At 71.6% G+C, this 56,196-nt stretch carries 52 protein-coding genes, 1 tRNA gene and 1 riboswitch; of the genes, 16 read left to right on the top strand and 37 right to left on the bottom strand.

What is annotated here, in order from left to right; translation table 11 throughout:
• Nucleotides 1–165: 165 nt before the first annotated feature.
• The 8 genes from KVF89_RS09865 to dop all read right to left on the bottom strand — a co-directional run bounded on the left by KVF89_RS09865 (nucleotide 166) and on the right by dop (nucleotide 8,235).
• Entirely contained in the window at nucleotides 166–1,128 is a 963-nt protein-coding gene (locus tag KVF89_RS09865) for a helix-turn-helix transcriptional regulator (protein WP_257425295.1), read from the bottom strand.
• On the bottom strand, nucleotides 1,109–2,194 hold the full coding sequence (locus KVF89_RS09870) for an FKBP-type peptidyl-prolyl cis-trans isomerase (RefSeq protein ID WP_257425936.1): 1,086 nt from the start codon (nucleotides 2,192–2,194) through the stop codon (nucleotides 1,109–1,111). Before KVF89_RS09870 ends, KVF89_RS09865 begins: the two co-directional genes overlap by 20 nt.
• A gap of 40 nt (nucleotides 2,195–2,234) precedes the next feature.
• Nucleotides 2,235–3,596 carry a Pup--protein ligase gene (gene pafA / locus KVF89_RS09875; protein ID WP_257425296.1) on the bottom strand — a complete coding sequence of 454 codons (1,362 nt, stop codon included), beginning with the start codon at nucleotides 3,594–3,596 and terminating at the stop codon, nucleotides 2,235–2,237.
• Between the two features lie 91 nt (nucleotides 3,597–3,687).
• Nucleotides 3,688–4,650 (bottom strand): putative endonuclease domain-containing protein, encoded by a 963-nt coding sequence (locus KVF89_RS09880; protein ID WP_257425297.1) that lies wholly within the window; start codon nucleotides 4,648–4,650, stop codon nucleotides 3,688–3,690.
• A gap of 182 nt (nucleotides 4,651–4,832) precedes the next feature.
• Nucleotides 4,833–5,645, bottom strand: a complete 813-nt coding sequence (gene prcA / locus KVF89_RS09885; protein ID WP_257425298.1) for a proteasome subunit alpha — start codon at nucleotides 5,643–5,645, stop codon at nucleotides 4,833–4,835.
• A complete protein-coding gene (gene prcB, locus KVF89_RS09890; RefSeq protein WP_257425299.1) occupies nucleotides 5,642–6,505 on the bottom strand; it encodes a proteasome subunit beta in 864 nt (287 codons plus the stop codon). The genes prcA and prcB overlap by 4 nt, the downstream gene beginning before the upstream one ends.
• Nucleotides 6,506–6,511: 6 nt before the next feature.
• The gene (locus KVF89_RS09895) at nucleotides 6,512–6,709 is read right to left on the bottom strand and encodes a ubiquitin-like protein Pup (protein WP_257425300.1); all 198 of its coding nucleotides are present in this window, start codon (nucleotides 6,707–6,709) and stop codon (nucleotides 6,512–6,514) included.
• Nucleotides 6,710–6,726: 17 nt separating this feature from the next.
• Complete coding sequence (gene dop, locus KVF89_RS09900; RefSeq protein WP_273475604.1) at nucleotides 6,727–8,235, bottom strand: depupylase/deamidase Dop; 1,509 nt, start codon at nucleotides 8,233–8,235, stop codon at nucleotides 6,727–6,729.
• Nucleotides 8,236–8,300: 65 nt separating this feature from the next.
• Here dop and KVF89_RS09905 point away from each other — a divergent pair, with 65 nt between their 5' ends.
• On the top strand, nucleotides 8,301–9,068 hold the full coding sequence (locus tag KVF89_RS09905; RefSeq protein WP_257425301.1) for a DUF1206 domain-containing protein: 768 nt from the start codon (nucleotides 8,301–8,303) through the stop codon (nucleotides 9,066–9,068).
• 194 nt (nucleotides 9,069–9,262) lie between these two features.
• Here the strand turns inward: KVF89_RS09905 and arc are convergent, their stop codons facing one another.
• The 3 genes from arc to KVF89_RS09920 form a co-directional block, all read right to left on the bottom strand.
• Nucleotides 9,263–11,026, bottom strand: coding sequence for a proteasome ATPase (arc, locus tag KVF89_RS09910; protein ID WP_257425302.1), 1,764 nt, complete (start codon nucleotides 11,024–11,026; stop codon nucleotides 9,263–9,265).
• A 130-nt stretch (nucleotides 11,027–11,156) separates the two neighbouring features.
• Nucleotides 11,157–12,110: a tRNA (adenine-N1)-methyltransferase gene (locus KVF89_RS09915; RefSeq protein WP_257425303.1), complete on the bottom strand. Its 954-nt coding sequence runs from the start codon at nucleotides 12,108–12,110 to the stop codon at nucleotides 11,157–11,159.
• A 96-nt stretch (nucleotides 12,111–12,206) separates the two neighbouring features.
• Nucleotides 12,207–13,337: a site-2 protease family protein gene (locus tag KVF89_RS09920; protein WP_257425304.1), complete on the bottom strand. Its 1,131-nt coding sequence runs from the start codon at nucleotides 13,335–13,337 to the stop codon at nucleotides 12,207–12,209.
• A gap of 50 nt (nucleotides 13,338–13,387) precedes the next feature.
• Between KVF89_RS09920 and KVF89_RS09925 the strand changes: the two genes are divergently transcribed.
• Entirely contained in the window at nucleotides 13,388–14,296 is a 909-nt protein-coding gene (locus KVF89_RS09925) for a RecB family exonuclease (RefSeq protein WP_257425305.1), read from the top strand.
• Here the strand turns inward: KVF89_RS09925 and KVF89_RS09930 are convergent.
• Together KVF89_RS09930 and KVF89_RS09935 are read right to left on the bottom strand one after the other, a co-directional pair.
• Complete coding sequence (locus KVF89_RS09930) at nucleotides 14,265–14,912, bottom strand: HAD family hydrolase (RefSeq protein ID WP_257425306.1); 648 nt, start codon at nucleotides 14,910–14,912, stop codon at nucleotides 14,265–14,267. The genes KVF89_RS09925 and KVF89_RS09930 overlap by 32 nt on opposite strands.
• A gap of 9 nt (nucleotides 14,913–14,921) precedes the next feature.
• On the bottom strand, nucleotides 14,922–16,376 hold the full coding sequence (locus KVF89_RS09935) for an aminotransferase-like domain-containing protein (protein WP_257425307.1): 1,455 nt from the start codon (nucleotides 16,374–16,376) through the stop codon (nucleotides 14,922–14,924).
• Between the two features lie 86 nt (nucleotides 16,377–16,462).
• Here KVF89_RS09935 and KVF89_RS09940 point away from each other — a divergent pair, with 86 nt between their 5' ends.
• On the top strand, nucleotides 16,463–17,143 hold the full coding sequence (locus KVF89_RS09940) for a LysE family translocator (protein WP_257425308.1): 681 nt from the start codon (nucleotides 16,463–16,465) through the stop codon (nucleotides 17,141–17,143).
• 9 nt (nucleotides 17,144–17,152) lie between these two features.
• On the opposite strand, the gene metH is transcribed toward KVF89_RS09940, so the two are convergent.
• Complete coding sequence (metH, locus tag KVF89_RS09945) at nucleotides 17,153–20,947, bottom strand: methionine synthase (protein ID WP_257425309.1); 3,795 nt, start codon at nucleotides 20,945–20,947, stop codon at nucleotides 17,153–17,155.
• Between the two features lie 18 nt (nucleotides 20,948–20,965).
• Nucleotides 20,966–21,049, bottom strand: a riboswitch (S-adenosyl-L-homocysteine riboswitch).
• 42 nt (nucleotides 21,050–21,091) lie between these two features.
• Here metH and KVF89_RS09950 point away from each other — a divergent pair.
• The gene (locus KVF89_RS09950; RefSeq protein WP_306809358.1) at nucleotides 21,092–21,937 is read left to right on the top strand and encodes a PAC2 family protein; all 846 of its coding nucleotides are present in this window, start codon (nucleotides 21,092–21,094) and stop codon (nucleotides 21,935–21,937) included.
• Between the two features lie 90 nt (nucleotides 21,938–22,027).
• Here KVF89_RS09950 and mshC read toward each other — a convergent pair whose 3' ends face one another.
• The 4 genes from mshC to KVF89_RS09970 are packed head-to-tail and all read right to left on the bottom strand — an operon-like array spanning nucleotide 22,028 to nucleotide 25,309.
• On the bottom strand, nucleotides 22,028–23,263 hold the full coding sequence (gene mshC, locus KVF89_RS09955; RefSeq protein WP_257425311.1) for a cysteine--1-D-myo-inosityl 2-amino-2-deoxy-alpha-D-glucopyranoside ligase: 1,236 nt from the start codon (nucleotides 23,261–23,263) through the stop codon (nucleotides 22,028–22,030).
• A gap of 22 nt (nucleotides 23,264–23,285) precedes the next feature.
• A complete protein-coding gene (locus KVF89_RS09960) occupies nucleotides 23,286–23,999 on the bottom strand; it encodes an SCO1664 family protein (protein ID WP_257425312.1) in 714 nt (237 codons plus the stop codon).
• 17 nt (nucleotides 24,000–24,016) lie between these two features.
• Complete coding sequence (locus KVF89_RS09965) at nucleotides 24,017–24,571, bottom strand: DUF3090 domain-containing protein (protein WP_257425313.1); 555 nt, start codon at nucleotides 24,569–24,571, stop codon at nucleotides 24,017–24,019.
• A gap of 24 nt (nucleotides 24,572–24,595) precedes the next feature.
• A complete protein-coding gene (locus KVF89_RS09970; protein WP_257425314.1) occupies nucleotides 24,596–25,309 on the bottom strand; it encodes a histidine phosphatase family protein in 714 nt (237 codons plus the stop codon).
• Between the two features lie 107 nt (nucleotides 25,310–25,416).
• Between KVF89_RS09970 and corA the strand changes: the two genes are divergently transcribed.
• Nucleotides 25,417–26,397 (top strand): magnesium/cobalt transporter CorA, encoded by a 981-nt coding sequence (gene corA, locus KVF89_RS09975; protein ID WP_257425316.1) that lies wholly within the window; start codon nucleotides 25,417–25,419, stop codon nucleotides 26,395–26,397.
• A 106-nt stretch (nucleotides 26,398–26,503) separates the two neighbouring features.
• Here the strand turns inward: corA and KVF89_RS09980 are convergent, their stop codons facing one another.
• Nucleotides 26,504–27,346, bottom strand: a complete 843-nt coding sequence (locus KVF89_RS09980) for an undecaprenyl-diphosphate phosphatase (protein ID WP_257425318.1) — start codon at nucleotides 27,344–27,346, stop codon at nucleotides 26,504–26,506.
• Nucleotides 27,347–27,433: 87 nt separating this feature from the next.
• On the opposite strand from KVF89_RS09980, the gene KVF89_RS09985 reads away from it, so the two are divergent.
• From KVF89_RS09985 to KVF89_RS09995, 3 genes are all read left to right on the top strand, one after another.
• Nucleotides 27,434–28,387, top strand: coding sequence for an aldo/keto reductase (locus tag KVF89_RS09985; RefSeq protein WP_257425319.1), 954 nt, complete (start codon nucleotides 27,434–27,436; stop codon nucleotides 28,385–28,387).
• Entirely contained in the window at nucleotides 28,384–28,617 is a 234-nt protein-coding gene (locus KVF89_RS09990; protein WP_372497888.1) for a DUF5703 family protein, read from the top strand. Before KVF89_RS09985 ends, KVF89_RS09990 begins: the two co-directional genes overlap by 4 nt.
• 161 nt (nucleotides 28,618–28,778) lie before the next feature.
• A complete protein-coding gene (locus KVF89_RS09995; protein ID WP_257425321.1) occupies nucleotides 28,779–32,789 on the top strand; it encodes a hypothetical protein in 4,011 nt (1,336 codons plus the stop codon).
• 63 nt (nucleotides 32,790–32,852) lie between these two features.
• Here KVF89_RS09995 and KVF89_RS10000 read toward each other — a convergent pair whose 3' ends face one another.
• On the bottom strand, nucleotides 32,853–34,178 hold the full coding sequence (locus KVF89_RS10000) for a M20/M25/M40 family metallo-hydrolase (RefSeq protein ID WP_257425322.1): 1,326 nt from the start codon (nucleotides 34,176–34,178) through the stop codon (nucleotides 32,853–32,855).
• Between the two features lie 42 nt (nucleotides 34,179–34,220).
• Here KVF89_RS10000 and KVF89_RS10005 point away from each other — a divergent pair, with 42 nt between their 5' ends.
• Nucleotides 34,221–34,901 carry a hypothetical protein gene (locus tag KVF89_RS10005; protein WP_257425323.1) on the top strand — a complete coding sequence of 227 codons (681 nt, stop codon included), beginning with the start codon at nucleotides 34,221–34,223 and terminating at the stop codon, nucleotides 34,899–34,901.
• A 7-nt stretch (nucleotides 34,902–34,908) separates the two neighbouring features.
• On the opposite strand, the gene KVF89_RS10010 is transcribed toward KVF89_RS10005, so the two are convergent.
• Nucleotides 34,909–35,406, bottom strand: coding sequence for an aminoacyl-tRNA deacylase (locus KVF89_RS10010; RefSeq protein WP_257425325.1), 498 nt, complete (start codon nucleotides 35,404–35,406; stop codon nucleotides 34,909–34,911).
• A 139-nt stretch (nucleotides 35,407–35,545) separates the two neighbouring features.
• Between KVF89_RS10010 and KVF89_RS10015 the strand changes: the two genes are divergently transcribed.
• The gene (locus KVF89_RS10015) at nucleotides 35,546–36,508 is read left to right on the top strand and encodes a LysR family transcriptional regulator (protein ID WP_257425326.1); all 963 of its coding nucleotides are present in this window, start codon (nucleotides 35,546–35,548) and stop codon (nucleotides 36,506–36,508) included.
• Here KVF89_RS10015 and KVF89_RS10020 read toward each other — a convergent pair.
• The 9 genes from KVF89_RS10020 to KVF89_RS10060 form a co-directional block, all read right to left on the bottom strand.
• Nucleotides 36,495–37,349, bottom strand: a complete 855-nt coding sequence (locus KVF89_RS10020) for an alpha/beta fold hydrolase (RefSeq protein ID WP_257425327.1) — start codon at nucleotides 37,347–37,349, stop codon at nucleotides 36,495–36,497. The genes KVF89_RS10015 and KVF89_RS10020 overlap by 14 nt on opposite strands.
• A gap of 76 nt (nucleotides 37,350–37,425) precedes the next feature.
• A complete protein-coding gene (locus KVF89_RS10025; protein WP_257425328.1) occupies nucleotides 37,426–38,214 on the bottom strand; it encodes an ATP-binding cassette domain-containing protein in 789 nt (262 codons plus the stop codon).
• The gene (locus KVF89_RS10030) at nucleotides 38,211–39,245 is read right to left on the bottom strand and encodes an ABC transporter ATP-binding protein (protein WP_257425329.1); all 1,035 of its coding nucleotides are present in this window, start codon (nucleotides 39,243–39,245) and stop codon (nucleotides 38,211–38,213) included. The genes KVF89_RS10025 and KVF89_RS10030 overlap by 4 nt, the downstream gene beginning before the upstream one ends.
• Nucleotides 39,238–40,224, bottom strand: coding sequence for an ABC transporter permease (locus KVF89_RS10035; RefSeq protein WP_257425330.1), 987 nt, complete (start codon nucleotides 40,222–40,224; stop codon nucleotides 39,238–39,240). Before KVF89_RS10035 ends, KVF89_RS10030 begins: the two co-directional genes overlap by 8 nt.
• Complete coding sequence (locus KVF89_RS10040) at nucleotides 40,221–41,150, bottom strand: ABC transporter permease (protein ID WP_257425331.1); 930 nt, start codon at nucleotides 41,148–41,150, stop codon at nucleotides 40,221–40,223. Before KVF89_RS10040 ends, KVF89_RS10035 begins: the two co-directional genes overlap by 4 nt.
• Nucleotides 41,137–42,819, bottom strand: coding sequence for an ABC transporter substrate-binding protein (locus KVF89_RS10045; protein WP_257425332.1), 1,683 nt, complete (start codon nucleotides 42,817–42,819; stop codon nucleotides 41,137–41,139). Before KVF89_RS10045 ends, KVF89_RS10040 begins: the two co-directional genes overlap by 14 nt.
• Before the next feature lie 315 nt (nucleotides 42,820–43,134).
• On the bottom strand, nucleotides 43,135–44,202 hold the full coding sequence (locus tag KVF89_RS10050) for a hypothetical protein (RefSeq protein WP_257425333.1): 1,068 nt from the start codon (nucleotides 44,200–44,202) through the stop codon (nucleotides 43,135–43,137).
• Nucleotides 44,203–44,277: 75 nt separating this feature from the next.
• The gene (locus KVF89_RS10055) at nucleotides 44,278–44,832 is read right to left on the bottom strand and encodes a tetratricopeptide repeat protein (RefSeq protein WP_257425334.1); all 555 of its coding nucleotides are present in this window, start codon (nucleotides 44,830–44,832) and stop codon (nucleotides 44,278–44,280) included.
• 118 nt (nucleotides 44,833–44,950) lie between these two features.
• Nucleotides 44,951–45,039, bottom strand: a tRNA-Leu gene (locus KVF89_RS10060).
• Nucleotides 45,040–45,180: 141 nt separating this feature from the next.
• On the opposite strand from KVF89_RS10060, the gene KVF89_RS10065 reads away from it, so the two are divergent.
• Genes KVF89_RS10065 through KVF89_RS10075 form a run of 3 tightly spaced genes read left to right on the top strand, consistent with a single transcriptional unit; the run spans nucleotide 45,181 to nucleotide 46,536 of the window.
• The gene (locus KVF89_RS10065; protein WP_257425335.1) at nucleotides 45,181–45,591 is read left to right on the top strand and encodes a hypothetical protein; all 411 of its coding nucleotides are present in this window, start codon (nucleotides 45,181–45,183) and stop codon (nucleotides 45,589–45,591) included.
• Nucleotides 45,592–45,613: 22 nt separating this feature from the next.
• Nucleotides 45,614–45,889: a Fe-S cluster assembly protein HesB gene (locus tag KVF89_RS10070; protein ID WP_257425336.1), complete on the top strand. Its 276-nt coding sequence runs from the start codon at nucleotides 45,614–45,616 to the stop codon at nucleotides 45,887–45,889.
• A gap of 53 nt (nucleotides 45,890–45,942) precedes the next feature.
• Nucleotides 45,943–46,536, top strand: coding sequence for a substrate-binding domain-containing protein (locus tag KVF89_RS10075; protein ID WP_257425337.1), 594 nt, complete (start codon nucleotides 45,943–45,945; stop codon nucleotides 46,534–46,536).
• 12 nt (nucleotides 46,537–46,548) lie between these two features.
• Here the strand turns inward: KVF89_RS10075 and KVF89_RS10080 are convergent, their stop codons facing one another.
• The gene (locus KVF89_RS10080) at nucleotides 46,549–47,118 is read right to left on the bottom strand and encodes a nucleosidase (protein WP_257425339.1); all 570 of its coding nucleotides are present in this window, start codon (nucleotides 47,116–47,118) and stop codon (nucleotides 46,549–46,551) included.
• 52 nt (nucleotides 47,119–47,170) lie between these two features.
• On the opposite strand from KVF89_RS10080, the gene KVF89_RS10085 reads away from it, so the two are divergent.
• Complete coding sequence (locus tag KVF89_RS10085; protein ID WP_257425340.1) at nucleotides 47,171–48,184, top strand: galactokinase; 1,014 nt, start codon at nucleotides 47,171–47,173, stop codon at nucleotides 48,182–48,184.
• 15 nt (nucleotides 48,185–48,199) lie between these two features.
• Here the strand turns inward: KVF89_RS10085 and KVF89_RS10090 are convergent, their stop codons facing one another.
• Together KVF89_RS10090 and KVF89_RS10095 are read right to left on the bottom strand one after the other, a co-directional pair.
• Complete coding sequence (locus KVF89_RS10090; RefSeq protein ID WP_257425341.1) at nucleotides 48,200–49,420, bottom strand: acyl-CoA dehydrogenase family protein; 1,221 nt, start codon at nucleotides 49,418–49,420, stop codon at nucleotides 48,200–48,202.
• Complete coding sequence (locus tag KVF89_RS10095) at nucleotides 49,420–50,790, bottom strand: acyl-CoA dehydrogenase family protein (RefSeq protein WP_257425342.1); 1,371 nt, start codon at nucleotides 50,788–50,790, stop codon at nucleotides 49,420–49,422. The genes KVF89_RS10090 and KVF89_RS10095 overlap by 1 nt, the downstream gene beginning before the upstream one ends.
• 76 nt (nucleotides 50,791–50,866) lie before the next feature.
• On the opposite strand from KVF89_RS10095, the gene def reads away from it, so the two are divergent.
• Both def and KVF89_RS10105 read left to right on the top strand, forming a co-directional pair.
• On the top strand, nucleotides 50,867–51,460 hold the full coding sequence (gene def, locus KVF89_RS10100) for a peptide deformylase (RefSeq protein WP_257425344.1): 594 nt from the start codon (nucleotides 50,867–50,869) through the stop codon (nucleotides 51,458–51,460).
• Between the two features lie 26 nt (nucleotides 51,461–51,486).
• On the top strand, nucleotides 51,487–52,401 hold the full coding sequence (locus tag KVF89_RS10105; RefSeq protein ID WP_257425345.1) for an alpha/beta hydrolase: 915 nt from the start codon (nucleotides 51,487–51,489) through the stop codon (nucleotides 52,399–52,401).
• A 53-nt stretch (nucleotides 52,402–52,454) separates the two neighbouring features.
• On the opposite strand, the gene KVF89_RS10110 is transcribed toward KVF89_RS10105, so the two are convergent.
• From KVF89_RS10110 to cobA, 4 genes are all read right to left on the bottom strand, one after another.
• Nucleotides 52,455–52,946: a carboxymuconolactone decarboxylase family protein gene (locus KVF89_RS10110; RefSeq protein WP_257425346.1), complete on the bottom strand. Its 492-nt coding sequence runs from the start codon at nucleotides 52,944–52,946 to the stop codon at nucleotides 52,455–52,457.
• Entirely contained in the window at nucleotides 52,946–54,061 is a 1,116-nt protein-coding gene (locus tag KVF89_RS10115; protein ID WP_257425347.1) for an NAD(P)H-dependent amine dehydrogenase family protein, read from the bottom strand. Before KVF89_RS10115 ends, KVF89_RS10110 begins: the two co-directional genes overlap by 1 nt.
• A gap of 66 nt (nucleotides 54,062–54,127) precedes the next feature.
• Entirely contained in the window at nucleotides 54,128–54,943 is an 816-nt protein-coding gene (locus tag KVF89_RS10120) for a TrmH family RNA methyltransferase (protein ID WP_257425349.1), read from the bottom strand.
• Nucleotides 54,944–54,950: 7 nt separating this feature from the next.
• Complete coding sequence (cobA, locus tag KVF89_RS10125; protein ID WP_257425939.1) at nucleotides 54,951–56,174, bottom strand: uroporphyrinogen-III C-methyltransferase; 1,224 nt, start codon at nucleotides 56,172–56,174, stop codon at nucleotides 54,951–54,953.
• Nucleotides 56,175–56,196: the final 22 nt, after the last annotated feature.

Consider the following 56,196-nt stretch of genomic DNA (forward strand, 5'->3'; position numbering starts at 1 on the left):
CCCCCCCCCCCCCCCCCCCCCCCCCCCCCCCCCCCCCCCCCCCCCCCCCCCCCCCCCCCCCCCCCCCCCACCCCCCCACATCCCCTACACGCCGCTCTTCCGAGCTCCGCTGGTCCGTACGGCGTGTGGTGGGGGTTTGGCACCAAACCGCAACGCTCTGGCCGTTCACAAGACCGCCTCCCTCAATCGAGCGACGACCTGCTCGCGCACCGCCACCGGCTCCACGAGCACGACGTCGGGACCGTGCGAGAGCACCTCGTCGGCCAGTCCCTGGGTCGGGCGCACCAGGACGACACGGTCCCAGCCGGTGCGGCCGTCGGGCCCGTCCACCCCGACCGTCACCTGCTCGGCACTGCGCCGCAGGCCGTGCCCGGTCCCCTGGCGTACGAGAAGCACCGCGGTGGTGGCGGGGATCGGCGGCGCCATCCGGCGCGCGATCTCGCGTACGTCGGTCTCCGCGGGGACGTCGTACGCGCCGGGCGGACCGACGAGGCGGACCTCGCCCTGGACCCGGGACAGCCGGAAGACCCGCTCGGCCCGTCGGTCGGCGTCGTAGCCGACGAGATACCAGCGTCCGGAGTAGCGCACGACGCCCCACGGCTGGACCCGCCGGCGCATCGGCGCGTCGGCGTCGGGCCGCTGGTAGTCGAACTCGATCGCGTTGCGCTCGCAGACCGCGACCCAGCAGCGCTCGAAGGCCGGCTCCTCAGCGGTCAGCAGGGGTCGGGCGATCTCGAGCGCGCCCAGGTCGACGTCGATGCCGGACGCGGTCAGCTTGCGGACGGCGTCCGTCGTGGCCTGCGCCATGGTCGCGTGCTGCCAGACCCGGGACGCGATGCCGACGACCGCGGCCTCCTCGGGCGTCAGCTCCACGTCGGGGAGCGCGAAGGCCTCCGGGGGGATCCGATAGCCGACCTCGTCCTCGAAGAACGGGTCGATCGTCGCGACCTCGACGGGGACGCCGAGGCCCCGCAGCTCCTCCTTGTCGCGCTCGAACATCTTCTCGAAGGCGTCGAGGCGTGAGTCCGGGTAGAGCAGCTCGCGGATCCGCTCCTTGGCGATCGGTCGGCGCTGCACCAGGAGCATGATCAGCAGGTTGAGCAGACGCTCACTCTTCGGTGCTGGCATCCGTGCTCGGCTCGGGGGCGGACTCGGGGGTCGACTCGGGGGTCGGCTCGGGGGCGGGCTCCGGCTTCGGCTTCGTGTCGGCGGCGTCGAGGATGTCGACCACGAAGTAGAGCGTCGAGTCGGCGGGGATGTCCTCGCCCTGCCCCTCCTTGCCGTACCCGAGCTTCGGCGGGATCTGGATCATGACCCGGCTGCCGACCGGCAGGCCGACCAGGGCCTTCGACCACCCCTTGACGACGGAGGCGTCCTTGCCGCCGACGACGGCCTCGAGGGCACGGCCGTCGGCGTAGCTCGCGTCGAAGGGCTTCTCGCCGTCCGGGATCTGTCCGAGATAGCTGACCAGGATCGTCTGCCCCTTGACGACGGCCGGGCCGGTGCCCTCCGTCAACGTGGCCACCTCGAGCTTGCCGCTCGGCTTCGGCGCGCCCGCGAAGTCGAGGCTGGCCGGGAGCCCGGCCTCCTCGACGATCTTCGGCGCCCAGCCCGGAGCGGCCGCCTCGGTGCCCTCGGGGCCGGCCACGGCGACCAGGTCGGCGACGAACAGCAGACCGTCCTCGTTGCCGATGTCGAGCCCGGCGAGCAGCCCGGCAGCCTGGCTGCCGAGGTAGTCGCCGAAGGCGACGTCGCTGCCGACCGTGACCGCGATCCGGCTGCCGATCTTCTGGCCGGGCTTGATCTGGTCGGCGAAGGCGAGGGAGAGCAGGTCGGTGAGCGTCTGGGGCTCCTTCTCGGCGCCGACCTTGACGAGGGTGCTGAGCGACGTGGCGTCGTAGCTGTCGTAGTTGACCTTGTGGGTCCAGCCGTCGGCGAGGGTGAACTCGACCCGGACGACGTCGTCCTTCTTCAGCTCGGCGCCGTCACCCTCGGTGAGGACCTTGGCCGCGGGCTTGCCGGCGGTCATGACCGCCTTCCAGTCCAGCTTCGGGGCCTCACCCACCGAGCCGCTGATCGATACCGCGTCGAGGCCCTTGACCTCGTCGGAGTCGGAGCCGCCGCAGGCGGCCAGAGCCAGGCTCGCGGGCAGCAGGGTCGACAGGAGCAGCAGGGAGGGACGTCGCAGGCGCATCAGCACGCGCAAACCCTACCGACTGCCAGGTTGGGATGTGTCACATGCCGTCGATCAGGCGCTGGACCCGCTCGTCGTACGCCCGGAACGGGTCCTTGCAGAGCACGGTGCGCTGGGCCTGGTCGTTGAGCTTGAGGTGCACCCAGTCGACCGTGAAGTCGCGGCGCCGCTCCTGGGCCCGGCGGATGAACTCGCCGCGCAGCCGGGCGCGGGTGTTCTGCGGCGGCACCGACTTGGCCTCGAAGATCTTGAGGTCGTTGCTGACCCGGGCGACGGCGCCGCGCTTCTCCAGGAGGTAGTAGAGGCCGCGGCTGCGGTGGATGTCGTGGTAGGCGAGGTCGAGCTGCGCCACCCGCGGGTGGCTGAGCGGCAGGCCGTGCTTGGCGCGGTAGCGGTCGATCAGCTTCCACTTGATGACCCAGTCGATCTCCCGGTCGACCAGGCCGAGGTCGTCCGACTCGACCGCCTTGAGGGCCCGCTCCCACAGGTCGAGGGCGCGTTCGATGACCGGTGTGGAGATCCCGCGCCGGTCGACGAAGTCGCGCGCCTTGGAGAGGTACTCCCCCTGGATCTCCAGCGCGCTGGCCTCGCGCCCGTTGGCCAGGCGCACCTTGCGCTGGCCGGTGACGTCGTGGGAGATCTCGCGGATCGCGCGGATCGGGTTCTCCATCGTGAGGTCGCGCATCACCACGCCCTCCTCGATCATTCGGAGCACGAGATCGCAGCTCGCCACCTTGAGCATGGTGGTCGTCTCGCTCATGTTGGAGTCGCCGACGATTACGTGGAGCCGACGGTACTTCTCGGCGTCGGCATGCGGCTCGTCGCGCGTGTTGATGATCGGCCGGCTCCGTGTGGTCGCACTGCTCACGCCCTCCCAGATGTGCTCCGCCCGCTGGCTCACGGAGTAGCTCGTCCCGCGCGGCGTCTGCGTCACCTTCCCCGCCCCGACGATGATCTGCCGGGTCACGAGGAACGGGATGAGGACGTCGGCCAGCCTGCTGAACTCGCCGGCGCGGCTGACGAGATAGTTCTCGTGGCAGCCGTAGGAGTTGCCCGCCGAGTCGGTGTTGTTCTTGAACAGGTAGATCTCGCCGGCGATCCCCTCGTCGTGCAGGCGCTGCTCCGCGTCCAGCAGCAGGCCCTCGAGGACCCGCTCCCCCGCCTTGTCGTGCGTCACCAGCTCCGTGATGTCGTCACACTCGGGCGTCGCGTACTCCGGGTGGCTGCCGACGTCGAGATAGAGCCGGGCGCCGTTGCGCAGGAACACGTTGCTGCTGCGTCCCCAGCTGACCACCTTGCGGAACAGGTAGCGCGCCACCTCGTCGGGACTCAGCCTCCGCTGTCCCCGGAACGTGCACGTCACCCCGTACTCGTTCTCGATCCCGAAGATCCGACGGTCCATGTACGCACATTACTGCCGCGATGGGCATTGCGGCGGCGCATGTGCTGGGTGGTTGCGGTTTGGTCCCAAACCGCGACAGTCCGGACCAGCGTCATGCGGTTCTCGCCCAATCGACAGGGTTCGTGGATCGGTACCAGCGGTTCATCACCCGTGTCCGGCCCGTATCCGAATAGAGAGAATCGCCGACCAGCGCTCGCCAGGCACGAAGCCGAGCGGCCTTGTGCGGACGGTCGAGGAGCCGGTCGAACTCGTGCATGACGACGGCCGCATGGTTGAGGAGGTCGTCCAAGGTGTAGCCACGCCGGACGTACGAGGTGCTGGTGAGCGCGCGCTCGCGACGAAGGTCACGCCGGTGAACCGACTTGCCCCGGTGAACCGCGCCGTCGTACTCGTGGATGTTCCGTGTCCCGACAACAACCAGGTCAGCGCGACAGATGAAGTGTCCATCGTCGTCGTGGATGTCGACTTGTGGCTCGGTCGGCACTTCTAGGATCTGATGAAACTTGTGGAGAAGCGTCTCGCCAGCCGATTCGGCGCGCTCGTTGCGGCTTTGCCACACAGAGCGGAGCCGGCGTGTACCAGGACGCTTCGAGACCAGGACCTGCCGGACAGCGTCATCGGTGACGTGTCCGAGTCGCGCCGCGGAGTCGACCATGACCGCGAGGTCGAGATCTCCGAGGTCGCGCGCGGCGCGCAACAGGACCTCTGCCGGATCGTCCACCGGCAATCCGTGGACGACCAGAGTCTTCGAGTCATGGAGCAGCCGGGAGCAGATCAAGCCGGGGCGTCGAGGACGATTCGCTCCTCGCACCGCGGCGAAGTGCGGAACCTGCTCCGGCAGAGCCGGCAGTTGCCACCCGAGCAGCCGCGCGCCGGTCACGTGCGTGAAGACGGCGTCGGCGGGCAGCACGAGCCGCAGGGCACTCAGGTCGCGAAGGAAGTTGTCCCACGGCTTGAGATCCGCGGTCTCCGGTCGGTACAGGCCGTGGGCGACACGCTGGTGTCCGGCTACACGCACCTCGCCACGGATGGCGCCGTCCGGTCCGATCTGCATGGCGCCCAGGCTGGCCGGGCACGGGAGCAGGAGCAAGTGCCTCCCGACTACCTGTGGATGACCGGCCAGCCGCACCTCTCACCTGGCCTCATCGATTGGGCAGAGACCGCTTGTCGGAGGCACGAATTGATGCGGTTTGGGACCAAACCGCATCAACTTCAGCCTCGTAGGAGCTGCGCGTGCTACAGCGGCGGCGCCACCGGAGGCTCGTCGCCTCCCCCGGTCTCGGCCGCCCCGCCTGCCGGCGTCTCGGAGCTGTGCTGCTCGGGAGCCGTCTCGGCCGGGCCTCGGTCGCCGAGGAGCTCGGCGAGGCGAGCGGGAAGGATGCGGCGGAACTTGCGGGGCTGGGAGCGGGTGCGGTCGAGGACCGCGACCTCGAGATCCTCGACGGGGATGACCCGGTCCTGCACCTGGCCGCCGTCCGAGGTGTGGCCGAGCGCGGCGACCGCCACCTGCAGCGCTGCGTCGAGGGACGCGCCGTCGGTGTAGTGCTCGGTGAGGTACGACGACACGGTGTCGGCGTCGCCGCCCATGACCGCGAAGCCGTGTTCGTCGGCCACCCGGCCCTCGTACGTCAGCCGGTAGATCTGGTCGCCGGCGGCGGTCGCACCGACCTCGGCCACGAAGATCTCGACCTCGTAGGGCTTCTCGCCGCCCGAGGAGAAGATGGTGCCGAGGGTCTGGGCGTAGGCGTTGGCCAGGCCGCGGCCGGTGACGTCGCGCCGGTCGTAGGAGTAGCCGCGCATGTCGGCGAGCCGGACGCCGGCGATGCGGAGGTTCTCGAACTCGTTGTAGCGGCCGACGGCGGCGAACGCGAGCCGGTCGTAGAGCTCGGAGACCTTGTGGAGCGCCTGGGAGGGGTTCTCGGTGACGAGGAGTACGCCGTCGGCGTACTGGACCGCGGCGAGGGACCGGCCGCGGGCGATGCCCTTGCGCGCGAAGTCCGCCCGGTCCTTCATCAGCTGCTCGGGCGAGACGTAGAACGGGGTGCTCATGCCTGCGTCTCCTCTCCCCCGCCGGGCAGGGGTGCGAGCGGTCCGTCGGGTCGGGCCATCCGGGCCCCCACGACCTGGTCGGCGAGCGCGCCGATGGCGCCCTCGTCGAGCTGGACGGCGCCGTCGGCGGTCACGACCCACACGATCGGGAAGATCCGGCGGGTCAGGTCGGGGCCGCCGGTGGCCGAGTCGTCGTCGGCGGCGTCGTAGAGCGCCTGGAGGCACACCCGCACGGCGTCGTCGGACGAAAGGTCGTCGCGCCAGAGCTTCTTCAGGGCGCCGCGGGCGAACAGCGAGCCGGAGCCGACGGTGAAGAAGGAGGCCTCCTCGTGGCGGCCGCCGGTGACGTCGTAGCCGAAGATCCGTCCGGCGCCGCTGTCGAGGTCGTAGCCCGCGAACATGGGGACCACGGCCAGGCCCTGCATCGCCATGCCGAGGTTGGCGCGGATGAGCGCGGAGAGCCGGTTGGCCTTGCCGTCGAGGGAGAGGATCGAGCCCTCGATCTTCTCGTAGTGCTCGAGCTCGACCTGGAACAGACGCACCATCTCGACCGCGAGCCCGGCGGTGCCGGCGATACCGACCACGGAGTACTCGTCGGCAGGGAAGACCTTCTGGATGTCGCGCTGGGCGATCACGTTGCCCATCGTGGCGCGGCGGTCACCGGCCATGACCAGGCCGCCCGGGAAGGTCACGGCGACGATCGTGGTGCCGTGCGGGGCGAACTCCCCGGTGACGCCCGGGCTGCCGGCGGGCAGCGACCGGCGGGCAGGCAGCAGATCGGGGGCGTTCTCGGCGAGGAAGTCGCTGAACGAGGAGGTCCCGGGGCGCAGGAAGGCGCCCGGGATGCGTGCGTCGCTCATCGGGGGCTACTCGCCGCCCTTCTGGATGAACGACTTCACGAAGTCCTCGGCGTTGGTCTCGAGGACGTCGTCGATCTCGTCGAGGATCGCGTCGACGTCGTCGTCGAGGGCCTCCTTGCGCTCGGCGACGTCGGTCTCGGCGACGGCCTCGGTCGTCTCCTCCGCCTCGTCGGACTTGCGCGGCTGCTTCTGCTCCTGGGCCATGGCTCCAGCCTAGCCACCTAGCGGCTGAGCGCGCGGACGAGTTCGACAGCCGTCCCACACCGGTCGATGAGCTCGCCGACATGTGCCCTGCTGCCGCGCAGCGGGTCGATGGTGGGAACCCGCTGGAGCGACTCGCGCCCCGGCAGGTCGAAGATGACCGAGTCCCACGACGCCGCGGCGATGTCAGGGGCGTACTTCTCCAGGCAGCGGCCCCGGAAGTAGGCACGGGTCTCCTCGGGCGGGTTCGTCATCGCCCGGTCGACCTCCTCGTCGGTGAGCAGCCGCTGGATCCGCCCGGCGCCGACGAGGCGGTGGTAGAGGCCCTTCTCGGGTCGGATGTCTGAGTACTGGTAGTCGATCAGCTGCAGCTTCGCGTCGTCCCAGGCCAGGCCGTCGCGGGAGCGGTACTGCTCGATCAACTTGAGCTTGGCGACCCAGTCGAGCTGGTCGGCCAGCGACATCGGGTCGGACTCGAGACGGGCCAGGACGTCCTCCCAGCGGGCCAGCACGTCGACGGTCTGGGCGTCGGCATCCGCACCGTAGCGGTCCTCGACGTACTTCTTCGCCAGGTCGAGGTACTCCAGCTGCAGCTGGATGCCGGTCAGCTTGCGCCCGTCGGCCATCGTGACGCTCTGGCGCAGCGTCGGGTCGTGGGACACCGCCCGCAACGCGGCGACGGGGGTGTCCACGGCCAGGTCGCGCCCGATGAAGCGGTCCTCGATCATCGCGAGCACGAGCGAGGTGGTGCCGACCTTGAGGTACGTCGCGATCTCGGCCAGGTTGGCGTCGCCGATGATCACGTGCAGCCGGCGGTACTTCTCCGGGTCGGCGTGCGGCTCGTCGCGCGTGTTGATGATCGGCCGCTTGAGGGTGGTCTCCAGCCCGACCTCGACCTCGAAGAAGTCGGCACGCTGACTGATCTGGTAGCCGTGGTCGCGGCCGTCCTGGCCCTTGCCGACCCGCCCGGCGCCGCAGAAGACCTGTCGGCTGACGAAGAAGGGCGTCAGGTGCCGGACGATGTCGGCGAAGGGTGTCGAGCGGCGCATGAGGTAGTTCTCGTGCGCGCCGTAGGAGGCGCCCTTGTTGTCGGTGTTGTTCTTGTAGAGAACGATCGCCGGGTTGCCGGGCAGCTGCTGGGCTCGGCGCGCTGCGTCGAGCATGACCTGCTCCCCCGCCTTGTCCCAGCGGACGATGTCGAGCGGGGTGACCACCTCGGGTGTGGAGTACTCCGGATGGGCGTGGTCGACGTAGAGCCGGGCGCCGTTGGTCAAGATCACGTTGGCGAGGCCCAGGTCCTCGTCAGTGAGCTGGCTCGGGTCGGCGATCTGGCGCGACATGTCGAAGCCGCGGGCGTCGCGCAGCGGCGACTCCTCCTCGAAGTCCCAGCGTGCGCGGCGGGCCCGCACGGTGGCCGTGGCGTACGCGTTGACGACCTGCGACGACGCCACCATCGGGTTGGCGGTCGGCTGGCCCTGGACCGAGATGCCGTACTCGACCTCGGTGCCCATCACGCGGCGCACGCTCATGCGTCCAGCCTACGGGTAGGCCTCGGCGCCGGCATCGGTATGCCGCGAGCGGGTACCACCGGGCTATGTCCGACCACGCGGTGCTGGACCGCCTCGCGCGGGTCGGGATGGTCGCCTACGGGCTCGTGTACGTCGTCGTGGCGTGGCTCGCCGGCGCGCTCGCGTTCGGCGAGCGGCACGGCAGCCCGTCGGGCCAGGGCGCCTTCCAACAGCTTGCCCGCGAGCCGGCAGGGCGGGTCGCGCTCTGGCTCGTCGCAGCCGGCCTCGCCGGGCTGGCGCTCGAGCAGGCGGTCCGCGCGGTCAACGGCTCGTCGAGGGGGTGGTCCCGGGCCGGCGCGGCCGGACGGAGCGTCGTCCTGGGCTTCCTCGCCGTGCTGGCAGTCCGCTCGGCCCTGGGCGAGGGCAGCGGGGGCCGCCGCGCGCCGCGGGGTGTGACGGTCGCCCTGCTGGACCTGCCGGTCGGCCCTGCGATCGTCGTTGCGCTCGGCGTCGTCATCGTCGGTGTCGGCGGGGTCAGCGTCGTCAAGGGGCTCGGCGACCGCTGGCGCCAGGACCTCGATGCCGACGGGCGCACGGGGGCCGTCGGCGCGGTCATCGCCGCGCTCGCCCGGTCCGGCTACGTCAGCCGGGGCGTCGCCTTCGGCGTGATCGGCCTGCTGCTCGGGTGGGCGGGCGCCACCCATGACCCGGACAAGTCGGGTGGCCTCGACCAGGCGATCGTCCGGTTCCGCGACGAGCCGTGCGGGCGCTGGGTGATCCTGCTCGTGGCGGCCGGGCTCGGCTGCTACGGCGCGTACCACGTGGCCCGCGGTTGGTACCTGCGCGGAAGATGACGCGACGGGCCCCGCACCGGGAGGTGCGGGGCCCGTTCACACGGTAGGGGTCAGCGACCCTTGGCGACCTTCACCGCGGCGGTGACGCCGAGGGCGACGAGGGCGACGATGATGAGCTTCTTGACCACGGGGGGCTCCTGTCGGACGAGACGTTCGGGGACGTGCCCCACCCTAGCGAGGGGGCCAAGCAGGCGTCAGAGGTACTGACCCGTGTCGTTGACCGTGTCGATCGAGCGGCCGGGCTCGGTGCCCTGCTTGCCGGTGATGAGCGTGCGGATGAACACGATCCGCTCGCCCTTCTTGCCGGAGATCCGCGCCCAGTCGTCGGGGTTGGTCGTGTTGGGCAGGTCCTCGTTCTCCTTGAACTCGTCCACGCAGGCCTGGAGCAGGTGGGAGACCCGCAGGCCCTTCTGCTCGTGCTCGAGGAAGTCCTTGATCGCCATCTTCTTGGACCGGTCGACGATGTTCTGGATCATCGCGCCGGAGTTGAAGTCCTTGAAGTACAGGACCTCCTTGTCGCCGTTGGCGTAGGTCACCTCGAGGAAGCGGTTCTCCTCGGTCTCGGAGTACATCCGCTCCACCGCGGCCCGGATCATCCCGCTCACCGCGGCCTTGCGGTCGCCGCCGAACTCCGCGAGGTCGTCGGCGTGCAGCGGCAGCCCGGGCGTGAGGTACTTGCTGAAGATGTCGCGCGCCGACTCGGCGTCGGGCCGCTCGATCTTGATCTTCACGTCGAGCCGGCCCGGCCGCAGGATCGCCGGGTCGATCATGTCCTCGCGGTTGGAGGCGCCGATGACCAGCACGTTCTCCAGCAGCTCCACGCCGTCGATCTCGCTCAGGAGCTGCGGGACGATGGTGTTCTCGACGTCGGAGGACACGCCCGAGCCGCGGGTGCGGAACAGGGAGTCCATCTCGTCGAAGAACACGATGACCGGCGTACCGGTGCTCGCCTTCTCCCGGGCCCGCTGGAAGACGAGCCGGATGTGCCGCTCGGTCTCCCCGACGTACTTGTTGAGCAGCTCAGGGCCCTTGATGTTGAGGAAGTACGACTTCCCCTCCTGGCCGGTCTTGGCGGCGACCTTCTTGGCCAGCGAGTTGGCGACCGCCTTCGCGATGAGCGTCTTGCCGCAGCCCGGCGGGCCGTAGAGAAGGATCCCCTTCGGCGGCTTCAGCTCGTGCTCGGCGAACAGCTCCGGATAGAGGTAGGGCAGCTCGACGGCGTCCTGGATCATCTCGATCTGGTTGCCCAGTCCGCCGATGGTCTCGTAGGTGATGTCGGGAACCTCCTCGAGGACAAGCTCCTCGACCTCCGACTTCGGCACCCGCTCGTAGACGTAGCCAGCGCGCGAGTCGAGCAGCAGCGAGTCGCCGGCGCGCAGGGTCGTGCCGAGCAGCGGGTCGGCGAGCCGGACCACACGCTCCTCGTCGGCATTCGCGATGACCAGGACCCGCTCGCTGTCGGCGAGCAGCTCCTTGAACATGACAACCTCACCGACCGTCTCGTACTCGAGCGCGGCGACGACGTTGAGCGCCTCGTTGAGCATGACCTCCTGGCCGCGGCGCAGCGAGTCGAGCTCCACGGCGGGACTGACCGTCACGCGGAGCTTGCGGCCGCCGGTGAACACGTCGACCGTGTCGTCCTCGTTGCGCTGCAGGAAGGTCCCGAAGCCGGCCGGCGGCTGGGCCAGCCGGTCGACCTCCTCCTTGAGCTTGAGTATCTGGTCCCGGGCGTCACGCAGCGTCCCGGCCAGCCGCTCGTTCTGGGCGGTCACGGCGGCGAGCGACCGCTGGGCCTCGGCCAGCCGGGCCTCCAGGGACCGGGCGGCGCCGGTCGGGGTGTCGACCAGGCGGCGGCGCAGGTCGTGGACCTCCTCCTCGAGGTAACGCACCTGGTCCTCGAGCTCCTCACGACTCGGGGAACGGTGTCCGCCTGTCGTGCCTTCTCCCATGCTCGTCATGGCACACCTCCTGGCTCCGACCCTACTCGGGGCGGAGTTACAGGGAAGTGATTGATGCGGTTTGGTCCCAAACCGCATGTTTCGGCCCGGAAGTGTTGCGGTTTGGGACCAAACCGCAACATGAAACCGCTCAGTCGTCGGCGGGCGTGTCCGGGACGCCGGGCGGGCGGGGACCGGTGTAGTCGGGGCCGTAGGCCCCGGGCGCGGGGCGGCGCTTCTTGAGCGGCGCGCGCTGGCCGGGCGCCATCCGGCGGGCCGTGACGAGGAACGCGGTGTGACCGATCATCTTGTGGCCCGGCCGGACCGCGAGACCCTCGACGTGCCAGTCGCGGACGAGGGACTCCCACGGGGTCGGCTCGGTGAAGCCGCCGTGGACCCGCACGGCCTCGACGAACTTGGAGAGCTGGGTGGTGGTGGCGACGTACGCGCACACGATGCCGCCGGGCAGCAGCGCGTCGGCGGCCGCGTCGAGGCAGTCCCAGGGGGCGAGCATGTCGAGGATGATCCGGTCGCAGCGCTCCCCCGACGCGGGCAGCTCCTCGGCGAGGTCGCCGAGGGTGAGCGTCCAGGCGGGGTGATCGCCCCCGAAGAACTGGGTGACATTGCGCCGTGCGACGTCGGCGAACTCCTCGCGCCGCTCGTACGACGACACCCGGCCATGCGGCCCGACGGCACGCAGCAGCGAGCAGGTGAGGGCCCCGGAGCCGACGCCTGCCTCGACGACATGGGCGCCGGGGAAGATGTCGGCCATCGCCACGATCTGGGCCGAGTCCTTCGGGTAGACCACCGCCGCGCCGCGCGGCATGGAGACGACGAACTCCGAGAGCAGGGGGCGGAACACGAGGTACTCGCCGCCGGCCGACGAGGTCACCGTGAAGCCCTCCTCGCGCCCGATCAGCTCGTCGTGCTCGAGATGGCCCTTGTTGGAGAAGAAGCGCTTGCCCTCGATCAGCTCGAAGTTGTGCTTGCGGCCCTTGCCGTCGACCAGCCGGACCCACTCACCGGCCCGGAGCGGGCCGCGGTGGACACCCGACCAGGCATCGGGGGAAACGTCGCCGGGGTAGCTGAGGGGCGCATCGGTCACCGGCGCAATCTATCGGCACCGGCCGGCCTTCCTGAATCGGCCCGGAACCGGCCCGGAACCGGCCCGGAACCGGCCCGGAACCGGATCAGGATCGGCTCAGCGTCGTACGGCCCGGATCAGGTCGGACGCGGCGAGTACGCCGTAGACGCGGCCATCGTCGTCGAGCAGGACGTACTCCGAGGCCGGCGTGGTCCGGACCGTGTCGAGGAGCGCGGTGCCGGTGATCCGCATCGGCAGGGTCAGGCCGGGCTCGAGGGTGCGGGCCACGGTCGACACCGCGACCCAGGGCGCCCGCTCGCCGGGTACGGCGCGGGCGGCGGTCTCGTCGACCACGCCGACCGGGCGGCCGTCGGTGGTCGTCGTGACGATGCTCCCGGCACCTGCCTCCAGCGCCCGGCGCATGGCCTCCGCCAGCGGCACGTCGTCGGGCACGGACAGCGCCCGCCGGGCCAGGTCGCCGGCGACGATCCCGTCGAACTGGCGGGTGACGCCGGACACCGCCAGCGCCTGGCTGGCCCCCGTCCACAGGAACACGGCGACGACGAGCAGCACCAGGGGGTTGATCAGGGCGCCGTCGCGTGACCACCACAGCGCCCCCACGGCGACGAGCACGGCGACACCGCGGCCGGTCCAGGCGGCGACTGCCGTGCCGGTGTGGACCCGGCCGGTGAGGGCCCAGACGCCGGCCTTGAGCACGCGGCCGCCGTCGAGCGGGAGGCCGGGCACCAGGTTGAGGACCCCGATCATCAGGTTGGCGCCGGCCAGGCCCTCGATGACGAGGAGCAGCAGTCCGCTCGGGGTGACGAACCAGAGGGCCAGGGCCGCGACACCGACGGCGATCGACGTGAGCGGACCGACCACGGCGATCCAGAACTCCTGCCGCGGCCGGCGGGCCTCGCCCTCGATCGCGGTCGCGCCGCCGAGGAAGTGGAGGGTGATGGAGTGCACCGTGAACCCGAACCGCCGGGCCACGATGGCGTGCGAGGCCTCGTGGAGCAGCACCGCGAGGTAGAGCGCGATCGCGAAGGCGACGCCGACGACGTACTTCCAGCCGCCGAGGCCGGGCTGCACCTGGTCGACGCGGGGGCCCATGATGAGCGCGATCAGGCCGGCGATGAGGAACCAGGAGCTGGACACCAGCACGTCGCTGCCCGCGATCCGCCCGATCCGGAACATGCCCCGGGGCAGGGGGGCAGGCTCGGGCGCGGGGCGTTGGTGGCCGGACACGTACCGAGGCTATCCGGTGGTTGTCGGAGGCCTCGCCTACTGTCGCTCCCATGACGACCGCATCCGCCGCAGCCGGCATCGAGCCGGCCGACCCGTCCGAGCGTGGTGGCACCCGCGTCGACGGGGTCGACGTGCTGGGTGCGCTGTCGCCGTCCCGGGTCGGTGACTTCATGAACTGCCCCCTGCTCTACCGCTTCCGCAGCATCGACCGGCTGCCCGAGCCGCCCTCCCCCGCGGCTGTGCGGGGCACCGTGGTCCACCGCGTGCTGGAGCAGCTCTTCGACCTGCCGGCGGCGGAGCGCACTCCCGAGCGGGCCGACCTCCTGCTGGCGCCTGCGTGGGAGGAGCTCCAGGAGATCGAGCCGGCCGTGGCCTCGATGTTCCCGGTCGACGGAGCCGAGATCGCCGAATGGCTGGCGTCGTGCCACGCGACGCTCGCGAAGTACTTCGACCTCGAGGACCCGACCCGGCTCGAGCCCGCCGAGCGCGAGCTGTACGTCGAGACGCTGACCGACGCGAAGCTGTTGCTCCGCGGGGTGATCGACCGCGTCGACGTCGCGCCCGACGGTGCCATCCGCGTGGTGGACTACAAGACGGGACCGTCGCCCAACGAGATGTGGGAGGGCAAGGCTCTCTTCCAGCTGAAGTTCTACGCGCTGGTGCTGTGGCGGATGCGCGGCGTGGTGCCGCGGATGCTGCAGCTGGTCTACCTCGGCAACAGCGAGGTGCTGCGCTACGAGCCCGACGAGCAGGACCTGCTGGCCACCGAGCGCAAGGTGCTGGCGGTCTGGGACGCCATCCGGGCGGCCACGGAGCGCAAGGAGTTCGAGGCGCGCAAGGGCGCCGGCTGCCGCTGGTGCGCCCACCAGGCGATCTGTCCCGCCTACGGCGGCACGCCGCCGCCCTACCCGGAGCCCCGGGACCGGGTCAGCGCAGCGAGCCCAGCTCCGCCGGAGTGATCCCCTCGAGGGTCTCCCGGAACACCCGGGCGGGCCCCGGTGGCACGGGCACGTGGTTCGGTACGACAAGCACCCGGCATCCGGCGGCCTCGGCCGAGGTCGCGCCGGTCGGCGAGTCCTCGACCGCGACGCAGTCGGCCGGGTCGACCCCGAGCGCGGCCGCGGCGGTGAGATAGGCCTCGGGGTGCGGCTTGCCCTGGTCGACCATGTCGCCGGTGACGATCACCCGGAAGGTCTCCGGCGGCAGGTGCTCGAGGATCGGTGCGACGAAGCGCTGGTACGACATCGTGACCAGCGCGCACGGCACACCGGCGTCGTGCAGGGCGAGCAGCAGCTCCCGGGCACCCGGGCACCACGGCACCGCGTGGCGGACCTGGGCCACCACGCCGTCGAGCAGCAGCTCGACGACCTCCTCGGCGGACTGGGCGAGGCCGAGCTTGGCCTTGATGTACTCCCCCGACACGAGCAGGTCGTTGCCGACCAGCTGCATCGCGTCGGCGTGGGTCCACGTCCCGCCGTACTCCCGCGCGATGGCCTCCTCGGTGGCCATCCAGTAGGGCTCGGTGTCGACGAGGGTTCCGTCCATGTCCCACAGGACGGCGGCGGGCAGGGTCACGTCACCAGCCTAGGAGGCGGAGCGCCCCGTCATCTCATCCGCGGCGGCCGCCAGCCGCCGCACGGCCTCGGTCATCAGCGCCGGCTCGAAGGTGAAGGGCAGCCGGAGGTGGTCGTCCCAGGCTCCGGACGGGTCCGTCTCGCGGCCCGGGGTCACCTCGACGCCGTGGCGCAGCGCGACCCGGGCGAACACCGCGGCGTCGTAGCCGGGCAGACGGATCCACAGGGCGGTGCCGCCGTCGGGCGTGCGCCACTGCCAGTCGGGCAGCCGCGCGTGCAGCAGCGTCGTGGCGTGCTGCAGGCGCCCGAGGGCGACCGCGGTCCGGTCCTCGGTGAGGGTCGGGAGGATGGGCAGCAGGCGCGTGACGACGGCCTGGTCGAGCAGTGGGGTGCCCATGTCGGCGTTGGCCTTCAGGTAGCCGAGCCGCTCGATGTCGCTCCGGCCCGCGCGCACCCAGCCGACCCGCAGCCCCGCCCACAGCGCCTTGGACAGCGATCCGACGGTGAAGACCCGTCCGGCCTCCGGTGCGTACGCGGCGATCGGCGGCGGGAGCGGACCGGCGACGGCCAGCGCCGTCGAGTAGCCGTGGTCCTCGACGACGGGGACGCCGTGCTCGGCCGCGACCCGGGCGACGTCACGGCGGCGCCGGTCCGACATCAGCAGCCCGGTGGGGTTGTGGAAGGTGGGCATCACGAACAGCGCCGACACCTGCTCCGCGGCCAGGACGGCACGCAGCCGGTCGATCCTCGGTCCTTCCCCGTCGAGCTCGACGCCGACCATCCGGGCGCCGACCGCGCTGAAGGTGTCGAAGCAGCCCGGCCAGCTCGGTGACTCGACCGCGACCGTCGCGCCACGCTCGAGCAGCAGCTGGGACACGAGGGTGAGGGCCTGCTGGGTCCCGGTCGTGACCAGGACCTCGCCCGGGGTGGTGGGCAGCCCCTGGCGGGTGTGGTGGTCCGCGAGAGCCTCGCGCAGCGCCGGCAGGCCGCGGGGCGTGTAGCCGATCTCGTCGAGCAACGTCGGCAGGTCCTGCTCGACCACGTCGGCGACCGCCGAGGCGATGCGGGGGTCACCGGGCTCGATCGCGTACCTCATCGAGATCAGGTCGTCCGCCGTCTCGTCGAGCCGCCGCACCGCCTCCGCGGAGAGACCGCGGCGCAGCCGCCTGGTCACGGCGGCCGGCCCGCGCTCGGCCGGCGTGGCCACCCGGCTGCCGCTCCCCTGCCGGCTCTCGACCAGGGCGCGGCCCCGCAGCTCGTCGTACGCCGCCACCACGGTCGCCCGGCTCAGGTGCAGCGACCGGGCCAGCTCCCGCTCGGACGGGAGCCGGTCGCCGGCCACGAGGTCACCGGCGCTGATCGCGTCGCCCAGCGCCGCGGCGAGCTGCCGGTAGAGGGCGCCGGCGGTGGACATCCAGTCGCCGAGCACGCGGGCCAGCTCGTCGGGGCCGCGAAAACGATCCACTTACGCCTCCAATGGCCCGGGTCCTCCCGGGCGGTCGGCGACCACGCTAGGGGACGCCCCCGCACCCACCTGGAACGGACCGTCCCATGAGCCTCGCCCTCGAGCCCGCGCAGCTGGCCGCCTTCGCCGGCGCCTCCGTGGTCCTGGTCGGCATGCCCGGCCCGAACACCATCTACATCACCACCCGGAGCGTGGCGCACGGGGTGCGGGCCGGCGTGGTGTCCGTGCTGGGCGTCGAGACCGGGACCGCGGTCTATGCCGCCGCCACCGCGCTCGGCCTCTCGGCGCTGATCGCCGCGAACCCGACCGCCTTCGCCGTCGTCCGGTACCTCGGCGCGGCGTACCTGGTCCAGCTCGCGGTCCGGGAGCTCGCCCGGAGGCGGCAGGACCCGGGCGGCCCCGCCACCCCGACGCCGCCCGCGCTGGGACGGGTGTACGCCGACGGCCTGCTCATGAACCTGCTCAACCCGAAGGTCGCGCTGTTCTTCCTGGCCTTCCTGCCCCAGTTCCTGACGCCGGGCGCGACGGGTGCCGCGGCCCAGGCGGAGGTCCTCGCCCTCGGCGTCGTCACCGTGCTCGTCGCGCTGGTCGTGGACCTGGCGTACGCCGTGTGCGCCGGGCTCCTCGCGCAGCGGCTGCGCCGCCGATACCGTCCGGACGCCGCGGGTCGGAGCACACCGCGGCACCCCGGCCTGCGCCGGCTGCCGGTCGCCGGGGTGTACCTGGCGATCGCGGCGGCGGCTGTCACGCACGGCGCCGCGGCGTGACCCGAGTGCTCAGTCGTCCGGGTCGTAGCCGAGGTTCGGGGACAGCCACTTCTCGGTCTCGACCACGCTCCAGCCCTTGCGGGACGCGTAGTCCTCGATCTGGTCGCGACCCAGCCGCCCGACGACGAAGTACTGCGCCTCGGGATGGCTGTAGTAGAGGCCGGACACCGACGCGCCGGGCCACATCGCCATCGACTCGGTGAGCTCCATGCCGGTGCTCGCCTCGACGTCGAGCAGCTCCCAGATGGTGCGCTTCTCGGTGTGGTCCGGGCAGGCAGGGTAGCCGGGCGCGGGCCGGATGCCGGTGTACTTCTCGGCGATCAGGTCCTCGTTGGTCAGCTGCTCCTCCGGCACGTGCGCCCAGAACTCGGTGCGCACCCGCTGGTGCAACCGCTCCGCGAACGCCTCCGCGAGCCGGTCGGCCAGGGCCTCGAGCAGGATGGCGGAGTAGTCGTCGAGCTCCTCCTTGAACGCCATGATCCGCTCCGTGGTGCCGATGCCGGCCGTGACGGCGAAGGCGCCGACCCAGTCGCCGCCGCCGGCCAGGTCGCTGCCGATCGGGGCGACGTAGTCGGCGAGCGAGCGGTTGGGCACTCCCGCGCGGTGCTGGCCCTGCTGACGCAGCTGGTGCAGCGTCGTGCGTACGGCGCCGCGCGACTCGTCGGCGTAGACGACGACGTCCTCGCCGGTGCTCGCGGCCGGGAACAGGCCGTAGACGCCGTTGGCGGTCAGCCACTTCTCCGCGACCAGCGTGTCGAGCATGACCTGCGCGTCGTCGTACAGCTTGCGGGCGGCCTCGCCATGGGTCGGGCTGTTGAGGATGTCGGGGAACTTGCCCTTCATCTCCCAGGCGTTGAAGAACGGCTGCCAGTCGATGTAGTCGCGCAGCTCCGCGAGGTCGTAGTCGGCCAGGACGTGGACGCCGTGGGCCCGCGGCTGCGGCGGCGCATAGCCGTCCCAGTCGATCGGTGACTTGTTGTCCTGTGCGTCCGCGAAGGACAGCAGCGGGCGCTCGGACTTCTGCGAGTGGCGGGCGCGCAGCGAGTCGTAGTCGGCCTTCGTCGTCTCCAGCAACGCCGGGCGCTGCCGGTCGTCGAGCAGGGCCGCCGCGGTCGGCACCGACCGGGAGGCGTCCTTGACCCAGACGACCGGGCCGTCGTACTTGCGGTCGATCTTGACCGCCGTGTGCGCCCGCGACGTCGTAGCACCGCCGATGAGCAGCGGGATCTGGAGCCCGAGACGCTGCATCTCGCCGGCGAAGCCCACCATCTCGTCGAGGCTCGGCGTGATCAGGCCGGACAGCCCGATGATGTCGGCGCCGACCTCCTTGGCGGTGTCGAGGATCTTCTGGGCCGGCACCATCACCCCGAGGTCGATCACCTCGTAGTTGTTGCAGGACAACACGACGCCGACGATGTTCTTGCCGATGTCGTGGACGTCGCCCTTGACGGTGGCGAGCACGATGGTGCCGTTGGTGTCCCTTGATGACACAGCGGTGGCGAGCTCGGGGTTGGCCTCAATCAAATCAGCCTTCTCCTGCTCGATGAACGGGATGAGGTAGGCGACGGCCTTCTTCATCACCCGCGCCGACTTCACGACCTGCGGCAGGAACATCTTCCCGGCGCCGAACAGGTCGCCGACGACGTTCATGCCGTCCATCAGCGGGCCCTCGATCACCTCGATCGGGCGACCCCCGCGAGCCGCGATCTCCTGCCGCAGCTCCTCGGTGTCGTCCTCGACGAACCCGTCGAGGCCCTTGACCAGCGCGTGGGTGATCCGCTCACCCACCGGCAGCGAGCGCCACTCCTCGGCGGTCGCCTCGACGACCTCACCGCTGCCGCGGTGCCGCTCGGCCAGCTCCAGCAGACGCTCGGTGGCGGCCAGCGTGTCGTCGGTGCGGTTGAGGACCACGTCCTCGATGGCGTCGCGCAGCTCGGGGTCGATCGTGTCGTAGGGCACCAGGGCGCCCGCGTTGACGATGCCCATGTCGAGGCCCGCCTCGATCGCGTGGAACAGGAACACCGCGTGGATCGCCTCGCGCACGGCGTTGTTGCCGCGGAAGCTGAAGGAGACGTTCGAGATGCCGCCCGACACCTTCGCGCCGGGCAGGTTCTGCTTGATCCAGCGGGTCGCCTCGATGAAGTCGACGCCGTAGGTCGCGTGCTCCTCGATGCCTGTCGCCACCGCGAACACGTTGGGGTCGAAGATGATGTCCTCGGCGGGGAAGCCGACCTGGTCGACCAGGATCCGGTAGGCGCGCTCGCAGATCGCCTTGCGGCGCTCGAGGTTGTCGGCCTGGCCGTCCTCGTCGAAGGCCATCACGACCGCGGCCGCGCCGTACTTCTTGCACAGCCGGGCCTGCTCGACGAACTTCTCCTCGCCCTCCTTCATGGAGATCGAGTTGACGATCGGCTTGCCCTGCACGCAGCGCAGCCCGGCCTCGATGACCTCCCACTTGGAGGAGTCGATCATGAGCGGCACCCGGCTGATGTCGGGCTCGCTCGCGATCAGCTTGACGAAGCGGTCCATCGCGGCGACGCCGTCGATCATGCCCTCGTCCATGTTGACGTCGATGACCTGGGCGCCGGCCTCGACCTGCTGCGCGGCGACCGACAGGGCGGTGTCGTAGTCACCGTCCTTGATCAGGTTGCGGAACCGGGCCGAGCCGGTGATGTTGGTGCGCTCGCCGACGTTGACGAACAGGCTGGCGTCGGTGATGGTGAACGGCTCGAGACCGGACAGCCGCATCGCGGGCTCGATCCCGACCGGCACTCGGACCGCTCGGCCCTCCATCACGCGGGCGATCTCGGCGATGTGGTCGGGCGTCGTGCCGCAGCAGCCGCCCACGATGTTGAGGAATCCGGCCTCGGCGAACTCGACCAGGACGCCGGCCGTGTCGGCCGGCGCCTCGTCGTACTCACCGAAGGCGTTGGGCAGCCCCGCGTTGGGGTAGACCGAGACGAACGAGTCGGCGAGGCGGGACAGCTCGGCGACGTAGGGCCGCATCTCGGCGGCGCCGAGCGCGCAGTTGAGGCCGACGGCGAGCGGCTGGGCGTGGCGCACCGAGTCCCAGAACGCCTCGGTGACCTGGCCGGAGAGCGTGCGCCCGGAGGCGTCGGTGATCGTGCCGGAGATCACGACCGGCCAGCGGCGGCCGGTCTCCTCGAACAGCGTCTCGACGGCGAAGATCGCCGCCTTGGCGTTGAGGGTGTCGAAGATGGTCTCGATGAAGAGCAGGTCGGAGCCGCCGTCGACGAGGCCGCGGGCGGCGACCAGGTAGGCCTCGACGAGCTGCTCGTACGACACGTTGCGCGCGCTGGGGTCGTTGACGTCGGGGCTGATCGAGGCGGTCCGGGTGGTCGGCCCGAGCGCGCCCGCGACGTACCGCTTGCGGCCGGACGCGGACGCGACCTCGTCGGCCACGCGCCGGGCGAGCCGGGTGGCCTCGAGGTTGAGCTCGTAGGAGAGCTCGGCCATGCCGTAGTCGCTGAGCGAGATCGCGTTGCAGTTGAACGTGTTGGTCTCGATGATGTCGGCGCCCGCGTCGAGGTACTCGCGGTGGATCCCGGCGATGATGTCGGGCTGGGTGACCGAGAGCAGATCGTTGTTGCCGATCAGGTCGCTGGGCCACTCCTCGCGGTTCGCGAAGCGCTCGCCCCGGTAGCCGGCCTCGTCAGGGCGGTCGCGCTGGATGGCGGTGCCCATCGCGCCGTCGAGGACGACGATCCGCTCGCGCAGCAGCTGCGTGAGCTCGTCGGTCGCATCGGGCTGCCACGCGGCGTCGTGCGGGCTGTCCTGAGCCATGAAAACCATCCTTCCAGAGTATGGAAGGCGCCCTTGGTGTCTCGGCCGAGCGTGGCGGACGGCCCCGTAGATGGCTCGTCCGTTGCAACGCCTCTCGGCTGGTGCTGATGCTACCCGCGTTCGGCTGACTAGGCTGGCACAGTGATGGAGATCGAGACGATCCCCGAGCTGGTCCGGCCCGTGGTGATCGCTGCGTTCGAGGGCTGGAACGACGCCGCCGAGTCGGCGACCGCCGTGGTGGACCACCTGATGAAGGTCTGGGACGCCAAGGTGGTCGCGGCGATCGACCCGGAGGAGTACTACGACTTCCAGGTCAACCGCCCGACGGTCGGCATCGACGACAGCGGGTTCCGCAAGCTGACCTGGCCGAGCACGCACATCGCCGTGGCCTCGCCCCCGGACCTGGATCGCGACGTGATCCTGGTGCGCGGGATCGAGCCCAACATGCGGTGGCGACAGTTCACCGACGAGATCCTCGAGACCATCGACGAGCTCGGCGCCGAGCTGTTCGTGACCCTCGGCGCGCTGCTCTCCGACAGTCCACACACCCGGCCGATCCCGGTGTCCGGCTCGACGACCGAGGCCGACCTGATGGACCGGCTGGTGCTGGAGCAGTCGACCTACGAGGGCCCGACCGGGATCGTCGGCGTGCTGCAGGACGCCTGCGCCCGCATCGACATCCCCGCGGTCTCCTACTGGGCGGCCGTCCCGCACTACGTCGCCCAGCCGCCCTGCCCGAAGGCCACCCTCGCGCTGCTCACCCGGCTGGAGGACCTGCTGGAGATCCCCATGCCCCTCGGCGAGCTGCCCGACGAGGCCCGGGCCTGGGAGCGCGGGGTCGACGAGCTGGCCGAGGAGGACGAGGACATCGCCGAGTACGTGCGCTCGCTGGAGGAGTCACGGGACACCGCCGACCTCCCGGAGGCGTCCGGTGAGGCGATCGCGCGGGAGTTCGAGCGGTACCTCAAGCGGCGGGGCGAGGAGTCCTGAGCCTGCGGGATTGTTGCGGTTTGGTCCCAAACCGCAACAATCCAGGCCGATCAGATGCAGTCTCTGCCCAATCGAGGCAGGTCCTGACGGCTACAGCGCGAGACCCAGCGCGGCGTCGAGGACCGGCAGGAGGGTGACGGCGGCCTCGGGGTCGCTGGTGTCGGCCAGCCCGTCGGTGCCGAGCGTGGCCCGCACCCAGGCGTCGACGGCGGCCGTGGCGCGGGGGGCGTCCAGGTCGTCGGCCAGCGCGGCGAGGAGCTCCTCGACCACGGGTGCGGCGGGCGCCCCGGCGCCCAGCGCGAGGGCGCGCCGCCACTCGGCGACGTCGTCCACCGCCCGCCACAGGTGGGCGTCGGTCCACTCCCAGTCGCTGCGGTAGTGATGGCGCAGCAGGGCCAGCCGGATCGCCATCGGGTCGATGTCGCTGTTGCGCAGCGCCGACACGAAGACCAGGTTGCCCAGGGACTTCGACATCTTCTCGCCGTCGTAGGCCACCATGCCGGCGTGGGTGTAGACCCGCGCGAACGACTCACCGGTCGCGACCTGCACGTGGCCGGCACACATCTCGTGGTGCGGGAAGACCAGGTCGCTGCCGCCGGCCTGCACGTCGAACGCCGCGCCGAGATGGGTCAGCGCGATCGCCGCGCACTCGATGTGCCAACCGGGTCGCCCAGGGCCGAACGGGCTGTCCCAGGCGGGCTCGCCGTCGCGCTCACCGCGCCACACGACGCAGTCGAGGGGGTCCTTCTTGCCGGGACGGTCCGGGTCGCCGCCGCGCTCGCCGAAGAGGCGGAGCATGGTCTCGCGGTCGTAGTTGGACTCCTCGCCGAAGGCGGGGTCCGCCGCGACCGAGAAGTAGAGGTCCTGGTCCACGCGGTAGACCGACCCGGCCGCCTCGAGGCGCTCGATCAGCTCGATCACCAGCGGGATGGACTCGACGGCGCCGACGTACTCCACCGGCGGGAGCACGCGCAGTGCCTCCATGTCCTTGCGGAAGAGCTCGGTCTCGCGCTCGGCGAGCTCCACCCAGTCGACGCCGACCTTGTCGGCACGCTCGAGCAGCGGGTCGTCGACGTCGGTGACGTTCTGGACGTAGCGCACCTCGTGGCCGGCGCTGCGCCACGCCCGGTTGAGCAGGTCGAAGGCCACATAGGTGTTGGCGTGGCCGATGTGTGTGGCGTCGTACGGCGTGATGCCGCAGACGTAGAGGCGCGCGGGGCCGTCGGGGCGGCTCTCGACCCTGCCGCCGGAGGCGGTGTCGTGGAGGACGACCTGGGGGCCGGAGACCGGGAGCACCGGGAGGCCCGGTGCGTTCCATGCGCGCATGCCTCGATGTTAGGGGTTGGCTCTAGAAGGGCGGCCAGGGGATGGCCGGCCAGCTCCCGGAGGGGCCGGGCAGCGTACCGGCCGCCAGCAGTCGTTCGGTACGACGCTCCAGTGCCTGGATCTCGTGCTCGGCGAGGTGGGTACTCAGCCGCTCGCCGAGCTCGCCGCGGACCGCGGCCAGCACCGCGGTGACCACGTCGGTCTCCTCGGGGGTCAACCGGCTCCCCGCCCAGCCCCACAAGACGGTGCGCAGCTTGGCCTCGTGGTGGAACGCGACGCCGTGGTCGACGCCGTACCGGTGTCCGCCAGGCATGGCGAGGACGTGTCCACCCTTGCGGTCGGCGTTGTTGACCAGCACGTCGTAGACGGCGATCCGGCGCAGCGTGAGGGAGTCCTCGTGGACGAGGATCACCGGGTGATCGCGCTCGTCGAGTCCCTCGACGACCTCGAGCCAGCCGGGGGCCGCCTCGCCGGAGCGGACCAGGTCGACCGCGCTGTCGTCGGGGTCGACCTGCTGCCACTCCTGGACCATGCCGGGGCCGTGGGGACCCTCGCCCCACCAGGTGCGCGGCACCAGGTCCCAGCCGGTGGCCTCCGAGACCAGGTAGGCGCTGACCTCGCGGTCGGCGAGGGTGCCGTCCGGGAAGTCCCACAGCGGTCGCTCCCCGGCCACCGGCTTGTAGACGACCTCGCGCCCGTCGAGCTCGGCGAGGAAGGTCGCGTTGGAGGCCGGCATGATCCGGCCCTGGAGGATCATGGATCGCGGCGCTTGAACCCGTTGGCCCGCACGCACAGGTGACCTTCGGGGTCGATCGGGTGCCCGCAGAAGGGACAGCTCGGCCGGCCGGCTCCGACGACGTGCTCGGCCCGGCGCACGAACGCCCGGGCCTGCCCCGGCTCGAGGCGGACCAGGAGCAGCTCGGCCGGGTCCTCGCCGTCGGTCAGCTCGACCGGCTCCTCGCCCACCGGGAACACCTCGACGACGACCCGCTCGTCGTCGGGATCCCACGAGAGGGTCATCGTGCCGGCGCGGAACTCCTCCTCGATGGGCAGCTCCAGCGGCCGGTCGTCGGTGAGACCGAACGGCGCCATCGCGGGCACGACGGCGCGCGCCCGGCCGTCGGCGATCACCTCGTCGAGCAGCTCGTCGATCCGCTCGGCCAGGGCCGCGACCTGCTGCTTCTCCAGCGCGACCGTGACCAGCTTCGAGCCGGCCCGCGCCTGGAGGAAGAAGGTGCGGCCGCCGGGCTCGCCGACGGTGCCGGCGACGAAGCGCTCGGGCGGGTCGAATCCGTGGACGATCGGCATACCCCTGAGCCTATCGACGTGTCGTCAGGCCGGGCCGGCGCCACCGCCGACAGCCGCTCCGCGGGACCGCGTCCGGCGTCGACCTGGCTTCGGCGCGAGCCAGGACAGGTCGCCGTCATGGGTGTTGCTGGCCAGCACGTAGGGCCGGTCGGGCGCATAGCGGACGATGGACACCGACGCCGGGTCGACGTTGATCCGCTGGAACAGGTCGAGGTGCATGCCGAGCGCGTCGGCCAGCACGGACTTGATGATGTCGCCGTGGCTCACCGCCACCCAGACGGCGTCGGGACCGTGGTCGCGGGTGATCTCGGCGTCGAGTCGCCGCACGGCCGCCACCGCCCGGTGCTGCATGGCGACCATCGACTCCCCGCCGGGGAACACGGCCGCCGACGGCTGGTGCTGGACGGTCTTCCACAGCGGCTCGCGGACCAGATCCTTGAGCGAGCGGCCCTGCCACTCGCCGTAGTCACACTCCGCGAGCCCCTTCTCGGTGACCGCCCTGGTCGTCGCGTGGCCGGCGTCGCGCTGGCCGGCGGCGACCGCGCGGGCGGTCTGCCGACAGCGCTCCTGCGGGCTGGTGACGAGTGCCGCCACCGCAACGCTCCCGATCCGGGCTCCGGCCCGCGCGGCCTGCTGCGTGCCGAGCTCGTCGAGCCGGACGCCCGCGGTCCGGCCGGCGAGCAGGCCGGAGGCGTTCGCGGTGGTCCGGCCGTGCCGGACCAGCAGCAGGGTGGCCATGGCCGCGAGCGTAGCCGGGCCGGTCACGACGTCGGCGCCCGCGGTCGGCACGTGACCCGCTGGCCGGGATCGACCGCCAGCGGCGGGCGTGGGGCTAGCGTGAGCCCGTGATCGTCGACAGCGCCGTCTACCGGCACGGCGTCCGCCTCCCCGTGGACTGCCATCTGCACGACTACGCCGCGCTGCGCGCCGCGGCGAACAACGAGCACGACTTCGTCTGGGTCGGGCTCTACGAGCCCAGCCACATCGAGCTCGGCGAGATCGCCGCGGCCTTCGACCTCCACCCGCTCGCGGTCGAGGACGCGGTCGTCGCGCACCAGCGACCCAAGTTGGAGACCTACGCGAACAGCCTTTTCCTCGTCCTCAAGACGCTCTGGTACGTCGACGAGGACGACGCCGTGGAGACCGGCGAGATCAACGTCTTCATCGGCACCGACTTCGTGATCACCGTCCGGCACGGGCGCGGCTCGGCCCTCAGTGACGCCCGTCACGAGCTCGAGAAGAAGCAGGCCGTCCTCGACCACGGGCCGTCGGCCGTCGTCTACGCCGTGTGCGATGCCGTCGTCGACGGCTACACGGCGGTCGTCGCCGAGCTGCAGATCGACGTCGACGAGGTCGAGGCCTCCGTCTTCTCCGACCGGCGCACCCAGGACGGCGACCGGATCTACATCCTCAAGCGCGAGCTCTCCGAGGTACGACGAGCCGTGCTCCCCCTGCGTGAGCCGATGCGCCGCTTCGCGACCGGCAGCGTCGACCTCGTCGAGGCGGAGTCCGCACCCTTCTTCCGCGATGTCAGCGACCATCTCGCCCAGGCCGCCGAGGAGATGGACACCCTCGACGGACTCCTGTCGTCGGCGTTCGACGCCCACGTGTCCCGGATCGCGATGCAGCAGAACGACGACATGCGCAAGATCTCCGCCGGCGCCGCGCTCGTCGTCGTGCCGACGCTGATCGCCGGGGTCTACGGCATGAACTTCACCCACATGCCCGAGCTGGACTGGACCTTCGGCTACCCGTTCGCGATCGCGCTGATGGTCTCGACCATGGCCGGGCTGTGGATCTTCTTCAAGAAGGCCGGGTGGTTCTGAGGCTCCTCAGGGCGCCCTGACTCTTGTTGCGGTTTGGTCCCAAACCGCAACAATCCGGCCCGCAGCCATGCAGTCTCTGCCCAATGGATGACTGGTCAGACCACGGTCAGGAACTGAGCACGCCCGCGCCGAGGAGCACGAGGACCGCGGTGCCGAGCAGGACCCGGTAGATCACGAACGGCGTGTAGGACCTCGTGCTGACCCAGCGCAGCAGCCACGCGATGGCGGCGTACCCGACGACGAAGGACACGACCGTGGCGGTGATGGTCGGCCCCCAGCCGTAGTCGGCCTCGCCGGGGTGGGCCGTGCCGACGTCGCCGATCTCCTTGAGCTCGAACAGCCCGGCGCCGACCACGGCGGGGATGGCGAGGAGGAAGGCGAAGCGGGTGGCTGCCTCCCGCTCGTAGCCGAGGAAGCGGCCCATCGACAGGGTCGCACCGGAGCGGGACACGCCGGGGACGAGTGCCATCGCCTGGGCGCCGCCCATCAGGACGGCGTCGCGCAGTCGCATCTGCTTGATCGCCTTCTCGTTGCGACCGATCCGGTCCGCGAGCCCGAGGACCAGGCCGAGGACGATCAGCGTGCAGCCGATGATCCACAGGTTGCGGAAGTCGCGCTCAATGACGTCCTTGAGGAGGATGCCGAGGAGCACGATCGGGAGCGAGCCGACGATGATGTACCAGCCCATCCGCGCGTCGAGGGCACCGCGGTACTCCGGCTTGAACAGGGACAGCACCCAGGCCCGGGCGATCCGCCAGATGTCCTTGCGGAAGTAGACGAGCACGGCCAGCTCGGTGCCGATCTGGATCACCGCCGTGAAGGCCGCGCCGGGGTCACCCCAGCCGAACAGGTCGGGGAAGATCCGCAGGTGCGCACTGCTGGAGATCGGGAGGAACTCGGTCAGTCCCTGGAGCACGCCGAGGAACACTGCCTGCAGGAAGTCCGCCACGACGCGCCATCCTAGGGAGTCGCCGGTCACGCGCGTCATCGGCGTGCCCGGCGCGTCCCGCTCGGCCGGGCCGATACGTTGTGCCCCATGCAGCAGCGGTACGTCGGCGCCAGCGGCCTCCAGGTGTCGCGCCTCGCCCTCGGCACGATGACGTGGGGCAAGGACACCGACGAGCACGAGGCCCGTGACCAGCTGACGGCGTTCGTCGAGGCCGGCGGGACGACCGTCGACACGGCCGCCGGCTACACCGACGGTCGCTCCGAGGCGCTGCTCGGCACGCTGCTCGGCGATGTCGTACGCCGCGAGGACGTGGTGCTGGCCACCAAGGCCGGGATCTGGCGGCGCGGGTCGGAGCGGGTCACCGACACCTCGCGCGGCGCGATGCTGCGGGGCCTCGACACGTCGTTGAAGCGGCTCGGCACCGACCACGTCGACCTGTGGCAGGTGCACATCTGGAGCGACGACGTGCCGCTCGAGGAGACGCTGGGCGCGCTCGACCACGCGGTCGCGAGCGGCCGGGCGACGTACGTCGGCATCTCGAACTACGACGGCTGGCAGACCGCCCGCGCGGTGACGCTGCAGGAGGCGTCGGCGGGGCGGGCCCGGATCGCGTCGACCCAGATGGAGTACTCGCTGGTCAACCGGCGGGTCGAGCGGGAGGTGCTGCCCGCCGTCGAGGCCCTCGGCATCGGCCTGTTCCCGTGGTCGCCGCTCGGCCGAGGCGTGCTCACCGGCAAGTACCGCTCCGGCACCCCCTCGGACTCCCGCGCCGCCTCACCGGTCTTCGCCGGCTTCGTCGACGCCTACCTCGACGAGCACAGCCGCGGCATCGTCGAGGCGGTCGCCCGCGCGGCCGACGGCCTGGGCTGGACGCCGTTGGAGGTCGCGCTGGTGTGGGTCCGGGACTCCCCCGGTGTCACCGCGCCCGTCGTGGGTGCCCGCACCGCCGCGCAGCTGGCCGGGGCGCTCGGCTCGGAGGCGAAGGTGCTGCCACCGGAGATCAGGGCGGCGCTGGACGACGTGTCCGGAGGTGCCGCGTGACCCACTCCCTGCTGCGTCCCGGCCTGATGCGCGGACTCGGACGTGGGGTCGAGTGGGAGTTCGACCAGGTGACCTTCGACCGCGAGTTCTCGCGCAACATGGTCGCCAAGCTGCTCGTCGAGCGGGCCGAGCACGGCGGCTGGGAGCTGGACCGGGTGCAGATCGGGCCGGACGGCAAGCGCCGGGTGGTGCTGCGGCGCAAGATCATCCGGGCCGTCCGCACCGCCTGAGCACCGCCTGAGCACCGCCTGAGCACCGGCGCGGCCCCAGCGCGGCCCCAGCGCCGGGGCGCGGGTGTCCAGCGCAACGGCGCCGTCACCAAGTTGAAACATGCACTACCTAGGTTCGCGATCTCTCGGGCATCCATCACCCCAGGTAGGAGCAACCTTCGATGACGCTGATCAGCGCGCCCGTGTGGCGCCTGCTGGTGCTGGCGCTGGCGGTGAGCACGCTCGGCGTGCCCGCTGCCATGGCCGCAGCCCCCCAGCCGCAGACCGCGGCACCCACCGCCGAGCTGCCCGACCCGCTGGATCGTGGCAGCTACACGCCGGCGACCGTCCAGGAGGCCAAGCTCGGCCTGGTCGACCTGCAGGAGCCCGCCTCCGACGGGTCGGCGCCGGCCGCCGGCACGGCCAGGGCCGCCGAGCAGCTGGAGGTCCGCGGCGCCCTCTACTACCCGCAGGACCGGACCGAGCCGTCGCCGGTCATCATCCTGGTGCACGGCAACCACGGCTCCTGCGACGCCGGACAGGATCCGGTGACCGCCTCGTGCGCCCAGTTCAAGCGCAACGAGGCGGGCTACGCCTATCTCGGCGAGAACCTCGCGACCTGGGGCTACACCACGTTCTCCGTCTCGCAGGACCAGATGATGATGCGCCAGGACGGGCCCAAGGGCAAGGGCATGCACCAGCGCCGCAAGCTCATCGCCGCGGCCCTCGACGCTCTCAGCGCGGCCAACGAGGCAGGCGGGCTGCCTGTCGACGAGCACACCACGATCGGGACCACGCTGGCCGGCCGGCTCGACATGACCCGGATCGGGCTGATGGGTCACTCCCGCGGCGGCGACGCGGTCACCAGCTTCATCGACTACAACCGGATCCGGACCGACGGGCCGCGCTACCCCCTGCGCGGCGTGATCTCCCTGGCTCCGGTCGACTACGAGCGCAAGGCGCCGTACGGCACGCCCTACCTGTCGATCCTCCCGTGGTGCGACGGCGACGTCTCGAACCTGCAGGGCGCCCGGTTCTTCGAGCGCAGCCAGTACATCAACGCCGACGATCCGTTCCCGCGCATCCAGTCGTCCCAGCTGGGCGCGAACCACAACTGGTACAACACGGTGTGGTTCGCCGACGGCCAGGACGGTGGCAACGTCACCGACGCCGCCTGCGGTGACTCCCGCCCGACCAACAGCAACAACGTGCAGCCGAACAACCTGCGACTCAGCGGGGCGGCGAGCTACGACAACCCGTGGTCCTACGTCCTGGACAACTCCGACACCTACAACCCGCTGGTCAACACGAAGATCTCGGGCGACCCCGCCCGGATGGGCGACCAGGAGAAGATCGGGCTGGCCACGATGGGCGCCTTCTTCCGCCGGTACGTCGGCGGTGAGGGCGCGTTCGAGCCGTACCTGACCGGCGAGCTGTCGGACACCCCGACCCACGAGCAGATCCCGGCCTCGGCCTGCCCGACCAGCGTGTCGGGCACCCGGATCGCGTGCGCAGAACGGGTCTCGACGAGCTACTTCCCGGCGGCCGGCGAGCGGATCGACGTGATCCGGCCCGAGGTCACCAACCCGCTCAGCCTCAACGCCGTCGGCGGTGCGCTGACCGGCAGCGGGTTCGTGAACCCGTATCTCGCCGACGGCGGTGTCTCACCGCTCCCGAAGGCGACGGCCGGCGGCTACGACTGGTGCAACCCGGAGCCGGACGACTTCGCTCCCGCGCAGCTCGGCAAGGGCAGCCAGCCCACCGGCGCCAAGGCCTGCCCGCTGCCGGGGAAGGCGGCGCTCGGCGGCCAGAACGGAACCCGGGAGAACGCGCCGGTCAACCACTCCTACGGTCGCCAGCTCGCGCTGGCCTGGGAGTCGGGCAGCGACGCGGTCCTGACGGCCGACATCCCGGCCGCCTCCGCCGACGTCAGCGGACTCAAGGCCCTCGCCCTGGGCGCGGACGTCAACTTCTTCGACACCCGCAACCCGGGTGCGGACTCGGAGGAGCGGACCTACGACCCGGCCTCGACCACGCAGGACTTCCAGATCGTGCTCGTCGACGCCGCGGGCCACGAGGCGGTCGTCAACGCCGGCGACCCGCGGTGGGGCAACGCCCTGCACATGTCCACGGGCACGCAGACCTCGCGGACCCATATCGTGCTCGACCAGATCCGGGTGCCGCTCACCGAGTTCGCCGCGCAGGGCGTCGACCTGAGCGCGATCGACACGCTGGAGCTCCGGTTCGGTGGTGCGGGCCTGCCCCAGTCGGGCTCGATCCAGCTCGCCGACGTCCGGTTCCAGGAGGCGGCCGTGGACGCTCCGCTGGTCCTCTCCGACGGCACGGACGTCGACCAGGGGGCCGGGTACGGTCCGCCGGCGACGGGTCCGGACCCGGCGGAGTTCCTCGCCGAGACGGACAACGCGCCCGGCAACCTGTCCCTGGTCGACACCGTCGGCGAGGCTGCCGCCAACACCGCCTGGGTGGTCGACGACGACCGCGCGCAGTGTCCCGACGCCAACTACACGTCCATCCAGACCGCGGTGGACTTCGCCTCCCCGTGGGACACCATCGTGGTCTGCGAGGGCGTCTACGAGGAGTCCTCGACACCGGTCTCCGGACCGGGCAACCCGGTCGCCACCGGCGCCCTGAACGGCCTGACCATCACCAAGCCGCTCAGGATCAAGGGAGCCGGCGCGGACAAGGTCACCATCAAGCCCGACCCGTCCATCGGTGACCTCGCCGGCCTCACGCCGTACCTGCGCGATGGCGGCGGCAATGTCATCACCGTGTCGCGGCAGTCCCTCGGCTCCACCGACACCAACGAGATGTTCGTGGACATCTCGGGCGTGACCGTGACGTCCGGCGACACCTGGGCCGAGGCGGGCATCGCCTTCTTCGGCGCGGCGGGCCGGGTCTCGGAGAGCAAGGTCGGACCGCTGCGCACGGCGAGCGACGCCGGCGAGCTGGCCGAGCACCCGCACGGCTGGGGTGTCGTGAAGACCGGTGTCATCCAGGGCGCCGGGCCCGGCACCGTCGAGTCGGAGGTCACCGTCGCAGACAGCCAGGTCACCGGCTACCAGTCGGGCGGCATCCTCTTCGATGGCGCCAAGGGCGTCGACGGAGGACCCGCGAACACCGTGCGGACCGGGATCATCCAGAACGGCTACGTCCTCGACACCGCCGTGACCGGTACGCCGGGCAGCACCTTCCCGCAGATCGGCGTGAAGTTCACCAGCGGTATGCAGGGCAAGATCTCGGGCAGCCGGATCACCGGCAACTACTACCGGCCCGACCCGACGCGGTCCTACGGCATCCTGCTGGCCGACGCCGGCACCGAGGGATCGCTGTCCGGCGAGTCCAGCATCGTCACCGGCAACGGCTGGGCGGTCTACAACGGCACGGCGGACCTGTCCGGTGTCCGCGGCGACGCGCCGTTCGCCCTGCGGACGAGCTACGTCGGCACGGGCGACCCGGTGGCCGGGGGGCCGTCGGACCCGGCCAACGGTCTCGAGGCGATCTCGGGCAGCGGATCGGTGACGCTCCTGCAGCGCCAGTCGACGATGCCGTCCGGCGTTCCGACCGGTCCTGGTGCGCCCACGGACGCGGCGCCCACCGCGGCGCTCGTCGATCCCGGCAGCGGCGTGTCGCTGAAGGTCGGGGAGACCCTGCTGCCGGTCGCGCTGGGTCGTGACGACCATGCCGTGCGTTCGGCCAGCCTCCTGGTCGACGGCGACGTCGTGGAGACGGTGTCCCACGCGCCGTACGTCTTCCGCTGGACGCCGGGCGGGAAGGACGCCGGCAGGAGCGTGGCGCTCTCGACGACGGTGACCGACTCGGCGGGCCAGGCGACGACCTCACCGGCGGTCACCGTCGCGGTGACCAAGGAGGTCATCGCCCCGGCCGCCACGGTCATCGGCATGGCGAAGAACAAGAAGAAGGGCACGGCCCAGGTCGCCGTGGCGCTCAACACCGCGGGCACCGTGGTGCTCGCCGGACCCGGAGTCGCGGCGAAGTCGGCCACCACGGCGGGCGCCGACACGGCGACGCTCGTCGTCAAGCCCAAGGGGAAGCTGAAGAAGAAGCTGCAGAAGAAGGGCCGGGCCAAGGTCGCCGTCACCCTCACCTTCACCAGCGCCGGTGGCACGGTCACCGTGACCGAGGTGGTGAAGCTGGTCCGCAAGAGGAAGTGAGATGGGCGACGGGCGGGACGCGGCTCGGGCCGCGTCCCGCCCGTTCGTCGTGCGCCTGCCGGGTCAGGCCTCGTCGAGGAAGCGATCCAGCACCCGGGCGCCGAACTCCAGCGCGTCGACCGGGACCCGCTCGTCGACGCCGTGGAAGAGCGCGGTGAAGTCGAGGTCGTCGGGCAGCCGCAGCGGCGCGAAGCCGAAGGAGCGCATGCCGAGCTTCGTGAAGTGCTTGGCATCCGTCCCGCCGCTCATGAGGTACGGCGCCACGAGCGCGTCGGGATCCTCCGCGAGCAGGCTACGGGTCATCGCGTCGACCAGCGCGCCGTCGTACGGCGTCTCCCAGGGCGCCTGCTTGGAGACGAAGTCGATGTCCACGCCCTCGCCGGTGAGCTCGGCGAGCGTCGCGAAGAACTCCTCCTCGTGGCCGGGCAGGAACCGGCCGTCGACGTGGGCCGTGGCCTCGGTCGGGATGACGTTGACCTTGTAGCCCGCCTCGAGCATGGTCGGGTTGGTCGAGTTGCGGAGCACGGCGCCGAGCATCCGGGCCGCTCCGCCGAACTCCTCGACCAGGGCCGGGGCATTCTCCGGGGTCGCCTCGACGCCGGCCAGCTCGCCGACGGTCGCCAGCAGCGTCCGCATGGTCGGCGTGAGCCGGACCGGCCAGTCGTGGGCGCCGATCCGTGCCACCGCCGACGCCAGCCGGGTCACCGCGTTGTCGTCGTTCAGCATCGAGCCGTGGCCGGCGCGGCCGCGGGCGCTCAGCCGCATCCACGCGATGCCCTTCTCGGCAGCCTCGATGAGGTAGAGCCGGCGGCCGCGGACCGTCGTGCTGAAGCCGCCGACCTCCCCGACCGCCTCGGTGCAGCCCTCGAACCACTCGGCGTGGTTCTCCACGAGCAGCTGGGCGCCGTGGTGGCCGCCCGCCTCCTCGTCCGCGGTGAAGCAGAGCACGATCTCCCGCTCGGGGACCCGCCCGGCCCGCTGACGGGCCCGGACCACCGAGAGCAGCATCGCGTCGAAGTCCTTCATGTCGACCGCGCCGCGGCCCCACACGTAGCCGTCCTGGACCTCGCCACTGAACGGATGCACGGCCCAGTCCTCGGCCGCGGCGGGTACGACGTCGAGGTGGCCGTGCAGCAGCAGCGCTCCGCGGTCCCCGCCGGTCGGCGCGGTGTCGCCACCCCAGCGGGCCAGCACGTTGGCGCGTCCCGGCGCCGTCTCGATCACCTCGGCCGCGATGCCCACCTCGTCGAGGAGCGTGGCCACGTGCTCGGCCGCCTTCCGCTCGCCCGTGCTCTCGCCGCCACCGTAGTTGGAGGTGTCGATCCGGATCAGGTCGCGGCACAGGTCGACGACCTCGCCGGCGACGTCGTGGGTGGTGGAGTCGGCCATGCCGTCATCGTCCCACGCAGGGCCACGCACTAGCGTGCTGCCGTGGCACCTCCGCAGTGGCAGCAGTACTCCCCCGACGACACGCCGGACCCCGACGCGTCGCCGACCCCGCCGGCGTACCAGCCGCCGAAGCCGCCGAAGCGGGTCCGGTCGGTCGCGGAGCGGACCGTCCGCACGGGTGGCGGGTCGTCGGTCGGGCTCGCCGTGGGCGGGGTGGCGGCGGTGGCCGGCGCGACCGCCCTGATCTTCGCGCTGGCGGGCGGCAGTGACCCGCCGGGTGCCGACGCGCCGCAGACCGACGCGGGGTTCGACGCGCTGGTCGCGGCTCTGGAGGAGGAGACCGGGTCGACGCAGGTCCGCAGCGTCGTCATCTACCCCGAGTACGCCGTGGTCGACGCGCCCTACAAGCCGGAGGACCCGAGCGACGAGCGTGAGCTCAGCTTCTACTGGGACGGTGAGCTGGACGAGCCGAGCAAGGGCACCGGCGACGAGGAGCCGTTCGATCTCGCCACCGTCGACAGCGCCGTCCTGGACGGCCTCTGTCCGCAGGTGGAGCAGCTCGTCGAGGACCCTGACGGCTGCTACCTGATCATCGAGCGGCCTGACGCCGAGGACGAGACGCCGGCGTGGGTCTCGGCCTACGCGAGCAACGAGTTCAACCAGACCGCCTACGTCGAGTTCGGTCTCGACGGCGCCGTGGTGGAGGTCCACCCGGCGACCTGAGCGCCGGTCAGCGCGGCGGGGCGGTGACGTCGGCGACGGTGGCGTCGAGGGCGGCGACGAGTGCTTCCCCGTCGACGGTCAGCGCGACGCCGTACCCGCCCCCGCCGACGGAGACGGCGCCCGTGACCCGGCTGTCGGCGATGACCGGCAGCGGCGTCGTGGCGCCGAGCGGCGTGATCGTGCCGCGGACGTAGCCGGTCACCTCGCGGGCGGCGTCGGCCGACGGCATCGAGATCCGGTTGACGCCGAGCAGCGTGCGCAGCCGCGGCCAGGAGATCTCCCGGTCGCCGGGCACCAGGACGAAGCGGTGGTCGCCCTCGGCGACCCGCACGACCATGGTCTTCACGATCTGCCTCGGCTCGACGCCACGCACGGCGGCCGCCTCCTCCAGCGAGCCCACCGGCCCGTGCCGGGTCACCTCGAAGGACAGGCCGAGCTGCTCGGCGGCGGCGATGGCGCGGGCGGACTGGTCGGTCGGGTCGGGCCGCAGCGGGTGGTCGGACACCTCATCAATCTAGGACCCGGCCCCAGCCCGAGGCACGGCCGGGGAATGGCGTGCAGCCGCTAGCATCGAGACTCCCCCGGTCCGCCGCACGGCTCCCACGGTCGTGGCGGCGCCCGGGCCGACTCGCGACGGAGCCTGCGTGCCGACGATCGATCCCCGACGCCTCCTCGTCCTGCGCGCCTTCGTGCTGTCCGACTCGGTCACCGCGACCGCGGCGGCACTGCACCTGACCCCCTCCGCGGTCTCGCAGCAGCTCGCCGCGCTCGAGCGCGAGGTCGGCCACGCCCTCGTCGTACGCACGGGACGCAAGCTGGCCCTGACCCCGGCCGGACGGATCCTCGCCGAGCACGCCGAGGAGATCAGCTCGCGGCTGAAGCTGGCGGAGGCCGATCTCGCGGCGCACGCCGGTGGCGTGCTGGGTCAACTGCGGATCGGCGCCTTCCCGACCGCGATCGGCTGGGTGGTCGCACCGGCGATCGTCGAGCTACGCCGCCAGGCGCCCGGCGTCGACGTCACGGTCGTCGACGCCGAGGCACACATGAGCCATCGGATGCTGATGCGCGGGGACATCGACGTCACCGTGAGCCTGGAGTACGAGTCCGATCCCGAGCGCGACTCCCCCGACATCGCGAAGTTCCCGCTCTACATCGAGCGGTTCAAGGCCGTGCTGCCCCACGGGCATCCCTTGGCCGGCGAGGAGGGCATCGAGCTCACCCAGCTCAGCGAGGAGGGCTGGATCATGCCCTCGCCCGGCAACCCGTGCCGCACGATGGTGCTGCAGGCGTGCGCCGAGGTGGGCTTCCACCCGCCGATCGCGCACGTCTCCGACGACTACCGGGCCGCGGTGGCGCTGGTGGCCGCCGAGGCCGGGATCTGCCTGGTGCCGGAGTCGGCGCTGTCGGCGCGCGACGCCGAGTGGGTGACGATCCTGCCCACGCGTGGCATCGCGCCGCTGCGCAAGGTGATCATGACGACCCGGCGCGACAACCAGGGGCACCCGGTGGTGCGCGCGGGGCTGGAGGCGATGCGGGCCGCGCTCGCCGAGCCGGACTCGGAGATCTACGGCCCGCTCGCGCGGTCCGACACCTTCAGCGTGGAGTGACCGCTCCCACCGACGGGGCGTTCTCGCGCAGGAAGGCGTCCACGTGCCGGTGGTACTCCTCCGGCTTGTCGCGGCGCACGCAGTGGTGTGCCCCCTCGATGACGACGACGTCGAAACCGGGCGCGACGGCGGTGAGCCGCTCACGGGAGTGCCTGTCGACGATGACGTCGCCGGTGCCGGTCACCAGCAGCGCCGGTACGCCGGCCGGGCCCACGGTGATCTGCCGCGCGGTCGGCGTCCAGATCCGGCGCTTCTCGTGCAGTCGCTGGTCCATGTAGTCGGTGTCGACGGCCTTCATCGCCTCGGCCAGGGGCAGCAGCTCCTGCTCGGGCCAGTGCGGCTTGAGCTCGCGCTGCAGGGCGACGAGCTCCTCGACGGTGGACGTGTCGACCTCGTCGAACGGGTCCCGCTCGCGCTGGTCGGCGGGCACGCTGAGCCACGGGTTGGGCCCGGCCTCCGGCACCCACCACGGCGGGTCCTCCAGCACGACGCCGGCGACCAGGTGCGGTGCGTCGGCCGCGACGAAGGCGGCGATCCGGGCGCCCATCGAGTGTCCGACGACCAGGGTCTTGCGCCCGCTGTCCGCCAGCAGGTCGCCGAGGATGTCGATCGCGTCCTGCACCATCACGTCGGTGGACGGCACGCCCTCGTGGTCAGGCCGCCGACTCGGCGACTTCCCGTGGCCCCGGGCGTCCGGTGCCACGATGTGGAAGTCGCCGCCCCAGCGGTCGACGGCGTCTCCGTAGCACTCGCCGGACTCCACGGCGCCGTGCAGGATGAGGATGGCGGGCGCATCTGCTGCGCCCCGCCCGTACGTCCGGACGAACAGGTCGGTTCCCACGTGTCTTCCTTCTATCAGTGAGTCATGGTGCTGATCGTGGCACGGCACGACGGTGCCGTGCAGCGCGCCGGCGGGGTCAGGTCGGCAACTCGGCCTCCGGGGTCGCCTCCACCAGCGCCTGGGTGCACGGGTGCTGCGGCGCGCGGAAGATCTCCTCGGAGGGCCCGGTCTCGACGATCCGCCCGCGCTGCATGACTGCGACCCGGTCGCTGTAGAGCCGGATGACCGCCAGGTCGTGGCTGACGTGGAGGAAGGAGATCCCCTGGTCCCGCTGCAGGTCCGCCAGCAGGTTGAGGATCTGGGCGCGTACCGACACGTCGAGCGCCGAGGTCGGCTCGTCGGCGATGATCAGGTCCGGCTTGAGGGCGAGTGCCCGTGCCACGGCGACCCGCTGGAGCTGGCCGCCGGACGCCTGGTGCGGGTAGCGCCCGAGGTAGTCGGGGCCGAGGCCGACCGACTCCAGCAGCGCCACCAGCTCCGCGGTCGACGTCGTCTCGCCGTGCGCGCGGTAGACGTTCTCCAGGGTCTGTCGCACGGTCTGGCGTGGGTTGAGCGAGGCGAGGGGGTCCTGGAAGACCATCGCGACGTTGCGCCGCAGCCGGCGCAGGCCGCGCCGGCCCAGCGCCGCCACGTCCTGGCCGTCGGTGCGCACGATCCCGGCCGTCGGCGTGACGAGGCCGTTGGCCATCCGCGCGAGGGTGGACTTGCCGGAGCCGGACTCGCCGACGAGACCCAGGGCCTCGCCGCGCTCGACCCGGAGCGAGACGCCGTCCACGGCCAGGAGCCCGTGGCGACGGCGGCCGAACCCGCCCGGCGTCCGGAATCGCTTGCTGACGTCGGTCATCTCCAGGATCGGCGCGGTCATCGGGCGATCTCCCCGGAGGACGGGAGCCGGTCGAGATGGCAGGCGGCGCGGTGCGCCCCGCCGGTCGTGCCGGACGTACGACGCGAGCGCAGCGGCACCTCGACCACGCACCGCTCGCCGACCTGCCCGGCGAGACCGCAGCGCGGGGCGAACGCGCAACCCGGGCCCGCGTCGCGCAACGAGGTCGGCGCACCGGGGATGGCCCGCAGGCGGGTCCGCTCCCCACCGGTGTCGAGGCGCGCGTCCAGGCGCGGCGTCGCAGCCCGCAGCCCTGCCGTGTAGGGGTGCGCGGGCGCCTCGAAGACGTCGCGCAGGCTCCCGTACTCGGCCTCGCGGCCGGCGTACAGGACGAGGACGTCGTCGGCCGCACTCGCCACCACCCCGAAGTCATGGCTGATCAGCAGCATCGCCATGCCGTACTCCTGCTGGAGCTCGCGCAGCAGTGCCAGGATCTGGGCCTGCACGGTCACGTCCAGCGCGGTGGTCGGCTCGTCGGCGATGAGCAGCGCCGGCCGGTTGACCAGCGCCATCGCGATCACCGCTCGTTGGCGCATGCCGCCGGAGAACTCGTGCGGGAAGCGGCGTACGGCGTCGGCCGGCTCGGGGATGCCGACCCGCTCGAGCATCTCGACGCCCCGCGCCCGCGCGGCCCGGCGGGACACCGACGGGTCATGCAGGCGGACCGCCTGCGCGATGTGGGCCCCGATGTCGAGGTAGGGGCTCAGCGCCGACATCGAGTCCTGGAAGACCATCGCCACGTCCGCGCCGCGGGCCCGGCGCAGCTCGCGCTCGTCGGCGGCGAGCATGTCCCGCCCCGCGACCACGATCCGCCCGCGGGCGCCGGCGCCACGCGGCAGCAGCCGCATGATCGCACGCCCGGTGATCGTCTTGCCCGAGCCCGACTCGCCGACGACGGCAAGGGTCCTGCCTCCGTCCAACGTCACGGACAGGTCGCGCACGACGTCGAACGTCGTCTCGCCGGTGGTGAAGGAGATGGACAGGTCCTCGACCTGGAGCACGGGGTCAGGCACGGCGGATCCTCGGGTCGAGAAGCGGCATGAGGAGGTCGACGACCAGGTTGCCGACGATGATGAGGAACGCCGAGAACAGCGTCACGCCGACCACGATGCTCAGGTCCGACTCGTTGACGCCGGAGAGCAGCAGGTCGCCGAGACCGTGCAGGCTGAACACCTTCTCCGCGATCACCGACCCGCCCAGCAGCGCGGTGACGTCGAGCGCGAACATCGCGCTGATCGGCACCATGACGCCGCGCACGGCGTGCCGGTTGACCTGCCGCGGCGAGGCACCGCGCGCCGTCATCGCGACCAGGTGCTCGGCCGACAGCTCGTTGAGGAGCTGGGTCCGGGTGACCCGGACGTAGCTCGCGGCGAGGATGAAGGAGAGCACCATCCACGGCCCGATCAGGTGCCAGGCCCAGTCCACCGGCGACTCCGAGAACGGCACGAAGCCGGAGAACGGCAGCACGTTGAGCATGAAGCCGAACACCTGGACCACCAGGAGGCCGACGAGGAAGGTCGGCACCGAGAGGCCGAACATCGCGAAGCCGGTCGAGAACCGGTCGACCATGCCGCCCTTGCGTATCGCCGACAGAGCGCCGAGCCCGATCCCCACCACGAGGCACAGCACCGCGGCGCCGAGCGCGAGGGACAGAGTCACGGGGAGCCGCTCCCCGATGAGCGAGGTGACGTCGCTGCGGTTGGGGAAGGAGTAGCCGAAGCACGGCGCCGCGCATTCGACCTGCTGCGCACCCTCCCCGTAGGTGCGGCCGGCGACCAGTCCCTTCACGAACTGGCCGTACTGCCACACCACGCTCTGGTCGGTCTGCATGTAGGCGCTGACCTTGGCCTTGGTCTCGGCCGGGCACGGCTTCCCGCACATGGCGCGGGCGGGGTCCTTGGAGGCCCCGAAGAAGAGGGCGATCGTGACGAAGGCGATCGCGAGGAGCATGAACACCGCGGTGACCATGCGGCGGGCGATATAGGCGGTCATGCGGCATCCTCCGTACGCACGTCGAGGACGTCGCGGAGCGCGTCGCCGGCGAGCGTGGCGCCGAAGACGATCAGGAACACCACGGCGCCGGGAAAGAGCATGTACCAGACGTCCGCGCCGCTGTAGATCCACGGCAGGGAGTCGGAGAGCAGCTTGCCGAGGTCCGGTACGTCGCCGCGCAGGCCTACTCCCAGGAACGACAGGCCGGCGACGACGCTGACGTTCGTGGGCAGCGACATCGCGAACAGGACGACGACGAGGCCGAACAGGTGCGGCATCATCTCGCGGCGGATGATCTGCCCGGGCGGAGCGCCGGTCGCCCGCGCGGCCTCGACGAAGGCGCGGGCGTTGATCGCACTGGCCTGGGCACCGATGATCCGGGCCGGGACGGTCCACCCGAAGAAGGCCAGGACCAGGACGAGGACCAGGCCGCGCGGCAGCTCCGGCGGCACGATCGCCATGATCGCGATCACGAACATGAGGCCCGGGAAGCCGAACATGAAGTCGATCAGCCGGCCGGCGACGGCGTTGACCCAGCCGCCGAAGTAGCCCATGGCCGTGCCGAGGATCGCCGCGACGATGATCGACAGGATGCTCGCGCCGAACGCGATGAACAGAGAGGAGCGGATGCCGTAGACGATCTGCGCGAACAGGTCGACGCCGGTGACCGGCGCGACGCCGAGCCAGTGCTCGGCGCTGACACCGCCGAGCGCGCCCAGCGGCCGGCCCCCGTCGGGGTCCAGCAGGTCGGTGTGGAACGTGTGCGGGTCCTGGCCCTCCAGCCGCACGAGGAGGGGGGCGCAGAGCCCCGCGACCATCGGCACGACCAGCATGACCAGCCCGGCCACACCGGACCTCTTGCGGAGGAAGCGGCGGAGGACCGACGTACGCCGGCCCTCCGCCTGCTGGATCTCAGCGATCGACACCGACGACCAGCTCGTTCGCGAACGGCGGGTAGGCGGGCATGAAGTAGTTCAGGATCTTCGAGCCGGCCAGGGCCTGCGTGCGCTGCACGAGGATGGGCACGATCGGCGCGTCCTCCATGATCTGCTGGTCGATCGCGGCCCACATCTCGGCGGCCTTGTCGAGGTCGGGCTCGGAGATGGCCGCGTCGATCGCGGCGTCGACGTCGGGGTTGGAGTACTGCGACGCGTTGCCACCGCCGTCGCCGATCTCGCTGGACGCGAAGAGGGGCTGGATCGTGCTCATGCCGCTCGGGAAGTCGGCTCCCCAGCCACTCGTCGTCAGGTCGTAGTCACCGTCGGCCGACGAGATCAGCTCGTACCACGTGCTGCCGTCGAGGCCCTTGAGCTCGACGTCGATGCCCACCTGGGCCAGCGAGTTCTTGATGCTCTGGGCCTCCTTCTCCTCGATCGCGCTGACGTCGGTCGGGTAGGTGAGGGAGAGCTTCAGGTTCGAGACGCCGGCGTCGGCCAGCAGCTCCTTGGCCTTCTCGACGTCGCCGGTGTCGCCGCCGTCGTACAGGTTGTAGTCGGTGGCTCCGGGGATGCCCTCGGTCATGATCGAGGAGGTGATCTGGCCGCCGAACTTCGGTCCGCCGTAGACGCTCTGGATCTCGGCCTTGTTGATCGCGTAGTTGATGGCCTGCCGCACGCGGACGTCGGAGAGGCCGGGGCGCTTCACGTTCATCGCGAGGTAGCGGAAGTAGCCCGACGGGCCGTTGGCCATCCGCTCGGAGATCGACGGGTCGGACTCGATGCGCTGGAACTGTGACGGCGAGATGAGCGCGTTGCTGATCGCGCTCTGGTCGTCACCCTTGTCGTCGATGAGGCGCTGGACGATCGTGTCGTTGTTCAGGCCCATGTCCAAGACGATCTTGTCCGGGCCGGCGAGGCGCGCCTGGTCGGTGTCGGCGCTCCAGTTCGGGTTGCGCTCGAGCACCGCCTGGGTGCCCTTGCTGAAGCTGGTCACCATGTACGGGCCGCTGGCAACCGGGTTCTCGCCGTACGTCTCGGGCTCGGTGTCGGCCGCCTTCGGCACCGGAGCGAACGCCGGCATGCTGACGATCCACGGCCAGTTGCCGAACGGTCGGCTCAGGTGGAAGACGATCTTGTGGTCGTCGACGACCTCGATGGAGTCGAGCTCCTTGCCGTCGTACGGGCCGTCGTAGTCGGTCCCGCCCTCGAGCAGCGTCTTGTGGTAGCCGAGGCCACCTTGGAACATCGGCGCGAACGACCGCTCGATGCCGTACTTCACGTCCTGCGCCGTGATCGGGCTGCCGTCGGAGAACTTCAGGCCCTCCTGGAGCGCGAACGTCCAGGTCCGGCCGCCGTCGTCCGTCGTCCCCGTGTCGGTGGCGAGGTCCGGCACCAGGACCGTGTCCTTGTCGGGGAACGTCTGCCAGGACGTCAGCCCGCGGTGCACCCACCGCAGCCGGCTCGTCGGCACCATCTGCGCGTTGGCGGTCTCGAAGGTCTCGGTGGCCCTCCGCGAGAGGTAGTGCAGTGTCCCACCCTGGGGCACGGACTCCATCGCCGACGTGTTCTTGTCCTTGGTCTCGGTGGAGTCGCCGGACGAGTTGGCATTGCAGCCCGCCACCGTCAGGGCCAGGACGAGAGCGAGCCCGACGGGCACCACTCTCCGTGATCGGTTCGCCATAGATCGCGCTTCCTGTGAGGCGGTCCCGATCGATCGGGTCCGCGGCTTGGATCTCAGGAAGGGAGTCTGTGGGCGTGCCCGGGCACGCGTCCATCGAGGAGTTCTGCACCAAACCTTGAAGAGAACCTTAACGATTGCGGGTCTCTGTGTGCGCGGCGTCCACGATAGCGGCACAAGTCCGTGAGGTGAAGGCGTGAGCGTGCATCTGTGCTACAGACCCGCGTGGCGGCGCGACGAAGGCCCCGGATCTCTGTCATGCAGAGATCCGGGGCCACGTCGGTGTTCGCCCTGTCAGGACAGCTTGAGCCCGGCGGACCAGTAGCCGCTGAGGGCGGTCACCATGTCGAGGCCCGCCGTGATGTCGGCCCGCACGACGAGGATGGCCTGCGTCTGGTTGGTCAGCGGGACGGCGAGGCCGGTCGTGGTGCAGTCCGCGACCGCGCCGATCGCGAGGATCCCGGTGAGGCTGGGCCCCAGCGTGCACGTCGCACCCGGGACCGGAGCAAAGATGTTGTTGGGTGTCGAGGAGGTCCAGAGCTGGACCTCGAGGCCGAGCGTCGTCCCGATCAGCGCCATGGCGACGCTGTTGGTGAAGTAGCCGTCGATGCCGGTGAGTGTGCGGTCGCCCGTGATCGGCTGGGCCAGGCCTGCGATCCCGTTGCCCGTCGCGTCGATCGTGCCCCCGACGATGGAGACGCCGCTGACCGAGCCCGTGCCGTTGATGGGCAGCACGGTGACCGTGTTGCCCATGCCGCCGAGAACGGTGGTCGTCGTGACCGCCGCGCCGCTGCTGCTCGACAACATGGCCCCCGAGCCGGCCGGGCCGGCCGGGCCGACATCCCCGGTAGCCCCGGTAGCCCCGGTGGGACCGGCCGGGCCGACGGCTCCGGTGGCCCCGGCAGGACCGATCGCGCCGGTAGCCCCGGCCGGACCGACGCCTCCGGCCGTGCCTGCCGCGCCGGTGGCGCCCGTCGCGCCCGCGGGGCCGATCGGGCCGGCCGGCCCGATGCCACCCGTCGCGCCGGCCGCGCCGGCGGAACCCGTGGGGCCCACCGGACCAGCCGCGCCCGTCGCACCGACCGCGCCGGACGCACCGCTGGCACCCGCCTCACCCTGGGGCCCGCGATTGCGGTCGGCCCCGCGGATCCAGCGGATGTGGTCCTCGCCACGCCTGCACCGGTCGACGTTCTTGACGATCCGGATCTTGCCGGTCTTCACGCTGAAGCAGGCACTGATGACGCGGACGTCCGGCTTCGCCCGCTCGGCCGCCTGAGCCGCCCCTCCGGCAGCGATCAGCGTCGCCGTGGCCAGCGTCGCGAGTGACAGGGAGGTGAGGGCCCGGGGCCGGAACGTATGCACAGCGCAACGCTAGAGGTCGCACGGACCACGCGGCCCCGATTCGGAGAAACTGGGGACCCCGTCCCACGCGGTCGCTCAGCCGTACGACGGGGGCTCGACGTCCGCCATCGACGGGTCGAGCTCGATGCCGGTCGACAGGTGCTCCTCGGCCTCGGCGGTCTCGCCCAGGTGCAGCAGCGCGAACCCGAGCCGCATGTGCGCCGCCGCCATGTCCGGATCGGCCTTGAGAGCGCGGCGGTAGAGCCCCACCGCCGCGTCGAGCTCGGTGGCCTCCAGCAGGATGCCCTTGTTGTAGAGCGCCGGAGCGAAGTCGGCATCGGTGGCCAGCGCCGCGTCGTACTGCTTGACGGCGTCGTCCTGCCGTCCGGCTCCCTGGGCCAGCAGGCCGAGGTTGTAGTGGGCGTAGACGTTGTCCGGGTCGAGCTCCAGCACGTTCTCGAACGTGGTCCGGGCCTCGGCGTCGTCACCGGCGTCGAGCTGTTCCAGCCCGGTCTGGACCAGGCTGTCGGCGGCCGAGAGACTCGCCGACGACTCGGCTGCCGCCGGCTTCCCCTCACCGTCGTCCCCGCTGCATCCGGCGACGAGGATGAGCGTGAGCAACGCGAGGGCGGCGAACGCGGGACGAGGCACGTCGATCAGTCTAGGGAGACCCGCTCCCGAGCAAAGGCCAGGTTCTGCCGTCGGTCACGGCGGGACTCCAGAGAGGCGGCACAACGCGGAATGGCGGCCCTGGGGCCGCCATTCCGTCTGGTGTCCGAGGGGGGACTTGAACCCCCACGCCCTAATACGGGCACTAGCACCTCAAGCTAGCGCGTCTGCCAATTCCGCCACCCGGACGAGTGCGGAGAAACCGTAGCAAAGGACGGCCGCAGACACCGCATCGGCACCCCCTCCGGCAGTCCTTCCGGCACTCCTTCCAGCACGGCCATGACCTCACGGGTCATGGCCGTCCGGCCCCGGGCCGGGCACGATCGGTCCATGGGATCGGACAGCCTCGAGATGTTGGCCTGGGGACGGATCGGCCTGGGACTCTCGTCCCTCGCATCGCCGGCGGTGACCGGGCGGGTCTTCGGCATCGACCCCACCCCGGAGGTCGGCTACCTGACCCGGATCTACGGCGGGCGCGCGATCGCCCTGGGCGCGGCGTACCTATTGGCCGGCGAGGCGGAACGGGAGCGGCTGCAGCTGCTCTCGTTGGGGGTCGACATCTCGGACACGGCGACCGGGCTGGGACATCTCCTGCGCCGCGACGGCAGCCCGCGGGCGCTGGTGCTCACGACGGCGCTGACCGGCACCTACGCGGCGGTCGGGGCGGTGCGGGCGCTCCGGCGACACGCCCGGCGGCTTGAACGAGGTCCGGCCACCTGCAACGGTGGGAAAGGTCTCTGACCACGAACCGAGAAGGCATGCCATGCTCACCCTCACCGAGAACGCCTGCACGATCGTCAAGCAGATGACCGACGCCCCCGACGTCCCCGACTCCGCGGGACTGCGCATCACCCAGGCGGAGGCCGGCTTCGCCGTCTCCGCAGCCGAACAGGCCGAACCCGGCGACCAGGTCGTCGAGCAGGACGGCGCCACGGTCTACCTCGACCCGGACTCCGCCCGGCAGCTCGACGCGATGGTGCTCGATGCCGGCATCGACGACACCGGCACGCTCCAGTTCGGTCTGGTCACCCAGGCCTAGCGAGAGGCGCCCCAGATGCGTCGCTGACGGGCTCACTCTGGGATCGTGGGCGCATGCAGGAGCTGCGTGTCGCCTTCGTTCCCGGAGTGACCCCCGACAAGTGGGCGCGGGCCTGGCGCGAGCGCAACCCGCGGATCCGGCTCGACCTCCTCCCCACCGAGGAGGGACATCAGCGCGCGGTCCTCGACGAGGGGGTCGCCGACTTGGCCCTGGTCCGGCTGCCGGTCGACCTCGAGTCGCCGGCGCCACTGCACTGCGTGCGCCTGTACGACGAGCTGCCGGTCGTGGTGGCGAGCCGCGAGCACTTCGTGGCCGCTGCGGACGGTGACACGCCGATCCCCCTGGCCGACCTCGCCGACGAGCAGCTGGTGCTGCCCCATCCCACCGGGTGGACGCCCTCGGTCGAGCAGCTGCCGTTCCCTGGCATGACGGTGAAGGACGCCATCGAGGTCGCCGCGTCGGGCAGCGGGATCGTGATCGTGCCGATGTCGCTGGCACGGCTGCACCACCGCAAGGACGTCGTCCACCGTCTCGTCGAGCTCGAGCCGACGACCGTGGCCCTGGTCTGGCTGCGCGACGCCGACAGCCCGGTCCACCAGGACTTCGTCGGCGTCGTCCGCGGACGCCGGGCGAGCAGCAGCCGCTGAGGGCCGACGCCCTCACCCCAGGTGGGTCGCGGCCCACTCCCCCAGGATCCGCGCGCTGCGGTCGACCAGCGCCACCCATTCCAGCGCGCCCTCGTCGGCGTTGTCGGAGACGTGCTTGACCAGGCGGACGGGCACGCCGAACTCCTGGGCGACGTAGGCGACCGCATAGCCCTCCATGTCGACCAGCTGCGCCTGCTCGGCGAGCCGGGCCCGCACCACCGGGTCAGTGACGAAGACGTCGCCGGTGGCGAGCACGGTCGGGCTCTCGCCGATCACGAACCGGTCACGCGGGTCGTGGCCGAGCGCGCGGATCGCGTCGCCGTTGATGTCGTGGTTGAGCACCGTGCCGATCTCGTGGAGCCCGTACTCACCGTCGAGCCCGCCGTCCAGACCGTCGTGCAGCGCGCCGGCGGTGCCGAGATTGACGACGACCAGGTCGGCCAGGTCGGACCGGCCGGCGAGGTGGCGGGTCAGCGCGGTCGCGGCGGCGGTCTTCCCGATGCCGGTGACGACCACGTCGATCCCGGCCGGGACGTGGGCCACCTCGGACCGGGCGGCGGCGACGACGAGAGGGCGGGGCACGGCCGTCACCCTAGCCGCGGGCCGTCGCGGTCCGGCGGGGCAGGATGGCGTCGTGAAGTCCCCCTCCGCGGCGGTGGTCGCCCGCGCACCCGGCCGGGTGAACCTGATCGGTGAGCACACCGACTACAACGGCGGGCTGTGCCTGCCGTTCGCGATCAGCCTGACGACCACCGCGACCGTCCGGCGCCGGGAGGACGACCGGCTCCGGGTGCGGAGCCGGGAGGCGGATCCGGGCGACCCGCACTGGCAGGAGTACGTCGTCGGCGTGGTCGCCGAGCTCCGCCGGGCCGGCTGGGTGGTGCCGGGCCTCGACATCGACCTCGTCTCCACACTCCCGCTCGGCGGCGGCCTGTCCAGCTCGGCGGCGCTCGAATGCGCGGTGGCGACGGCGATCGCCGGCCTGCTCGACGTGCCTCTCGACGGGCCCGGTCGCCGCCTCCTCGCCGACGTGTGTCGGCGCGCCGAGACCGACCACGTCGGCGCGCCGACCGGCGGCATGGACCAGCTCGCCGCCCTGTTCGGCGCGGACGGCCACGCGCTGCTCATCGACTTCGCCGACCTGGGCGCTCCCGTGACCAGGCTGGTGCCCCTGCCGGTGTCCGAGGACGGGTTGACGCTGCTGGTGACCGACACCCGGGTCCGACACCAGCTGGCCGATGGCGACGGCGGGTACGCGCAACGGCGGCGCGAGTGCGCGGACGGGCATCCTCGTCGGCGCCGGCACGTCGCGACCGAGAACGCCCGGGTCCGGTCCGCGGTCGAGGCGATCGGGGCCCGCGCCTGGCAGCGGCTCGGTGACCTGATGACGGCCTCGCACGCCTCCCTCCGCGACGACTACGAGGTGAGCGTGCCCGCGCTCGACACCGCGGTGGACGCGGCGCTGGCCGCCGGGGCGCTCGGTGCCCGGCTCACCGGCGGCGGGTTCGGCGGCTGCACCATCGCGTTGACGCACGAAGGCCGCGTCGGCGCCGTACGGAACGGCGTCGACGCGGCCTTCGCCGCCGCGGGGTGGCCCCGGCCGGCGCACCACGAGGTGCGTCCGGCCGAGGGCGCCCGCCTGCTGTGACCGGGCGGTGTCAGGTCACTTCAGCTCGGCGCTCGAGAGACCCAGGATCCGGCGCGCCACGATCAGCTGCTGGATCTGCTGGGTGCCCTCGAAGATGTCGAGGATCTTGGAGTCGCGCGCCCACTTCTCGAGCAGCTCCTCCTCGCTGTAGCCGATCGAGGCGCACAGCTCGACGCAGGACAGCGTCACGTCGGAGCCGACCCGGCCGGCCTTCGCCTTGGCCATCGAGGCCTCCAGCGAGTTGGGCTTGCGGTTGTCGGCCATCCAGGCCGCCTGGAGGGTGAGCAGGCGCCCCGCCTCCCAGTCGGACTCGAGCTGCAGGAACTTCGCCGCGGCGGCATGCTGCAGGATCGCCGGCCGGTCGTAGTCGACCTCGATGCCGGCCTCCTTCAGCAGGTCGCGGGTCAGGTCGAGGGACGCGCGGGCGCACCCCACGGCCATCGCGGCCACCAGTGGGCGGGTGTTGTCGAAGGTCGCCATCGCGCCGGCGAAGCCCTGCTCGACGTTGACCTCCGGCGAGCCGAGGAGGTTGTCCTTCGGGACCCGGGCGTCGGTGAAGGTGATGACGGCGGTGTCGGAGGCCCGGATGCCGAGCTTCTCCTCCAGCCGCTCGACCTTGACGCCGGGCGTGTCCTTCTCGACGACGAACGACTTGATCGCGGCTCGGCCGAGGGACTTGTCGAGCGTCGCCCAGACCACGATGCAGTCGGAGCGCTCGCCGGAGGTGACGAAGATCTTCTCGCCGTTGATGACGTACTCGTCGCCGTCGAGCACGGCGGTGGTCGAGATCGCGGCGGAGTCGGAGCCGAACGACGGCTCGGTGATCGCCATCGAGGCCCAGCGGCCCTTGAACCGCTCGAGCTGCTCGTCGTTGGCGACCGACGCGATCGCCGAGTTGCCGAGACCCTGGCGGGGCATCGACAGCAGCAGGCCGGTGTCGCCCCAGCACATCTCGGCGACCGAGGTCACCGAGGCGAGGTTGGCGCCGTTCTTGACCGACGCCTTCTTGTCGCCGTCGTCGGCGTCGCGGCGGACGCCGGTCGCGCCGGCGCCCTCGCTGGCGCCGGACTCGGAGAGCCCGTCGATCATCGCCGCGAGCATGTCGAGCTCCTTGGGGTACTCGTGCTCGGCGATGTCGTACTTGCGGGAGATCGGTCGCAGCATGTTCATGGCGACCTGGTGGGCCTGGTCGACCAGCGCCCGGTGCTTCTTCGGGACTTCCAGATTGATGGCCATCAGACGAGCACCGTTCCTTCCATGATCCCGATGGCACGCAGGTCGCGGTACCACCGCTCGACCGGGTGCTCCTTGACGAACCCGTGGCCACCGAGCAGCTGGACGCCGTCGAGGCCGATCTGCATGCCCTTGTCGGTGCACGCCTTGCGGGCCAGTGCCACCTCACGGGAGAAGTCCTTGCCGGCCGCGGCACGCGAGGCGGCGCGGTAGGTCAGCAGGCGCATGCCCTGCAGCTCGATCGCGATGTTGGCGACCATGAACGCCACCGACTGGCGGTTGGCGATCGGCTCGCCGAAGGCCTCGCGGCCCTTGACGTACGGCGTCACGTAGTCGAGCACGGCCTGGCCGGTGCCGACGGCGAGCGCGCACCAGGCGAGGCGCGCGAGACGCACGCACTCGGTGTACGTCGACCCGTCGGTCTCGCCGAGCACGGCGTCCTTGGGGACCGTGACGTCCTCGAGGAGGAGCTTGGTCATCGACGCGGCCCGCACGCCCATCGCGGGGTCGCCCTCGATGCTGAGGCCCGTGACACCGGACTCGACGAGGAAGAGGACCGGCTTGCCCTCGAGCTTCGCGCCCACGACGAAGAGCTCGGCGTGGTCGCCGCGGGCGACCAGGCTCTTGGTGCCGCTGAGGACGTAGCCGTCGGCGGTCTTCCGCGCGGTGGTCGATGGGTTGAGGACGTCGAAGAGCACGGTGGGCTCGTTCAGCGCCAGCGCGGCGGCGGGCACGGAGCCGTCCTCGGCGCTGAACGCGGGCAGGTAGGTCTGCTGCTGGGCGTCGGTGCCCCACAGGCCGATCGCGGTGGCGACCGAGCCCGGCGCCAGCGTCGCGACGGCCAGGCCCATGTCGCCCTTCGCCAGTGCCTCGGCGACCAGGGTGCCGGCCATCGCGGAGCGCTCCTCGGACACGCCACCGAGGGTCTCCGGCAGACCGAGGATCGGCAGGCCGATCTCGAGGCTGGCCTTGAGCAGGTCGTCGGGGGCGGCGCAGGCCTTGTCGGCGTGGTCGGCCGCGGGCCGGACGACCTCGTCGGCGAAGTCGGTGACGAGGTCGACGAGCATCTGCTCGTCCTCGCCGGGCGTGAGGTCGAACACGCCGCTCGCGGAGGCGGGTGTCGGCCGGGCCCCGGGCTGGCCACCCTTGCCGGCGTGCGCGAAGGTCCGGCTGGCGGTGGTGATCGTCTTGAACCCGGTCCGGGTGACGGAGAAGACCGCCTGCTCGGCCGGCTTGCGGAGGCGGACCTTGTCGAGGAGGTCGGTCTGGGCGAGCCGGTTCAGGCCGGCGACGAGGTAGCCGATCGGATCACGGCTCTCGCTGCTCGGGACCCCGTTCTTGCCGCCCGGCTTGAGGTTGCTGATCAAGGACATGGGGTAACTGTAACCGTGAGTTACACACTGCGCTACACCTAGGTCGAATCGGCCTGCTGTGATCCTCGCCCCTACGATGCGCGACATGGAGGACCAGACCCCGCATGCGCCGTACGGACCCCTGCCCCGCAACGGGAGCGTGCGGCCGATGACGCGGTGGGGAACGCCGGTCATGCACCGCCCCCAGGCGCGGGTGGAGGTCTACGACGATGCGCTGCGCGCGCTGGCCGCCGACATGGTCGCCACCATGTATGCGGCCGACGGCGTCGGCCTCGCGGCCTGTCAGATCGGCGAGGACGTCGCGATGTTCGTCTTCGACTGCCCCGACGAGGAGGGACAGCGGGTCGTCGGCGTGGTCTGCAACCCCGTCCTGGTCGAGCCCCAGGGCGTCGACCGGCGGCTCGACGACAGTCCCGAGGGCTGCCTGTCCTATCCCGGCGCCTTCGTCGACTGCGCCCGTCCCGACTACGCCGTGGTCGAGGGCACCGGGCTCGACGGCGCCCCGGTGCGCTTCGAGGGCGACGGACTGCTGGCGAAGTGCCTGCAGCACGAGACCGACCACACCGTCGGCACCGTCTTCGGCGACCGGATCTCCGCGAAGGCGATGAAGAAGCTGCGCAAGCAGCACGACGCCGCGGTCGAGGACTACCCGGTGGAGTGGCCCACCTGAGCTCCGCCGTGGGCTAGCGTCGGCGCATGCCCGTCGACCCCGCACTGGCCGGCCTCCTCGAGGCGATCGAGGCCGGCACGCCCATCTCCCAGCTCTCCCCCGGCGACGCGCGTGCCGTGTTCCGGGCGATGACCGTCGACGGCCGGCCGCCGGGGACCCTGGCGCCGGTCGCCTCGGTCACGGACGACAAGGTCGCCGGAGGAGACGGTCCGCTGGCGGCCCGGGTCTACCGGCCCGAAGGCGCCGGGCCGTTCCCGACGGTCGTGCTGCTGCACGGCGGGGGCTGGGTGATCGGGGACCTCGACACCCACGCCGCGATGGCGCGCGCGATCTGTGCGGGTGCCGGCGCCGTCGTGGTCGCCGTCGACTACCGGCTGGCCCCCGAGAGCAGGTTCCCGGCAGCGGCCGAGGACGCGATCGCCGCCGTCCGCGACGTCCGGACCCGCCTGGCGTCGTACGGCGGCAGCGAGGTGCTCGCTGTCGCGGGCGACTCCGCGGGCGGCAACCTGTCCGCCGTCGTGACCCAGCACGTGCCCGGCCTGGCGGCCCAGCTGCTGGTCTACCCGGCCACCGACGTCCTCGGCGACTACGCGTCACGGACCGAGAACGCACACGGCTACTTCCTCGACGAGCCCACGATGGCGTGGTTCATCGGCAGCTACGTCGCCCCGGAGACCGACCTCACCGACGTACGGCTCTCGCCGTTGCGCGGCGACCTGGCCGGGCTCCCGCCGGCTGTCGTCGTCACCGCCGAGTTCGACCCCCTGCGCGACGAGGGCATCGCCTACGCCGATGCGCTGGCCGCCGCCGGGGTCAGGGTGGAGCAGGCGACCTATCCCGGCCTGATCCACGGGTTCTTCGACATGGGGCCGTGGTCGCCGGCCTGCCAGTCCGCCGTCGACGACACGGTCGCCCGGTTCGCCGCACTGCTGCGCGGCTGATCGAGCCTGATCGAGCCTGATCGAGCCTGATCGAGCCTGATCGAGGTTGAGGGTCAGGATCGGGCGGCATGGCTCGGCAGGACGCACGCCGCATCCAGGCCGAGCACCCGGTTGAGCCGGCCGAAGGAGAGCCACGAGCCCAGGCACATGGACAGCTCGACGATCTCCCGGTCGGTGTAGTGGGCCCGGATCCGCTGCCAGAAGCCGTCGTCGATGCCGTGGTGGTCGAGCGCGTAGCGCTCGGCGTACTCCGCGGCGAGGCGGGTCCGATCGTCGAAGTCGCGGGTGGTGCGCCACTCCTCGACCGCCCGGTCGAAGGTCTCCTCGACCTTCTGCCCGTCCCGCTCGGTGCGCCAGTCCTGGCAGAACAGGCAGCCGTTGATCTGGGCGATCCGGAGCCGGGCGGCCTCGAACTCGCGCAGGCCGAGCGTGCTGTGCTCGTAGACGCTCATGGCGAGCGCCGAGGCGGCCGGGCCGATGCCGGGCACCAGCTCTCCCCACACGTACATGATCGGGTCCTTGCCCTCGGGCACGTCGATGAACATCACGCCTCCTCGGCGGTGGTGCGCAGGTAGGTCGACGGGAGCAGTGGCACGTCGAGACCGTCGTACAGGCCCGGGGTGGCGCTGCGCAGCCACGGGATGGCGTTGACCAGCCGGTTGGCGGCCGTGGCGTTGCCGCCCGCCGCCCGGTTGCCGCCCTCGTCGGTGGCCTCGACGTTGATCTCGATCCGGGGCCGACCCTCGATGATCACGCGGTGGGCGCCGTCGCCGCCGTCGGGGGGCATCGGCCAGTCGTAGGCACACGCGGCGGTGATCCGGGTGACGTGCTCGATGACGATCCTCGGCTCGCCGCCGACGATGCCCTGCACCTCGAAGCGCAGCCCGCCCTGGGTGCCGGCCTCGAAGTAGCCGAGAGCGGTGGTCACCGACGCGTCGAGCGCACGGCGCTCGACGGTCTCGCGCAGCTCGTCGAGCTCGACGCCGAGCGCACGGGCGATGAGCCGGATCTGGCCGCCCCAGACCATCGACGGGATGCCCTCGGCGACCATCGGCGGCTCGTAGTCCATCGGCTGGCCCATGCCGACGATGTAGCGGACCGAGTCCTCGGCGTCGTACGTCGAGTAGTCGAAGATCTCCTGGCAGCGGACCTGCTCGATCTCCGAGGCGAGACCACTGACGAGCGCCGGCAGCAGATCGTTGCCCCAGCCCGGGTCGATGCCGCTGACGAACAGCGCGCTGCCGCCCTCGGCGCACGCCTTCTCCAGCGGCTCACGCATCTCGGCCGGCGCGCTGCGGTGGTCGTAGAGGGCGTAGACGGACGGTGTGACCACCACGGCGCCGCCGGCCAGCGCACGAGCGAGGTCCACGACGGCGTCGTCGGGGCGCAGCTCGCCGGACGCGGCGTACGCCACCGCTCCTCCTCCCTCGAGCGCCGCGAGCGCTGCCTCGACGTCGTCCGTGGCCGGCACGCCCAGCGACCGGCCGAGCTCGGCCAGGTCGCCGGCGTCGCGCCCGACCTTCGCCGGGTCGTTGACGACGACCGCCGCGAGGCTCAGTCCCGGGTGCGCCGCGACGGCCCGGATGGACGCGCGGCCCATGTTGCCGGTGCCCCACACCACGACCCGGACGTTTGGGTAGAACGTGTTCTCATCCGCCATGGAGGGGAGAGTATGGTGCCGGGCGCCCGAGCGGTAGTGCGACAGCGTGTCCGATTTCGCGAGGGGTCAGCGGCGGGCGGTCACGTAGCAGGCCACAGCGGTCGCGGCGGCCACGTTGAGGGAGTCCACGCCGTGCTCGATGGTGCGCGCCATCGGGATGATCGCGCGCCGGTCGGCCGACCGCTCCCAGCGCGCGGACAGGCCGTGGCCCTCCGAGCCGAGGACGAGCGCGACCTTCTCCTGGCCGGCCACCGCCTCCTCGATGGGTACGGCGTCCGGCGCGAGGGTCAGCGCGACCGTGGTGAAGCCGCGCTCGGCGAGGTCCGGCAGGGCGTCGTGCCAGTCGGGCAGACGGGTCCACGGCAACGCGAAGACGGCGCCCATCGCGACCTTGATCGCGCGGCGGTAGAGCGGGTCGGCGCAGCGCGGGGCGAGCAGGACGGCGTCGAAGCCCAGCGCCGCTCCTGAGCGCAGGATGGCGCCGACGTTGGTGTGGTCCACGATGTCCTCGAGCACCAGCACCGACCGGGCGCCCGTGAGGACCTCGTCCAGGGTGGGCAGGGGGCGGCGCTCCAGGGATGCCAGCGCCCCGCGATGGACGTGGAAGCCGGTGACCTCCTCGGCCAGCTCCTCCGAGAGGACGTAGCAGGGCACGTCGGACCGGCCGAGTACGTCGGCCAGGCCGTCTAGCCAGCGCGGCGCCATCAGGAAGGAGCGCGGCGCGAAGCCTGCCTCCACGGCCCGGCGGACGACCTTCTCCCCCTCGGCCAGGAACAGGCCGTGCTCGGCCTCGAGGTGCTTGCGGAGCTCGACGTCGCGCAGGTCGCGGTAGTCGCCCAGCCGCGGGTCGGCGGGGTCGGAGATCTCGACGAGCTCGGCCACGGGCGCGTCAGCTCGAGAAGGCGTCCGGGTGGGCGACCGCGACGACGTCGCCGACGACGATGATGGCCGGTGGCTTGACGTCCTCCTCGGTCAGGCGGTCGGCGAGCGTGGCGAGGGTGGCGAGCACGGTCCGCTGCGTCGGCATGGTGCCGTCGCAGACGACTGCGACCGGCGTCGTCTCGGGGCGGCCGCCGGAGATGAGCGCGGCGGCGATGTGCGGCGCGTTCTCGACGCCCATCATGACCACGACGGTGCCCTGCATCCGGGCGAGGGCCGCGTAGTTCACCAGCGACTCCGGGTGCCCGGGCGGCAGATGGCCGGAGACGACGGTGAACTCGTGGGTGACGCCGCGGTGCGTCACCGGGATGCCGGCGATGCCCGGCACCGAGACGGGCGAGGTGAGGCCGGGGATCACGGTCACCGGTACGCCGGCCGCCCGGCAGGCGATGATCTCCTCGAACCCGCGGCCGAAGACGAAGTTGTCGCCGCCCTTGAACCGGACGACGCGCTTCCCGGCGAGCGCCCGCTCGATGATGATCCGGTTGATCTCCTCCTGTTGAGCGGAGCGGCCACGGGGCAGCTTGGCGACGTCGACCAGCTCGACGTCGCTCGGCAGGTCGCCGAGCAGCTCGCGCGGGGCCAGCCGGTCGGCGACGACGACGTCGGCCGCCATCAGCGCCTTGCGGCCGGCGATCGAGATCAGCTCCGGGTCGCCGGGGCCGCCGCCCACGAGCGTGACGCCAGGTGTGCGGTCCCGGTGGTGCGGGGCGGCGATGGTGCCGTCGCGCAGCCCGGCGACGATCTCGTCGCGGACCGCGGCCGAGCGGCGCGGGTCGCGGTTGCCGACCACGGCGACGGTGATCCCCGCCTCGCGTCCCACCGCCGGCGTCCACGCCGTACCGAGCGTCGCGTCGTCCGAGCGGACGCAGAACACCCGTTGCTCCTCGCACAGCTGTGAGACGTGGTCGTTGACCGCGCGGTCGTCGGTCACCGCGATGACGTACCACGCTCCGTCGAGGTCGGCGTCCGCGAACGCGCGCTCGTGCCAGGTGATCTCTCCCGAGCCGACCAGGCCCTCGATCGCGGGAGTGACCTCGGGCGACACGACGTGGACGTCGGCACCGACCGCGATCAGCTGGGGCACCCGGCGTTGGGCCACGTGGCCGCCGCCGACGACGAGCACGCGGCGCCCGGCGAGGCGCAGACCGGAGGGGTACGGCGGGAAGTCCATCACGACGCACATTCTCCCGGCA

Origin of the sequence: Nocardioides carbamazepini (assembly GCF_024614185.1) — a bacterium.
GTDB lineage: Bacteria > Actinomycetota > Actinomycetes > Propionibacteriales > Nocardioidaceae > Nocardioides > Nocardioides carbamazepini.

Bases quoted from the DNA above. Each gene is read 5' to 3' on its own strand.
- cobA (WP_257425939.1), bottom strand. From the start codon at position 56,174: ATGGACTTCCCGCCGTACCCCTCCGGTCTGCGCCTCGCCGGGCGCCGC.
- KVF89_RS09940 (WP_257425308.1), top strand. From the start codon at position 16,463: ATGAGCCTCGCCCTCGAGCCCGCGCAGCTGGCCGCCTTCGCCGGCGCC.
- KVF89_RS10070 (WP_257425336.1), top strand. From the start codon at position 45,614: ATGCTCACCCTCACCGAGAACGCCTGCACGATCGTCAAGCAGATGACC.
- KVF89_RS09950 (WP_306809358.1), top strand. From the start codon at position 21,092: ATGGAGATCGAGACGATCCCCGAGCTGGTCCGGCCCGTGGTGATCGCT.
- mshC (WP_257425311.1), bottom strand. From the start codon at position 23,263: ATGCGCGCATGGAACGCACCGGGCCTCCCGGTGCTCCCGGTCTCCGGC.
- dop (WP_273475604.1), bottom strand. From the start codon at position 8,235: ATGAGCGTGCGCCGCGTGATGGGCACCGAGGTCGAGTACGGCATCTCG.
- prcA (WP_257425298.1), bottom strand. From the start codon at position 5,645: ATGAGCACCCCGTTCTACGTCTCGCCCGAGCAGCTGATGAAGGACCGG.
- KVF89_RS09870 (WP_257425936.1), bottom strand. From the start codon at position 2,194: ATGCGCCTGCGACGTCCCTCCCTGCTGCTCCTGTCGACCCTGCTGCCC.
- KVF89_RS09880 (WP_257425297.1), bottom strand. From the start codon at position 4,650: ATGCAGATCGGACCGGACGGCGCCATCCGTGGCGAGGTGCGTGTAGCC.
- KVF89_RS09905 (WP_257425301.1), top strand. From the start codon at position 8,301: ATGTCCGACCACGCGGTGCTGGACCGCCTCGCGCGGGTCGGGATGGTC.
- KVF89_RS10095 (WP_257425342.1), bottom strand. From the start codon at position 50,790: ATGTCCTTGATCAGCAACCTCAAGCCGGGCGGCAAGAACGGGGTCCCG.
- KVF89_RS09960 (WP_257425312.1), bottom strand. From the start codon at position 23,999: ATGCCGGCCTCCAACGCGACCTTCCTCGCCGAGCTCGACGGGCGCGAG.
- KVF89_RS10115 (WP_257425347.1), bottom strand. From the start codon at position 54,061: ATGGCGGATGAGAACACGTTCTACCCAAACGTCCGGGTCGTGGTGTGG.
- arc (WP_257425302.1), bottom strand. From the start codon at position 11,026: ATGACGAGCATGGGAGAAGGCACGACAGGCGGACACCGTTCCCCGAGT.
- metH (WP_257425309.1), bottom strand. From the start codon at position 20,947: ATGGCTCAGGACAGCCCGCACGACGCCGCGTGGCAGCCCGATGCGACC.
- KVF89_RS10075 (WP_257425337.1), top strand. From the start codon at position 45,943: ATGCAGGAGCTGCGTGTCGCCTTCGTTCCCGGAGTGACCCCCGACAAG.
- KVF89_RS10035 (WP_257425330.1), bottom strand. From the start codon at position 40,224: ATGACCGCCTATATCGCCCGCCGCATGGTCACCGCGGTGTTCATGCTC.
- pafA (WP_257425296.1), bottom strand. From the start codon at position 3,596: ATGGACCGTCGGATCTTCGGGATCGAGAACGAGTACGGGGTGACGTGC.
- KVF89_RS10090 (WP_257425341.1), bottom strand. From the start codon at position 49,420: ATGGCCATCAATCTGGAAGTCCCGAAGAAGCACCGGGCGCTGGTCGAC.
- KVF89_RS09965 (WP_257425313.1), bottom strand. From the start codon at position 24,571: ATGCCGATCGTCCACGGATTCGACCCGCCCGAGCGCTTCGTCGCCGGC.
- KVF89_RS09995 (WP_257425321.1), top strand. From the start codon at position 28,779: ATGACGCTGATCAGCGCGCCCGTGTGGCGCCTGCTGGTGCTGGCGCTG.
- prcB (WP_257425299.1), bottom strand. From the start codon at position 6,505: ATGAGCGACGCACGCATCCCGGGCGCCTTCCTGCGCCCCGGGACCTCC.
- KVF89_RS09925 (WP_257425305.1), top strand. From the start codon at position 13,388: ATGACGACCGCATCCGCCGCAGCCGGCATCGAGCCGGCCGACCCGTCC.
- KVF89_RS10110 (WP_257425346.1), bottom strand. From the start codon at position 52,946: ATGTTCATCGACGTGCCCGAGGGCAAGGACCCGATCATGTACGTGTGG.
- KVF89_RS09970 (WP_257425314.1), bottom strand. From the start codon at position 25,309: ATGGCCACCCTGCTGCTGGTCCGGCACGGCCGGACCACCGCGAACGCC.
- KVF89_RS10065 (WP_257425335.1), top strand. From the start codon at position 45,181: ATGGGATCGGACAGCCTCGAGATGTTGGCCTGGGGACGGATCGGCCTG.
- KVF89_RS10105 (WP_257425345.1), top strand. From the start codon at position 51,487: ATGCCCGTCGACCCCGCACTGGCCGGCCTCCTCGAGGCGATCGAGGCC.
- KVF89_RS09865 (WP_257425295.1), bottom strand. From the start codon at position 1,128: ATGCCAGCACCGAAGAGTGAGCGTCTGCTCAACCTGCTGATCATGCTC.
- KVF89_RS09895 (WP_257425300.1), bottom strand. From the start codon at position 6,709: ATGGCCCAGGAGCAGAAGCAGCCGCGCAAGTCCGACGAGGCGGAGGAG.
- KVF89_RS10000 (WP_257425322.1), bottom strand. From the start codon at position 34,178: ATGGCCGACTCCACCACCCACGACGTCGCCGGCGAGGTCGTCGACCTG.
- def (WP_257425344.1), top strand. From the start codon at position 50,867: ATGCGCGACATGGAGGACCAGACCCCGCATGCGCCGTACGGACCCCTG.
- KVF89_RS09985 (WP_257425319.1), top strand. From the start codon at position 27,434: ATGCAGCAGCGGTACGTCGGCGCCAGCGGCCTCCAGGTGTCGCGCCTC.
- KVF89_RS10025 (WP_257425328.1), bottom strand. From the start codon at position 38,214: ATGACCGCGCCGATCCTGGAGATGACCGACGTCAGCAAGCGATTCCGG.